Below are 54,965 nucleotides of genomic sequence, written 5' to 3' on the forward strand. Positions count from 1 at the left end.
GCTGTTGAGTTCTCAAGGAACGGACGCTTCCTTCAGGCGGCTTTCACACCGGCCCTCCGGGCGCTTCGTTCTTTCGTGTTCCCAGCTTATCAGATCCTCGCGGCCGGTTTGACCGGCTTTCGTTTCTCCGAATTCCCGCTGGGGGGATTTCCTTCACTTCGCTCCGAAGCTTATCAAAGCTTTCGATGTGCTCAGTTCCGGGATTTACCTCGTCGGAGAGGGTGTGCATTTCGAGAAGCACACTCACCTCGACTCGGCGATGTCGTAGACATTAACGCCCGAGCCCGACTGTTGTCCAGTCCGTCCCAACCGTTCAAACCTACTAGCCCGGTCCTACCACGTCAATGGTTTTTTCGGGATGCGAGAAGAGTACCAGGTCAGGAGGCTGGTGATCACCACGACTCAGGCCGCGACAGGCTGGAGATCCGCCCGGTCGGCCGCGTCGAGGTCGCCGGTCTCGCCGGTCGCGGCGGCCCTCCGTCCCAACACCAGGGCGTAGAGCAGGAATGCGATCTCGGCGAGCGCGCCGATCGTGATCCGGGCCCAGGTCGGCAGGCCGGACGGTGTCACGAATGCCTCCAGCACGCCGGACACCGCCAGCACCGTCGCCAGGCCGATTCCCATGCCGACGATCGACCGGCCCTGTTCGGCGAGCGCGGTCGCCCGGCTGCGCGGTCCGGGGTCCACGATCGTCCACCCCAGCCGCAGTCCCAGGCCGCCGGCGACGAAGACCGCGGTCAGCTCCAGCAGGCCGTGCGGGATGAGCAGACCGAGAAAGACGTCGAGGCGGCCGGCCGAGGCCATCAGCCCGATGCCGAGCCCCAGGTTGAGGACGTTGCTCCACAGCACCCACAGCACCGGGAGCCCGAGCACCACTCCGTAGAGCAGGCACTGCACGGCGATCCACGCGTTGTTCGTCCAGACCTGGGCGGCGAAGGAGCTCGCCGGGCGGTCGGAGTAGTACGCCTCGTAGGCGCCACCGGGCCTGGTCATCTCCCGCAGCGCGTCCGGCGCGCCGAGGCTGTTGCGGACCTCGGGGTGGCCGGCCACCCACCAGGCGACCAGCGCGGTGCCGACCAGCGACAGCACCGCGACCGGGATCCACCAGCGGCGCGACCGGTAGAGCGCGGCGGGGAAGCTGACCGTGTAGTAACGGGCGACGTCCCGCCAGCCGCTCGTCCGGCTGCCGGTGACCGAGTCCCGGGCCCGCGAGACCAGACTGGTCAGCCGGCCTTCGAGCGTCGGGTCGGGCGCGGCGGCCTGGACCTTGGCCAGGTGGCCGGTGACCCGCTGGTAGAGGGCGACGAGCTCGTCCGCCTCCTCGCCGGTCGGACGCCGCTTCCTGGTGAGGGCGTCCAGCCGGGCCCACTCCCCCTGGTGGGTGGCGACGAAGACGTCCAGGTCCATGCGGCGGCTCCAGGGTCGGCGCGGGACGCGCGATCGGGCGGGTGCGGACAGGTGGGCCCAGCATGCCAGGGGGGACCGGCATCACGGCCGCCGGGACCTCCCTTCCCGGTCGGCTCCGCGGCCCCGTATGTTGACGGGCAGCAGACCACGGGATCGTGGGGGCGGTCCGCCGGATTCCCCTTCCACGGGCCCGTGCCACCGACGGGAACGGACTGGTGTCTTGAGCGACCTGGTGACGGGTGAGGCGGTCGTCCTCGGCCTGCGCGCGGCGAAGCTTCCGAGCCGGGGCCTGGCCGTCGCGCTGGACCTCGCCGTGCAGGTCGTCGGCCTCGCGGTGACGACGCTGGTACTGAGCCTGATCGTGCCGGACCTGGACGGCGCCGCGGTCGCCGCCGTGACGATCGGGCTGACCGTCCTCTTCCTGGTGGCACTGCCGATCATGATCGAGACCCTCAGCCGGGGGCGTTCGCTGGGCAAGGCCGCGCTGGGGCTCCGGGTGGTGCGCAGCGACGGCGGCCCGGTGCGGTTCCGGCACTCGCTGGTGCGCGGTCTGGTCGGCTTCCTGGAGATCATCGTGCTGTTCGGCGTGCCGGCCGTGATCTGCTCGGTGGTGTCCTCCGAGGGGAAGCGGCTGGGTGACGTCTTCGCGGGGACGCTGGTGGTGCGCGAGCGGGTGCCCGGTGGTGGCGGTGCTGCCGCCGCGCTGCCGCCGGTGAACCCTCAGTTGTTGCAGGCGATCGGCGGCGAGCTGGTCGCGCTGGACCTCTCCGCCGTGCCGGAACCGCTGTGGCTGGCCGTCCGGCAGTTCCTCGGGCGGATCGGCGAGCTGGACCATGCGGCCGCCCATCGGATGTCCGCCAGGCTCGCGGACGACCTGGCCGCCCGTACCGGTCATCCGGTGCCGTACGGGGTGCACCCGGCGGCGTACCTGGGTGCGGTCCTGACCGAGCGGCAGCGACGCGAGTGGACCAGGGCGCAGGGGTACGCGTTCCAGCAGCGGGCCCAGGGTCAGCAGTACGCCCCTCCTCAGTACGGCGCCCAGCAGTACGGCCCCCAGCAGTACCGGCCCGTGCCTCCGGTCACCCCGGTGGCACCGCCCGCGCCGCCGAGCCCGCCGGCCTCCGGCACCGGCTTCGCGCCGCCCGCCTGAGACCCGCCCGTCCGAGACCCGATCGCCTGAGACCCGCCCGCCGGGGACCCGATCCCCCGGGGCCCGACCGCTGAGGGCCGTCCCGGCGTGGTTCAGTCCCCGAGGCTCTCCCCGAGGCTCTCCCCGACGCTTTCCCCGTACCCGAACGCGGCCGGCCAGGCGTTCGGCGGCGACTCCAGCTCCTCCAGCTCGACGCCCCCGGCGGCCAGCACCACATCGCCGGCCAGGTGCACCACCTGCTGCTCGCCGGTCTCCAGGTCCGCCACCTGGTAGCGCTCGACGAGCAGCGGCCCCGAGTCCGTGTCGTGCGTCTCCACCCCCTCCAGCAGCCACCCCTGGTCGAAGGTGCGCGGCGCCAGCACCGGCTCGGTGAACGCGACCAGCCGGACCCGGGCGCTCGCCCCCTCCCGCAGCCGGAGCATCCGCGCGGCGGCGACGAGGAACGCGGGCGAGCGTCCGGCGAAGCCGTGCGCCCGGTCGTGCCCCTCCACCGCCTGCTCCCCGGCCGGGTCCGCGGCGTCGGCCCGCACCCAGGCCACCCCGTCGACCGCGCCGCCCCGGACCTGCCAGCCGCCGGCCCGGAGTTCCGTCCGCAGCGGGCGGGCGCGCGAGTCCAGGGTGAGGTCCACCGTGCCGAGCACCTGGCCGTCCGGCGCGTAGGTCTTGGAGACGTACCGCCAGCCCACCGGGCCGGGCGCGCAGCTGAAGCGCTCCTCACCGAGCAGGACATGGTCGTGGACGTCGTGGAGCGAGTACCGGCCGTTGGGCATGCCCGAAGCCTACGTCCGGCCCGGACCGGCCGATCGAACCGGCTCGAACGGCCGTGCAACCTCTCCCGGACGCCCCGCATTAGGGAGGTGTGCGCCGCGACCGCGGCGCCGCGGAAGGGAGCGTTCATCGATGGCGAAGCAGACCCGCGACGCCGAGTTCACGGAATTCGTCGCGGCGCGGGCACCGTGGCTCCGCAAGGTGGCCTACCTGCTCTGCGGTGACTGGCACCGGGCGGACGACCTGGTCCAGGAGTCGGTCACCAAGCTGTACGTGCGCTGGTCACGGCTTTCCCGGTTGGAGAACCTGGACGGGTACGCCCGGACCGTCCTGGTGAACACGTTCCTCGCCGAACAGCGCTCCCCATGGGGCCGCTGGACCGCCCGGCGCCGTACCGGGGCGGTGCCGGATCCGGCCGCCGCCCCCGCCGACCTGGACCTGGCGGTCGACCTCCGGCGCGCGCTGGCCGACCTGCCGCCCCGACAGCGGGCCGCCGTAGTGCTGCGGCACTACTGCGACCTGACGGTGGAGCAGACCGCGGCGGCGCTCGGGTGCTCCACCGGCAATGTGAAGAGCCAGACCTCCCGGGGGCTCGACGCGCTGCGCCGGTCCCTCGATCGCCAGGAACGGCGGGACCAGCAGGACCGCACGGACCCTCCGCACTTCCGAGACCTCCGGCCGGCCGTGCCGGTGGAAGGGGCAGTGAAATGAACGACCGCACCGACCTCACCGAGGACCGCCTCGCCACCGCGCTGGCCGTCGGCCTCACCGCGCTGGCCGACTCCCCCGCCCCGCTCGGCCGGACGGACACCGCCTGGTCGATCCGCCAGGGCCGGTCCCGGCTGCGCCGACGCCGGCTCGGCGTGACGACTACGGTGATGGCGGTGGCGGTGGGGGCCTCGGTCCTCGCCACCACCCTGCCCGACCGGACCGCCGCCCCTCTGAAGGCAGCCGCGACCCCGTCGAACCCCGTGCTTCCGATCCTCGGGCCGGACACCGGCCACGACCCGCTCACCGTCGGGGCGACCTTCGGCTGGCTGCCCGAGGGCTTCGGCGGGGTGAGCTACTCGATCGGTTTCAGCGGTGCGCCCACCCTGTTCAGCGGAAAGGCTTACGGCCCCCTGCAGACCGGCCCGAACGCGCTGGCGATGAATCGTCAGGCGGTGTTCCTCTCGGTGCTCCCGTCCGGTGAGGAACCGACCGTGGGGAGTGACATCCTCGGCCAGCAGCAGTACCGGGTGGACGCCCGGCCGGTGAACGGCCGACCGGCCTACTGGCTGGGCCGCGGGCCGCACGAACCGGCGGGCACCGGCCACGACTACCGGTTCCGCTGGCAGGCGGCCGACGGTGGCTGGCTCGAACTTCAGGCGACCTACATGCGTGCCGAGGACGGCGTCACCGACATCGTTCCGAGCATCGCCGCGAAGGTCGCGACCGGCCGGCAGGCAGTGCGGCTGCCCTTCAAGGTGCGGGACGTCCCCACCGGTTTCACCAACGTCGGGACCAGTCTCCAGATCGGCACGGCCGCCGACGGCTACCCCTGGTACGCGGGCCTCAACTACCAGTCCGGGGACAACTACATCGGGTTGGACATCCGGCCCGATGTCGAACCCACCGCCTCGGAGCTCCAGCCCCTGCCCCAGGCCGAAGCCTCGGTCGACCCGCCCGCCGACCCGACGAGTGCCCGGTCGTGCATCACCGCCCAGGGCCTGCGAGTGTGTGCCGGCAGCGCCCAGGGCGAAGCCCCGTTCGCCTCGACCGGTGGCCTGGCCGGCTGGCTGAACCGCCTTGTCCCGCTCGGCACCGACCGCTCCGACTGGACCACCGCGGTCACGCCCTGACACAGCCGGGACGCCGACGGCCCGGAAACCGGCGGTGGCCGACGCCCTCCACAGGGGAGGGGGCGTCGGCCACCGCGCTTGCTCGTTGCGTCACCGCATCAGTAGCGGTACTGCTCCGGCTTGTACGGGCCCTCGACCGGGACGCCGATGTAGTCGGCCTGCTCCTGGGAGAGGACGGTCAGCTTCACGCCCAGCGCGTCGAGGTGCAGACGGGCGACCTTCTCGTCCAGGTGCTTCGGCAGCACGTAGACGCCGATCGGGTACTGCTCGGTCTTCGTGAACAGCTCGATCTGGGCGATCGTCTGGTTGGCGAAGGAGTTGGACATCACGAACGACGGGTGGCCGGTCGCGTTGCCCAGGTTCATCAGGCGGCCCTCGGACAGCACGATGATGGTGCGGCCGTCGGCCTTGCGCCACTCGTGGACCTGCGGCTTGACCTCGGTCTTCACGACGCCCGGGAGCTTCGCGAGGCCGGCCATGTCGAGCTCGTTGTCGAAGTGGCCGATGTTGCCGACGATGGCCTGGTGCTTCATCCGGGCCATGTCGGAGGCCATGATGATGTCCTTGTTGCCGGTCGTGGTGATGAAGATGTCGGCGGTCTCCACGACCTGGTCCAGGGTGGTGACCTGGTAGCCGTCCATCGCGGCCTGCAGCGCGCAGATCGGGTCGATCTCGGTGACGATGACCCGGGCGCCCTGGCCGCGCAGCGACTCGGCGCAGCCCTTGCCGACGTCGCCGTAGCCGCAGACGACCGCGACCTTGCCGCCGATCAGGACATCGGTGGCGCGGTTGATGCCGTCGATCAGCGAGTGGCGGCAGCCGTACTTGTTGTCGAACTTCGACTTGGTGACCGAGTCGTTGACGTTGATCGCCGGGAACAGCAGCTGGCCGTCACGGTGCATCTCGTACAGGCGGTGGACACCGGTGGTGGTCTCCTCGGTGACGCCCTTGATGGTGGCGGCGACCTCGGTCCACTTGGTCGGGGTGTCCTTGAGGGTGCGGTTGAGCAGCTCCAGGATGATCCGGAACTCGTCGTTGTCCGCGGTGGACGGGTCCGGCGCGGCACCGGCCTTCTCGAACTCGACGCCCTTGTGGATCAGCAGGGTGGCGTCGCCGCCGTCGTCCAGGATCATGTTCGGGGTCTGGCCGTTCGGCCAGGTCAGCGCCTTCTCGGTGCACCACCAGTACTCGTCCAGGGTCTCGCCCTTCCAGGCGAAGACCGGCACGCCCTGCGGGTCCTCCGGGGTGCCGTTCGGGCCGACGGCGATGGCCGCGGCGGCGTGGTCCTGGGTGGAGAAGATGTTGCAGGAGCACCAGCGGACCTCGGCACCGAGGGCGGTGAGGGTCTCGATGAGCACGGCGGTCTGCACGGTCATGTGCAGCGAGCCGGTGATGCGGGCGCCGGCCAGCGGCTGGCTCGCGGCGAACTCGGCGCGGATGGACATCAGGCCGGGCATCTCGTGCTCGGCGAGCTGGATCTCCTTGCGGCCGAACGGGGCCAGGGAAAGGTCGGCGACCTTGAAGTCACCGGTGATGTCGGTCGACATGCGTCTGCTCCTCGCTGAGGGGTGGGCGGGGCCAAGGTCCTTGGGGTGCGTCACAACGCGGCGGGCCGCAACGGTCTGCGGCGACGCCAGGGCGTCCGGCCCGCGGCCGGGTTCGGCGCGGTACGGCTTCCCTGTTGCTCGGCACAAACCGTCGGAGGACCTCTCTCCCTCGACCGGCACGCCCCCTCGGGGGCGGGTCACCGATCGACCGCCATCAGCAGCGACGTTCTGGCTCTGGGGACGAATCTACACCGACGGCCCCGCCGAACGGCCCGGTACGGCCGTTTTTCGGCCTCCGGGCCGGGGTCCGCGCGGGCTCAGTGCGCCCCTCCGGGAACGGGGCCGCCGGGCGTGGCGTACGGGTCGTCACCCGCCGCCTCCTTCTCGGCGCTGTAGATGTCCGGCTCCAGGTAGATGACCCGGGCGATCGGCACCGCCCGCCGGATCCGGGCCTCGGCGGCGTCGATCGCCGCGGCGACCTCGGGGGCCGTCGCGTCGGCCGGGACGGCGATCTTCGCGGCGACCAGCAGTTCCTCCGGACCGAGGTGCAGGGTCCGCATGTGGATCACCCGGTCCACCGAGTCGTGGTCGACCAGCGCGTCCCGGATCCGGGCCACCACCTCGGGGTGGGCCGACTCGCCGAGCAGCAGCGACCTGGTCTCGACCGCCAGGACGAAGGCGATGACGATCAGCAGCACCCCGATGCACAGCGTGCCGACGCCGTCCCAGACCCCGTCCCCGGTGATCGCGGTCAGCCCCACGCCGAACAGCGCCAGCACCAGGCCGATCAGCGCGCCGGTGTCCTCCAGCAGCACGACCGGCAGCTCGGGCGCCTTGGCCCGGCGGATGTACGCCGGCCAGCCGTGCGTCCCCTTGTCCTTGACGGCCTCCCGGAACGCGGTGAGGAAGGACCAGCCCTCCAGCGCGATGGCGAGGACCAGCACGGCCACCGGCCAGTACCAGTTGTCCAGCTCGTGCGGGTGGGCGATCTTCTCGTAGCCCTCGTAGACGGCGAACATGCCACCGACGCTGAACAGCACGATCGACACCAGGAACGCGTAGATGTACCGCTCCCGCCCGTAGCCGAACGGGTGCTCGGGAGTGGCCTCGCGCTGCGCCCGCTTGCCGCCGACCAGCAGCAGCACCTGGTTGCCGGAGTCCGCCAGCGAGTGGACGCCCTCGGCGAGCATCGAGGAGGAGCCGGAGAAGGCGAACGCGACGAACTTGCTGACCGCGATGCCCAGGTTCGCGGTCAGCGCCGCGACCAGCGCCTTGGTACCGCCTTCGGTGCTCATTGCTCGGGAGGTCCCTCCGTCGGGGGCCGTCCGCGCGGCCCGTGACCGGTCGTCCGGTGGCCCGGTCGTCGTCGAGCGCATACGGTACCGGGCCGACCCGCCGTCGGCTCAGGACTGCGCGGCGAGGCCCAGGTAGACGGCCGCGAAGTCGGTGAGCGCGACCAGCTCGACCAGGGCGTGCAGCGGCTCCGGGCGGCGGCTGGCGTACTCGGTCAGCCGGACGTCGTGGGCGGCCGCGAGCCGGTGCGCCCGGGAGGCGCCGAAGCTGCGCGGTCCGGCGTCGTCGGCCGGGACCTCGGCCGGGCCGCCGTCCCCCTCCCCCGGTGCTCCCCCGGAAGCCGGTCCGCCGGAGCCCGGCCCGGCGGAGCCCGGCCCGGCGGACGCCGCCTCGGCCGTCTGCCGCAGCAGCAGGACCTGGAGGTGCAGCGGGTCCGGCTCCTCGACCCGGTCGCGGAAGAAGTCGTCCGGGTCGGCGCCCGCGCCGAGCTGGCCGGTGAACATGCCGCGGTGCGCGATCAGCGCCTGCGGCAGCAGACCCGCCAGCGCCGGGCGGCCGGCCCGCTCGGCGAGCTGGGCCGCGAACCTCCCGGCCGCGGCGCCGGCCACCGGGCCCTCCGCCCAGAGCAGCGGGACGGTCCCGGCCAGCCGGGCGGCCAGGCTCTTCGCCGGATTGGTGTAGGCGGCGGCGTCCGGACGGCAGCGGACGGCGGTGTCGTCCAACAGGTCGGCGGCCACCGCGAGCGCGTCGTACGGCAGCGGGGTGACGCCCAGCTTCTGGGTCAGCGCGAGCATCGGGGCGAGATGGGACCAGAGCGCGGCCGGGTCCTCGGCGGGCAGGTCGGGCTCGGCGCCGCGGCCGCTCCCGGAGCCGTCGTCGTCGGGTGTGTCGGAGGTGTCGGCGGCGGGCACGAACGGCAGCGGCAGCGCGCGCACCTGCAACGCCGCCTCGGCCAGCGGACTGCCCTCGGGGGCGGTGACCACGATCGCGCAGCCGCGCGCGTACGCCTGCTCGGCGAGGGCGACCAGGCCGCGTTCGCCGCCGGCGGCGGAGCTGATCACCAGCAGGTCCAGCGGGCCCGCCCAGCCGGGGAGCTGCCAGGCCAGGCCGGCCGTGAAGACGGCCGGGGCGGTGGCGCGGTCGGTGCGCGGGACGGGCGCGGCGTCGGTGGGCGGCAGCGGGGCGACCAGGCTCGCGGTGCCGGCCAGGGCGGCGAGCATCTCGCCGGCGGTCAGCGCGCTGCCGTGCCCGGCGACCAGGACGGCGCGCGGCCGCCCGTCGGGCCGCAGCCGGTCCAGACCGGCCGCCTCGGCGAGCCGCAGCGCGGTGCGGACCCGGGCGCCGGAGCCGGCCAGGGCGAGCAGGGCGCGGTCGTGGTCGGCGCGCCGGAGGGCGGCCGGGTCGTCGAGCAGGGTGTCGTCGAGCATGCGGCGGGCCTCCGGCTGCTGGCTGGGCGCTGAGGACGGCGGACGAACGGGGCGGCCGGCCCCGGTCGGGGACCGGGGGTGCCCCGCCCCAGGATCAGGCCGGGCGGCGGGCCTCGTCCACCAGCAGGACCGGAATGCCGTCGCGGACCGGGTAGGCCAGGCCGCAGGTCTCGCCGGCGCAGAGCAGCTCGGGCTGCTCCTCGGTGCCGCCCTCGGTGAGCGCGGACCGGCACTGCGGGCAGACCAGGATCTCCAGCAGGAAGGATTCGAGCTTCATGGGTTCGGTCTCCGGTCTCGGTACGGGGTCGCGGCCGTCGGCGCGGTGGTGCCCCGGCCGAGAGGAAACCCTACCGGCCGGGGCACCGGGGCCGTACGTCAGGCGCGGACGATCGCGAGCACGCCGTCGCGCAGCTCGGCCATCCTGGCCGGGTCCTTGGCCTCGACGTTGAGACGCAGCAGCGGCTCGGTGTTGGAGGCGCGCAGGTTGAACCACCAGTCCGGGCCGGCCACGGTGAGGCCGTCCAGCTCGTCGACCTCGGTGCCCTCGACGGCGTAGGCGGCGCGGACGTCGGCGGTCCGGGCGGCCTGGTCGGCGACGGTGCTGTTGATCTCGCCCGAGGCGGCGTAGCGGTCGTACTCGGCGGTGAGCGCGGAGAGGGTGCCCGGCTGCCCGCCGAGGGCGGCGAGCACGTGCAGCGCGGCGAGCATGCCGGTGTCGGCGCGCCAGAAGTCGCGGAAGTAGTAGTGGGCGGAGTGTTCGCCGCCGAAGACGGCGTCGGTGACGGCCATCTCCTGCTTGATGAAGGAGTGGCCGACCCGGGTGCGGACGGGCTTGCCGCCGAGCTCGCGGACCACCTCGGGCACGGTCCAGGAGGTGATCAGGTTGTGGATGATCGTCGGCTCGGCCTCGCCGGCGGCCCGGGCGCGGGCGATCTCGCGGGCGGCGACCAGCGCGGTGATGGCCGAGGGCGAGACCGGCTCGCCGCGCTCGTCGACGACGAAGCAGCGGTCGGCGTCACCGTCGAAGGCGAGGCCGAGGTCGGCGCCGACCTCGCGGACCTTGGCCTGGAGGTCGACCAGGTTCTTCGGGTCGAGCGGGTTGGCCTCGTGGTTGGGGAAGGTTCCGTCCAGCTCGAAGTACATCGGGACGAGGTCGATCGGCAGGCCGTCGAACACGGTCGGCACGGTGTGGCCGCCCATGCCGTTGCCGGCGTCGACGGCGACCTTGAGCGGGCGGATCGCGGTGAGGTCGACCAGGCCGAGCAGGTGGTCGGCGTAGCCGCGCAGGGTGTCCTGCTCGCTGAGGGCGCCGGGCGCCACGTCGCGGGCGGGGACGGTGACGGTGTCGTCGTCGGCGGTCCAGGACTCGACCAGCTCGCGGATGTCGGAGAGCCCGGTGTCCTGGCCGACGGGGGCGGCGCCGGCCCGGCAGAGCTTGATGCCGTTGTACTCGGCCGGGTTGTGGCTGGCGGTGAACATCGCGCCGGGCAGGTCGAGCGAACCGCTGGCGTAGTACAGCTGGTCGGTGGAGCAGAGGCCGATCAGCACCACGTCGGCGCCGTAGCCGGCCGCGCCGTCGGCGAAGGCCCGGCTGAGCGACGGGGAGGAGGGGCGCATGTCGTGGCCGACCACGATCGCGGACGCGCCGGTGACCTGCACGAACGCGGCGCCGAAGGCCCGGGCGAGGTTCTCGTCCCACTGGTCCGGGACGACGCCCCGTACGTCGTACGCCTTCACGAGCTGCTTGAGGTCGCGCACTGCGGCTCCACCCTGGTTCTGTGTCTGATCGGCGAACGCGCCGGCGCCCTGGCCGGCGGACCGGTCGCCCCTGGTCGCGGTAGGTCCGGGGCGCGGCGGAGGCCGGTACCCGGTAGGGGGGAGCGTACCCGGGCGGGCGGGACGGTTCGTGCCGGGGCGGGAACGGTCCGCGGCTCAGTTGTCGGGCGAGCGGAGCACCCGGAGGTGGCCGCGGCGGCCGGCCTCGGTGGACTCGCCCTCGGGGGCGCGGCCCTGACGCGGGGTCTGCGGGCGGGCGGCCTCGCGGACGGCGTTGGCGAGCGCCTCCAGATCGTCGCTGCTGCGGCGCAGCGGGCCGGTCTCGGCGGCGAGCCGGACCACGTCCCAGCCGCGCGGGGCGGTGAGGCGCTCGGCATGCCCGGAGCACAGGTCGTAGCAGTGCGGCTCGGCGTAGGTCGCGAGCGGGCCGAGGACGGCGGTGGAGTCCGCGTAGACGTACGTCAGCGTCGCGACGGCCGGACGGCCGCACGCGGTCCGCGAACAACGACGTACAGAGCTCACGAGGGTGGACGGTACCGCACTCCTTGCCGGGGAGCGAAGACCGCCTGTCCGGAAGGTGTGCCGTGTCGCGGTCCGCGCGCCGCCCGGGCGCTCCGCTCGCCCCGGGCGAACAGGTGCGGGGGTGGTCCACTTCCGGGCATCCAAGGACTACTCTCGGCAGTGATATGGACAGCTCCGCACCGCAGTCATCGACGGGTCCCTCACGCCGCCCCCGGCACCGTGACCGGCACGGCAGGGGTCTCCGCGGCCCGCTGGCGCCGCCGCAGGTACCGATCTCGCTCACCCGCTCCGAGTTGTTCGACGACTACGTGCGCGAATCGGTGGAGCGTCTTGAGCGGCGCTGGCCGCAATTGATCGAGGTGGAGTTCGCCGTCCAGGAGGTGCCGCTGCACGAGCCGGACGGCGCCGATCCGGACGGCGGGGTGCCGCTGGGCCGGGTGTCGCCGGGTCAGCAGGGGCGCAAGAGCCAGATCGTGGTGTACCGGAGACCGGTGGAGATCCGGGCGAAGTCGCGCGAGGACCGCGCGGCGCTGGTGCACGAGATCCTGATCGAGCAGGTGGCGGAACTGCTGGGGCTCTCCCCCGACGCGATCGACCCCCGCTACGACGAGGACTGAGGCGAGGACCGGGCTGGCGCCGGACCGCCTCGGCGCGGGGGCCGCCCCCCGGTTCGGGTGGCGGCCCCCGCGCCGTGCGGTCGGCGCGCCGCTCAGCGCAGGACCACGCCCGGGTTCTGGGCGGCCTGCGGGACCTTGACGGTGGAGCGGTCGTCGCGCAGGGCCTGGACGGTGAACATCGGCACGTCCTTGCTGGGGAGCGCGAGCATCCGCGCGGCGACGACCGGGCCGCCGGAGACGGTCTCCGCGGTGAGCGCGAAGCTGCCGTTCAGCCCGGTGGGCTCGGGCGCCGGGAGGGAGACGGTGCCGCCGGCCGGGAGCTGGACCTCCTTGGTGGCGGGGGTGCCGCCGCCGGTGCCGGCCGAGGCGGTGATCCGCACGGTGGCGGCCTCGCCGGTGGAGGTCAGGAAGAGCGTGGACGGCCCGCCGCCCCGGTTGTCGGCCACGGTGGCGCGGGTGCCGACCGGCGCGGTGCCGGCCAGCCAGGCGGCGTCGGACTTGCCGTTCGCCCCGGCGCGGTCGACCCGCAGGCCGGCCACCACGGGGGTGGGGTGCTTGTCGTCGCTGGGCGACACCCGCAGCCCGGCGACCTCGTCCCGGGTCACCTTGCCGAGGTCCACCGAGGCCACCGTGCCGGCCTTGACGTGGATGGACTCGTTCCCGGCCGGGACGAACCAGCCGTTCTTGCCGGAGAGCTCGATCCTGAGGTCCGCGTCGTCCTCCGGCGGGGCCCAGACCACCAGGTGGGCGGCCGAGGTGTCGGCGGGCAGGCCGGGCATCACCTGGACCGGCGCGGGGTCGGCGGAGGCGGGCACCCAGTCGGCGCCCTTGCTGCCGTCGGCGGCGTGCAGGGCGGCGCCGACCCGGCCGGAGCGGGCGACCACGTGCACGGCGAGGTCGGCGACCTGGCCCTTGCTGATGGTGGGCAGCAGGACCGACTGGGAGCTGCCGGGGGCGACGGTGATGCTGTTGGCGGCGTCGTTCTCGATCAGACCCTTGTCGCCGTAGAGCTTGAGGTCGACCACGGCGGCCGTGGACTCGGCGTTGACCAGGCTGACGTAGTCGGTGCGGCCCTCGGCGGTGGAGGCGCCCGCGAACCAGAACCCGGTGCCGGACGGCGTGCAGGTGATCCCGGACAGGCCGAGGCCGCGCTGCTCGGTGACGGTGGTGGTCTGGGTGACGGTGAAGCCGGGGGCGAGCGCGCCGGTGGCGACGGCCCCGGTGCCGGGGGCCAGGTCGCTGTTGGCGGCGGGGGCGGACACCGGGGTGCCGGGCTTGGCCAGGGTGAGCCGGGCGTCGGCGGGCGCGGCGTTCCGGTCGGCGGCGGCCGCGGCGGGCGCGGCCGGGGTGGGCGCGCCGGTGGCGGCCGGGGTCGCGGGGGCCGGGGTCGCCGCGCCCGGGGCGGCGGGCTGCGGGGCCGCCGGCGCGGCCGCGTCGGAGATCCAGCCGGTGCCGCCGGTGCCGTCACCGGTGCCCGGCGGGGTGTAGGCGGTGAGCGTGGTGGTGCCGGTGAGGCCCTGGAGCGGCTGCGGGCAGACCACGGCGGTCCGCTCGACCTGCGCCGAGGTGGCGGTGGCCCGGTCGGTGGCCGCGGTGGCGGCGGGCTTGCGGAGTTCGGCGATGCCGAACACCGCCGCCAGCACCACGGCGGCGGCCAGCAGCGACCGGGTGGTGCGGACGGCACCGGAGCCCCGGGGAGCCGCCGGGGCGGCGGGGGCGGCGGGGGCGCCGTCGAAGGTGCCGGTCCCCCCGGCACCGCGGGCGGTGTCCGGGGCGCCGGACTTCTTCCTGAAGGCGGGCTTCTTCATCGCGGGTCAGCTCCCCGATCCGTGGTGGTGCGGGTACCGGCCCGGGCCGTGCGGGCTGTTCGGGTCCTGCGGGTTGCCCGGGTCGTTCGGGTCCGGCTGTTCGTAGTAGGGCTCGGACTGCTGCCCCGGCACCCAGGGCTGCTGCTCGGGCTGCTGGTAGGGGTCGTAGCCGTACTGCTGCTCGCCCTGGTAGGGCTGCTGGTAGCCCTGCTGCTGGTAGCCGTCCTGGCCGCCGTACCCCTGTCCGCCGTAGGGCGCGCCGGTCGGCTGCTGCGCGTACGGGTCGTAGCTGTAGGGGTCGGCCTGCTGGTACGTCTGGTACGGGTCGGCGTACGGCTCGGACTCCTGCGCGGCGGCGGCCGCCAGGACCGCTCCGGCCGACGGCTCGGCGGACGGCTGGGCCGGGACCGGGCCGGGTCGGCCCTGGTACACCCCGGCGTCCGGGTCGGCGGGCTCCGGGCCCTCGCCCTCGGCGCCCTCCCCCCGCTCGGCCATCCGGCGGGCCCGGCGGCTGCCGGGGGCCGGGGCCTGCGCCTGGGCGGCGGCGGCCAGCTCGGCGGCCGCGACGACGTCCTCGGGCAGGTCGTCGTCCTTGTGGTTGCGCCGGCCGGGCAGGGCCAGCACCAGGACGGTCAGGCCGATCAGCAGCTGGCCCCAGATCCAGCCGGTGTGCAGCAGGCTTCCCTCGCGGGTGAGGACCAGCTTGCCGCCGGCGGCGGGGAGCTTGAAGCCCTGCGCCCAGCCGTCGACGGTGACCCGCTCCAGGGCGGTTCCGTCCAGGGTGGCCGTCCACTCGGGGGCGGCGGACTCGGCGAGCCGCAGCACCCGGCCCTCGGGCCCGGCGGGCAGGGTGGTGTCGATGTCGCGCGGCCCGGACGGGACCACCACCGGGACGGTGCCCGGCGCGGTGATCAGGGCCCGGGTCGCGGGGGTGCCGTCGACCTGCCAGAGCGCGGCGCCGCCGTCCTGGTTGGCCTTGACCAGGCCGGGCGTGGTGTCCAGGACGTCCTTGAAGGCGCCGATCAGCGGCTGGTCGACCAGCACGTAGGCGATGCCGTAGCGGGAGAGCGCGCCCGCCTGGTCGGCGCCGGAGCCGGCCAGCAGGCTGCCGACGGTCCGGTCCAGGCCGGCCGTGGTGCCGGTGTCCGGGTCGACGGTGGACTCGGCCTGGCCGAGCGTCAGTCCGGCGCCGCGGACCATGGTGTACGTGACCGATCCGCCCTTCGGATCGCCGGTGAGGACCAGGGTGCGGGAGCGGTCGGTGGTGCCGGCCTGCTCGGCGATGAACGCGGGCACCTGGGCGCCGCGGCCCCGGTGCAGCGGGCCGTCGGCGCCGGTGACGGCCCACCAGAGGCCGGTGCCCAGCGGGGCGAGCACGGCGGCCGCCACCACCAGCGCGGCGACCGGCTGACGCCAGCCGAAGGCGATGCCGGCGACCCGGGCGTTGGCGCCGTCGGCGCCGATCGCGGCGGCGGCCAGCAGGGCGACACCGGCGAGCAGGGTGGCCGGGCCGGACCACGCGGGAACGGCCGGACCGCCGGAGGCGGGGGTGACCGCGGTGCCGGCCACCAGGACCGCGAAGACGAGTCCGGCCCCGGCGGCGCCCCAGGCGGCCAGCACCGCGCGACGGCGGTCGGCGCGCAGCAGGGCGGCCAGCGCGGCGAGCACCACACCGGCGGAGAGCCAGACCGGCGGCACCCCGGCACCGCCGGGGTTGACCATCAGCAGCCCGGCCGAGGTCGGCCCGGAGCCGTGCAGGCCGGGCAGACCGGCCTCCAGCAGCAGCCGCTGCGGGTTCGACAGCACCTGGAGCGACCAGGGGGCGAGCACCGCGACCGGCGCCGCGAGGACCACCAGGACGCGCAGGCCGAGCAGCCGCAGCGCGGTGATGCCCGAGCCGAAGGCCCCGCCGCGGACCACGGCGGTGACCAGCATGGCCAGGCAGAGCGGCACGGCCAGCGCCCAGACCAGCGGGACGAAGGCGGTGGCCAGGGTGAGCAGCAGGACCGTCATCCAGGCGGAGCGCCAGCCGGGGCGGGCGCCCTTGGCGGCGCTCTCGGCGCGGATGCCGAGGCCGGCGGTGACGGCGGCGGCCCGGGCCAGCGGCGGCAGCAGCACGGCCAGCACCGCGGTGCCGATCCGGCCCTGGGCGAGCGCGCCGGTGGCGGCGGGCAGCAGCGCGTAGGTGGCGCTGGCCCAGGCACGGACCAGCTTGGAGTCGATCAGCGGCCGGGAGACCAGGTAGGCGCTGACGGCGGAGAGCGGGACGGCGAGCACGACCAGCAGCGTGACCGCGAGGTCGGCGTGGTCGAACAGCAGCCAGGAGAGGATGGACAGCACCCCGAGGTAGGGCGGCGCGGCGGCGGTGGAGCCGGTGCCGACGGGGTGCCAGGCGTCGGCGTACATCGACCAGAGGCCGGCCGCGCCGTCGGTGGCGGGCAGCAGGGCGCCGCCGAAGAGGGCCCCGCCGCCGAGCAGGTCGCGGCAGGCGGCCAGGGCGAACACCAGCAGGGCGGCGAACAGCACCGGGGCCGGGCGCCGGACGAGCTTCTTGATCAGCGCGAACTGCTCGACGACCAGGTCCTCGGAGTCCTCGTCGCCCGGTCCGGCCTCGACCGAGCCGTGCCGGCCGCCGGCGTCGTCGCCGCCCCCGATGCCGAGCGAGCCGACGACGCCCTCGACGGCGAGCCGGGCGGTGGCGCCGGGCGCGGGGAAGAGCGTGCGGTCGTCCAGCGCGTCGGCGGAGCGGGTGCGGCCGCGGCGTTTGCGGGCGGCCAGCAGCCGGGGCAGCCGGACGAGTTCGTGGCCGAGGCCGGCCAGTTCGTCGAACGCCTGCTTGGGGTCCTTGCCGAGCAGGTTGGCGACCACCCGCAGCAGGGTGCCGAGCACCAGCCGGAGCAGCACGTACGGGAGGAGCGCGCCCTTGGAGTTGGCGAGCAGGGTGTAGACGGCGCCGGCCTTGTCGACCCGGTGCGGGTGGGCCGGGCCGCAGTCGATGGCGCGGCGCTCGCGGCTGGCGGCCTCGGCGTGCCGGAGCACGGCGTCCGGGGCGACCACGACACGGTGGCCGGCGGCGTTGACCCGCCAGCAGAAGTCGGTGTCGTCGCGCATCAGCGGCAGCGCCCGGTCGAAGCCGCCGAGCTCCTCGAAGACGTCGCGGCGCACCAGCATGCCGGCGGTGGAGACGGCGAGCACCGGGCGGACCTGGTCGTGCTGGCCCTGGTCCTGCTCGCGGCGGTCGAGCCCGGTCCAGCGGCGGCCGGAGCGGGCGATGCTGACGCCGACCTCCAGCAGCTGGCGGCGGTCGTACCAGCTGCGCAGCTTGGGGCCGACGACGGCGGCGCTGGGGGTCGAGTCGGCGACCTGGAGCAGCCGGCGCAGCGCGTCGGTCTGCGGCTCGCAGTCGTCGTGCAGCAGCCAGAGCCATTCGACCGGCGTGGTCTCCCGGGGCCCGCCCCGGCCGAGGTCGTTCTCCTCGCCGAGCGGATCGCCGAAGTCGTCCCAGCCACCGGTGACCGGGTCGTAGCCGGAGGGGTCGAGCCGGTAGGGCAGGTCCTCGGCGCGCAGCGGCGGGCTGCTGAACACCGCCTCGGCGACGGCGGTGCCGAAGCCGGCCCGGCGGCCGAGCACGGTCGGGCCGCTGTCGGGGAGCCAGTCGGCGAGGGTCTCGGCGAGCAGGCGCGGGGAGTCGTCGGTGGAGCCGGTGTCGACCGCGAGGACGCGCTGGACCTGGCGGTCCTGGCCGAGCAGGCCGGCCATGGCCTGCGGCAGCCAGCGGGCGCCGTCGTGGGAGACGATCACGGCGGTGACCAGATGGCGCGGGTAGGCGGGCGGCCTGCTGGCGGAGGAGCCGCTCTGGTGGCTGTAGACGGTCATCGAGTGCGCGGGCCCCAGTTCTCGGTGGACACAGCCGGTGAACGGCAACCGGATGGCGCACCACACTAACGGCTCCGGGTGTCGGCTCCGTCCACGGTGTCCGCCCGGGAACGCGAAAGCGCCTCACCACAGGGGGTGAGGCGCTCGGCCGCGGGCTGTTCGCGCGGGCCGGCCGGTCGGGGTTCCGCGGGCGGCGGATCCGGGGAAGCCTGGGGGATCCGGACGTTCCGGGGGCTGCGGCCACCCCGGTCAGACGGCGCTCTTCTTGAGCCGACGGCGCTCGCGCTCGGAGAGGCCGCCCCAGATGCCGAAGCGCTCGTCGTTGGCGAGGGCGTACTCCAGGCACTCGGAGCGGACCTCGCAGGCGAGGCAGACCTTCTTGGCCTCGCGGGTGGAGCCGCCCTTCTCCGGGAAGAAGGACTCGGGGTCGGTCTGCGCGCAGAGTGCGCGCTCCTGCCAGCCGAGTTCTTCCTCCTCCTCGATGCCGTCACCGATCAACAGCTCAAAGAGCTCGCTCATGTGGCGCGCCTCCTCTGCCCCTATTGGCGTCCCCGTGGTTGCCGTTGCCTCGTGCGGCCGACGACACGAGTGAAATTACAGTTGCGTCACTCTGGCCCAGTCAAGCCGAGCTCTGGTATTGGGGCCGGGATTCACTCCCTGGCACCAAGCCGTTACGAATAGTGTACATAACCGGACACATCGGACCTCTAGCCCGATTGCCCGCGAAGGACGACGAACCATTCGCCACCGGGGGCCGGGTGACACGAGGTCACCGCCACAGGCCGGTCATCGCCCTGCCTTCCCGGCGATCTTCCCATCGAAACATAGAGGGTGATTTATCACTCCATCGGGTAGTTCATGGTTGATCTCACCCGAATGTCCGCTCTCCCCGAGTTGACATCGACCCCGCGGATGCGTTGTCCTTTTCCCTATGTCAGAGTTCCTCGGCCCCCGGAGCGGTTCCACGCTCCGCCCTGCCGTGAACTCCTGTTGTCGCCTCTGTTCCTGCCGCTGTATCTAGGCGCCCGCCGTCCCGCCGCGCGCCGCCCAGGAAGCACAGAGGCCGCCCGCGATTCCCGCCCCAGGACATCCCGGACCCGGCTGACTCCCCTGACGAACCAGCCCTCCGAGGACGACTCCCGTGCGAATGATCCGCATCCGCAAGCGGAACCGCGACCGCAACAAGCACACCCGGCCGCTCCCGCCCGTTCCCTCCGCCCGCCCCGGCGGACACCCCGGCGGACACCCCTGGGCCGACGGCCTCAGCGACGTCTCCATCGCCGGTGACCCGCTCGCCTTCCCGCACCTCGCCCGCACCGACCTGCCCGCCCACCCCACCACCGTCGCCGGGTACGCCCGGCTGGTCCGGGAGATCGCCGCCGACCGGGACCGCTGGGAGCCGCTCGTCCGCTACGACGCGCTCACCCGCTGGTACGCCCGGCTGGAGACCGGACCCGGCTACGAGGTCTGGCTGCTCAGCTGGCTGCCCGGCCAGAGCAGCGGCTTCCACGACCACGGCGCCTCCTCCGGCGTGATGGCCGTGGTCCGGGGCGAGCTGGTCGAGCGCTCGCTCACCCTCCCCCGGCACCCGGCCGGGGCCACCCCCGGCGGCCTCGGCTCCCGCACCCTGCGCCCCGGCGGGACGGAGGGTTCCCCCGCCGGAGGCTGGGGACGGGTCTTCTCCCCCGGCTACCTGCACGAGGTGGTCAACGCCTCGCTGGAGCCCGCCGTCTCGATCCACCTCTACAGCCCCGGCCTGACCGAGATGAACCAGTACGGCACCGGCGCCGTTCCCGAGCAGCACCCGCAGACGTCCGCCGAGGCCCACTGAGGCACCGGACGCGGTTGTCGAGGGTCGGGCTGACGACCTGTCGGCGCGTGGCAGGATGGGCGCATGCGCATCGTGGCACTGGCAGGCGGGATCGGCGGAGCGCGTTTTCTGCGCGGACTCCGGGAGGCCATCGGACCCGAGGACGAGATCACCGTCATCGGCAACACCGGTGACGACATCCACCTCTTCGGGCTCAAGGTCTGCCCCGACCTCGACACCGTCATGTACACCCTCGGCGGCGGCATCCACGAGGAGCAGGGCTGGGGCCGGACCGAGGAGACCTGGTCCATCAAGGCCGAGATGAAGGAGTACGGCGTCGGCCCCGAGTGGTTCGGGCTCGGCGACCGGGACTTCGCCACCCACCTCGTGCGCAGCCAGATGCTCGCCGCCGGCTACACCCTCAGCCAGGTCACCGAGGCGCTCTGCGTGCGCTGGCAACCCGGGGTGCGGCTGCTGCCGATGAGCGACGACCGGGTCGAGACCCATGTCCGGATCACCGACGAGCAGGGCACCCGGGCCATCCACTTCCAGGAGTACTGGGTCAAGCTGCACGCCGCCGTCGACGCCGAGGCGATCGTGCCGGTCGGCGCGGAGACCGCCAAGCCGGCGCCCGGCGTCCTGGAGGCCCTCGCCGAGGCCGACGTCATCCTGTTCCCGCCGTCCAACCCGGTCGTCTCGATCGGCACCGTCCTCGCCGTACCGGGCATCCGGGACGCCGTCGCCGCCGCTTCCGCCCCGGTCGTCGGGCTCTCCCCGATCATCGGCGGCGCGCCCGTGCGGGGCATGGCCGACAAGGTGCTCGCCGCCGTCGGGGTCGAGGCCACCGCCGAGGCGGTCGCGCTGAACTACGGCAGCCGGAAGGCGTCGCGGAGCGGCACCGGCGGGATCGGTGCCGGGCTGCTGGACGGCTGGCTGGTGGACACCGTCGACGAGGCCGCCGTCGCCGCCGTCGAGGCGGGCGGGATCGCCTGCCGGGCGGTGCCGCTGCTGATGACCGACGTCGCCGCCACCGCCGACATGGCCCGGGCCGCGCTCGCGCTCGCCGAGCAGGTGCGCGGGTGAGCCTGCGGATCCTCCCGGTCCCCGGGCTGCCCGAGATCGACGCCGACAGCGACCTCGCCGAACTGATCGCCAAGGCCGCCGACTACGAGGACGGCGACATCCTGCTGGTCACCTCCAAGGTGGTCAGCAAGGCCGAGGGCCGGCTGCTGCACGCCGCCGACCGGGAGGCCGCGATCGACGCCGAGACCGTCCGGCTGGTCGCCCGGCGCGGCCCGATCCGGATCGTCGAGAACCGCAACGGCCTGGTCATGGCCGCCGCCGGGGTGGACGCCTCGAACACCGCGCCCGGCACCGTCCTGCTGCTGCCCGAGGACCCGGACGCCTCGGCCCGCGCGCTGCGCGCCCGGCTCCGGCAGCTCACCGGCCGCCGGCTCGCCGTCGTCGTCACCGACACCTTCGGCCGGCCCTGGCGCAACGGCCTCACCGACGTCGCCATCGGCGCCGCCGGCCTGGCCGTCCTGGAGGACCACCGCGGGCGTGCCGACTCGCACGGCAACGAGCTGTTCCAGACCGTCACCGCCACCGCCGACGAGCTCGCCGGCGCCGCCGACCTGGTCAAGGGCAAGGCCACCGGCACCCCGGTCGCCGTGGTCCGCGGCCTCGGCCACCTGGTCACCGCCGAGGACGGCGAGGGCGTCCGGCCGATGCTGCGGCCCGCCGCCGACGACATGTTCCGGCTCGGCACCTCCGAAGCGATCCGGCAGGCCGTCACCCAGCGGCGCACCGTCCGCGCGTTCACCGCCGAACCGGTCGACCCGGACGCCGTCCGGCGCGCCGTCGCCGCCGCGGCCACCGCGCCCGCGCCGCACCACACCACGCCGTGGCGGTTCGTCCTGCTGGAGACCCCCGAGGTGCGGACCCGGCTGCTGGACGCGATGCTCGCCGCCTGGCGCCGCGACCTCACCGAGCTGGACGGCTGGGACGAGGAGAGGACCGCCCGGCGCACCGCCCGCGGCGACGTCCTGCGCGCGGCCCCCTACCTGGTCGTCCCCTGCCTGGTCATGGACGGCTCGCACGACTACCCGGACCCGCGCCGGGCCGCGGCAGAGCGTGAGATGTTCACCGTCGCCGTCGGCGCCGCCGTGCAGAACCTGCTGGTCACCCTGGCCGGCGAGGGCTACGGCTCGGCCTGGGTCTCCTCGACGATGTTCTGCCGCGACACCGTGCGCGAGGTGCTCGACCTCCCGGGCCACTGGGACCCGATGGGCGCCGTCGCCGTCGGCCGCCCCGCCGAGCCGCCGCGCTCGCGCCCCGAGCGCACGGCGGACGCCTTCATCGAGGTGCGGTAGGGATCAGAGGCGGCGGTACACGTCCCGCCGGTTGCCCACATTGACCACCAGGACGACCATCTCGCCGCTCCTCACCTCGTAGACAACGCGGTAGACGCCCACCCGGAGGCGGTAGAGGCCGTCGTGCCCGGTCAGCTTCTTCACGCCGAGGCCCTCGGCGAATGGATCGTCGCCGAGGGCCGTCAGGGCGGTGAGGATCCGCATGGCCTCGACCTGACCGACTGCCCTCAGCTGGCGCTGGGCGTGGGTGGTGAACCGGAAGGCGTACTTCACGCGGCGCTCCCGGCCGCGTCCGGGGGCGCGTCGAACAGATCGGCCAGCAGCTCCGCCATGCTCACCGTCGGGTCGTTGCGGTGGAGCTCCGCCTCCCGAGCGGCCAGTTCGTCCGCTGCTTCCTCGATCGCGTCCAGGATCTCGATCGGCACCACCGCGCCGACACGCTCTCCCTTGCGGGTGATCACAGTGATTTCGCCCGACTCCGCCTTGGTCACGACTTCGGCGAGATGGGCTCGGGCTTCACGGATGCTCAGCGATTCGGCCATATGTCGAGCGTACACCTCACTGCGTACACAAGTGGGCCCTTTGCTCGGACGGCAACGGTGCTCACTCCCCGACCCCTCCATGGCGCTGTCCAGGTCGTCGAGGATCCGACGGCCGCCGCCGAAGCTCGGCATGTCGGCGAGGTCGTCGCCCATCGGGTCGGTCCGGAACGGGTAGTGGGGCCCGGCGAGGTGCGGTGGCAGGATGGTCGCCACGTGGCGGCCGTCCTTGGTGACGGTGGCGGTCTCGCCGCGCTCGACGGCTCCTGTCACCTTGGCCGTCTGCTGGTTCAGCTCGCGCATGGTTGCTTCCATGCGGCCAGCCTGCCGCCCTTGTCGCGAGGTGGACGCAGGCGCACGCGAAGTTCACCTGAACGCGTGGTTTCAGCGGCGGCGGTGGTCGTTGGGCGTGAGGCGGGGGCCGAAGCGGGGGGCATGGGTGCCGGTCGACAGCAGGATCCGGCAGAGGCGGTGACGGTGCGGGCGGTAGGGCTCCAGCAGGGCCAGCATCTCGGCGTCGTCGCTGCGGACCCGGCCGGCCAGCGCCCAGCCGACCGTGTTGGGCAGGTGGAAGTCACCGACCGAGACGGCGTCCGCGTCCCCGTTGCTGCGCTGCAGCGTCTCGGCCGCCGTCCAGACGCCGATGCCCGGGACGGCGGTCAGCCGGGCGAAGGACTCCTCGTGGTCCATCCCGGACGCCTCCTCCAGCCGGGGGGCCAGCCGGACGGCGCGCAGCACGGTCGCGGAGCGCTTCGGGTCGACGCCCGCGCGGTGCCACTCCCAGCTCGGCACCTGGGACCACTCGCGGGCCGACGGCGTCACCCACAGGTCCACGGCCGGGCCGGGAGCCGGGGTGCCGAAGGCGCGCAGCAGGGTGCGCCAGGCCCGGTACGCCTCGCCGGTGGTGACCTTCTGCTCCAGGATCGCCGGCACCAGGGAGTCCAGCACCAGGCCGGTCCGGGTCAGCCGCACGCCCGCCGCGCCCCGCTGCGCCTCGCGCAGCGGGCCGGGGGGCAGGACCAGGCCCGCCGGGTCGTCCTGGGCGCCGAGCAGACCGGGCAGGCCGTCCAGCAGCCACGCCGCGCCCGGGCCCCAGGCGGTCGCCTCGACCACGCCCTCGGCGGGCCGGGCCAGGATCCGCAGGGTGCCGATGCCGCCCGGGGTACGGGCGGCCCGCCAGAGGGCACCGTCGGCGGTCCTCCGGTAGGCCGGGTCGGCCGGGCCCCGGCGCAGCGGCAACAGGGTGCGGGCCGCGTCCAGCGGGAAGCCGGGCCGCCAGTGGCGGACGGTTCCGGCATCGGGTCCGGCGGCTCCGGGCGCGTGCCCGCCCGTCGACGTCCCGCTCACCGCCGTGCACCTCCTGCGCCGTCCGCCGACCATGGGGACATGAACGATACGCGGGTGCCGGAGCTGTCCGCCGGTGACGAGAACGCCGTGCGCTCCCTCTACCACCGGGTGCTGGAGGGCTGGAACCTGCGGGACGGCGCGGCCTTCGCCGGGCCGTTCGCGGTGGACGGCGAGCTGATCGGCTTCGACGGGACCCGGTACGGCGGCCGCTCGGTGATGGCCGCCGAACTCGGGCTGCTCTTCGCCGGGGACCCGACGCCCGAGTTCGTCGCCAAGGTCCGCCGGGTGCGGGCGCTGGGCTCCCGGGTGGCGCGGCTGGACGCCGTCGCCGGCCTGGTGCCGGACGACGCGGAGGACCTCGACCCCGCGCTGAACGCGCTGCACACGGTGATCGCGGTCGACGCGGGCGCCGGCTGGCGGATCGCGCTGCTGCAGACCACCCCGGCCCGGTACGAGCGGCGGCCGGACCTCGCGCGGGCGCTGACGGCCGAGCTGCGGGCGCTGATCGGGCGCGGGCCGGGCCCCGTGTAGGCGGCCCGGCGCAGCGCCCGACGTACGGCGCCGACGGCCGGCCCCGGCGCCGCGGGTCCGGGTGTCAGCGGCCCTGGAGCCCGGCCGCGGCGGTCCGCAGCTCGGGAAGCCTCGGGTAGAGGGCGTCGCCCGGGCACTCGGTGTTGAAGCCGTCGCGGTGTCCGGAGACGGCCTGGAAGACCGCGCCGGTGCCCGCCGGGTAGAGGCTGCCGTCGGAGCCGGAGACCAGCCGGGTGGTTCCGGCCGCGTCCTGCTCGGTGAGGCCGAGCTTCCAGGCCGCGATCCGGGCGAGGCCGGTCAGCAGGTCCGCCGGGGGGAGGTCGGTGACATAGGTGCCGATCGCCGCGACGCCCGCCGAGTCGGTGTTGAAGCCCAGCGTGTGCGCGCCGTGCACCGGCAGATCGGTGCCGCCGGCCCGGCCCTCGTAGACGGTGCCGCAGCGGTCGACGAGGAAGTTGTAGCCGATGTCCCGCCAGCCGTTGCTCCGCACGTGGTACTCGTAGATCGCCCGGATCAGCCGGGGCGCGTCGGAGCACGGGTACGCGGTGGTGGTCGCGGTGTGGTGGACGAAGACCGCCCGGACCGGGCCGGTGTACTCGAACCCGGGCTCGCGGATCGACTCGTCCGCGCCCCAGCCGGCCCTGGTGACGATCCCGGGGCGCGGGGCCTGGTGGCCGGTCCGGCGGCCGCCGGACGTCGGGTCGGCCGGGGAGCCGGACGTCGGGTCGGCGGGCGTGCTCCGCGCGCCGGCGGGGCGGACGCCCTCCCCCGGGTCGACCAGGGCCACCCGCAGCCCGGGCGGCGGTCCGGCCGGACCGGGTGTCACCTCGACGGCGACACCGTCGCTCGGGCCGGTCCACAGCGGGGCGGTGGCACCCCGCGGCGCGTGACCGACCGCGGTCGCGGCCGCCGTGTCCGGGCCGTCCTCGCCGTCGGCGTCCAGCTCGTGCCAGCCGCTCCAGGCCCCGCTGGCCGCGTCCCTGACCCGGACCCGGACGGTGCCCCCGGCGAGCGCCCGCGCCGGACCGTCCCAGCCGACGCCGAGCAGTTCGAACCGCCGGGCGGTCCGCCCGACCAGGAGTCGCCCCCCGGCCAGCGGGAGCGAGGTGACGGAGCCTCCGCCGGCCGGCCCCGCCGCCCCCGGCCGGTCCCCCGGCGCCCCGCCCCCGGCCCGGGCCTCGGCGGGGATCGACGGGAGCGTCAGGACGGCCGCGCAGACGGCGAGCAGGACGACGGGCGGGCGGCCGCGGCAAGCACGGGGAGAGATGCGCATAAACCGGATGTTCACGGGATTCCGACCGGTCCGCCACGCCACCCGGCGACCCTTCCGCCACCCCTCCCGAACGTCCACCCGAAGGCCGTAGGCTGGGGCGCACCATGACTTCGCCTTTCGCTGCCGATGCCCGTACCCCCGTCGAGCTGCTGCACGCTTACCTGCGAGGTGGCACTCCCTCGGTCGACCCCGCGGCCCCACTGGTCACCTTCTACGACGACGCCACCGGCGAACGCGTGGAGCTGTCCGCGAGGACCTTCGACAACTGGGTGGCCAAGACCGCCAACCTGCTCCAGGACGAACTCAACGCCGGTCCGGGCGACCGCGCCGCGCTGCTCCTCCCGGCCCACTGGCAGAGCGCCGTCTGGCTGCTCGCCTGCTGGTCGGTCGGGGTGACGGCGGTCCCGGCCGGCGACCCGGCCGCCGCCGACCTGGTGGTCAGCGGCCCGGACGGTCTGGAGGCCGCCCACGCCTGCGAGGGCGAGCGGGTGGCGCTCGCCCTGCGGCCGCTCGGCGGGCGGTTCCCCCAGCGCCCGGACGGCTTCCTGGACTACGCCGCCGAGGTGCCCGGGCAGGGCGACCGGTTCGCCCCCTACTCCCCCGTCACCCCGGACGCCCCGGCGCTGGAGACCGTGGTGGACGGCCTGCCGCTGAAGCTGACCGGGGACCAGACCGTCCAGCTGGCGCGCGAGGGCGCCGCCCGGCTCGGCCTCGGGCCGGGCGACCGGGTGCTCTCCACGCTCTCCTTCGACGACTGGTCCGGGCTGGAGGCCGGACTGCTGGCGCCGCTGGCGGCCGGCGCGTCGGTGGTGCTCTGCCGCAACGCGGACGGCCTGGACGCCGAGCAGTGGGAGAAGCGGGTCGAATCCGAACGGGTGACACTGCGCCTCGGGTAACCCCCGGCCCCGGCCGGGCGGGTAGGGATCCCCGCCATGGCCGAGGACGACACCGAGCACCTCCCGACCGACCCCCTCCCGAACGGACACCCGAGGACCGGGCGGACGCCGACCGGACAGCCGCCGGACGGGCCGCACGGGCCGCACGGGCCGGACGGCGCCACCGGGGCGGGCGGACCGACGGACCCGGAACCCCCCGCCGCGCCGGCCGCGCCCGGCGGGGGCGGACGCCGACGCCGGCGGTGGCTGATCGTCACCGCCGGTGTCCTCGCCTTCCTGCTCATCGGCTGCGGCACGCTGCTCTGGGTCGCGTACCGCAAGCTCGACGGCAACATCCGCACCGACTCCACCACCGACCAGTTGCTGGCCCGGCTGGAGGCCGAGCGGCCCAGTCGGACCGCCGGGGCCCAGGGCGCCGAGAACCTGCTGCTGATCGGCAGCGACGACCGGACCGGCGCCAACGCCGGTTACGGCGCGGCCGGCGGCCAGCGCTCGGACACCACGATCCTGCTCCACCTGGCGGCCGACCGGCGGCACGCGACCGCGGTCTCCATCCCGCGCGACGTCATGGTGAGCGTCCCGGCCTGCGAGAAGCCGGACGGCAGCCGCAGCCGACCGACGCTGACGCAGTTCAACGCCGCCTTCGAGACGGGCGGACCGGCCTGCTCGATCCGGACCGTGGAGCAGTTGAGCGGCATCCGGATCGACCACTACGTGATCGTCGACTTCGCGGGCTTCAAGCAGATGGTGGACGCCGTCGACGGGGTCGAGGTGTGCGTCCCGCAGCCGATCCACGACAAGGACGCCAAGCTGGACCTCCCGGCCGGGCGGCAGACCCTGCACGGCGAGCAGGCGCTCGGCTACGTCCGGGCCAGGGAGACCCTCGGGGACGGCAGCGACACCCAGCGGATGGGGCGTCAGCAGCAGTTCCTGGCGGCGCTGATCCGCAAGGTGCAGTCGCAGGACGTCCTGCTCAACCCGACCAAGCTGTGGCCGGTGCTGGACGCCGCCACCTCCGCCGTGCGGGCGGACGGCGGGCTCTCCTCGCTGGGCGCGCTGTACGACCTGACCCAGGACCTGCGCGGGATCCCGTCCTCGGACGTGACCTTCCTGACGGCGCCGCGGCGGCCGTACCGGTTCGATTCGGACCGGGACGAGTTCGTGCAGCCGCAGACCACCCAGCTGTTCACGGCGCTGCGGGACGACCGGCCGGTGGAGGTGCGGCCCCCGGGATCGAGTCCGTCCGCCGCCCCGGTGGGGACGGGGCCGACGGCGGCGCCCTCACCCGCGGCGGCCCGTACCTCGACCTCGGCGGCGGCTTCGGGAGCGGCTTCGGCGGCGGCTTCGGGAGTGGCTTCGGGAGCGGCCGGCCCGTCGCCGTCACCGGGCGCGAGCGGCCCGGCCGCCTTCGAGGGACGGACCGCCGACGTGGACGCCTGCGCGGTGCATTGAGCCTGGACACGATCACTGTTCCGTACACGGATCATGATCTTGGAGGGGTTCTCCCCGAGAATTCCCGACCCCGTATTCGCCTCCGGAATTCGCCCGGAAACCATGGCGGAGATCACATCCGGAACAATTCCCTCATCCGGCTCGTCTAGGGTGTCCGAGTCGCTCGCGCAATTCGCGCACCGGGCCGAGGACCGGCCGGAGGGAGGGGAACACCCGTGCAGCAGGACATCCACGACGGAGGGCCGGGGGCCGACCGGCACTCCGCCGACCCCGCCCGGGGCATCCCCGCCCAGCGCCGGCACGTCCCCGCCGAGGCCGCGCCCGAGGCCCCGCACCCCGGTGGCCGGGCCGCCCGGCGCCGGGCCCGCACCGCCCGGCGCACCCGCCGCCGCCGGGTGCTGAAGTGGACCGGCGGCCTCGCCGCGTTCGCCCTGGTGGCCGGCTGCGGCGGCGCGTACTACGCGTACCAGCACTTCAACAACAACATCACCGCCGTCAAGGTGCAGCTGGGCGACGAGGCGGAGCGGCCCAAGCCGGCCGGCGACGCCCTGAACATCCTGGTCATCGGCACCGACAGCCGGGAGGGCCTGGGCCGCGAGTACGGCGACGAGGGCAGCAGCGGGCACGCGGACACCACCCTGCTGTTCCACATCGCCAAGGACCGCAGCAACGCCACCGCGCTCAGCATCCCGCGCGACCTCATGGTGCCCGTCCCGGACTGCCAGGCACCGGACGGGAAGGCCATCCCCGGGACGGCGCGCACGATGTTCAACAACAGCCTCGGCCAGGAGGGCCGTGATCCGGGCTGCACCTGGAAGACCGTCGAGAAGGTCACCGGGATCCGGGTCGACCACTTCGTGATGGTCAACTTCGACGCCGTCAAGACGCTCTCCACCGCCGTCGGCGGCGTCGAGGTGTGCGCGGCCAAGGACATCAACGACCCGGACTCGCACCTGCGGATGAGCAAGGGGCGGCACGTCGTCCAGGGCGACGAGGCGCTCGCCTTCGTCCGTACCCGGCACGCCGTCGGGCTGGGCGGCGACCTCACCCGAATACCGCTGCAGCAGCAGTTCATCAGCTCGATGATCCGCTCGGTCAAGAGCAGCGACACCCTGACCAACCCGGCCAAGCTGTGGAAGCTCGCGGACTCCGCCACCAAGGCGCTCACCGTGGACTCCGGGATCGGCAGCGTGGACAAGCTGAAGGACCTCGCGCTGGACGTGAGCAAGGTCGACACCGGGAAGATCACCTTCGCCACCGTGCCGGTGCTGGACGACCCGGCGGACGAGAACCGGCTGGTGCTCAAGCAGCCGGACGCCGCCCAGCTGTTCTCGATGGTCGGCGGCGACCGCTCGCTGACCGGGCCGGCGGCGGGGGCGGAGACCCCGGCGGCCTCCGCTCCGGCGGCCGCTCCGGCCGCCTCCGGGAGTGCGGCGCCGACGGCCGCCGCCGCCGCGGTCGACGCCAAGGAACTGCGGGTGACGGTGCGCAACGGAACCGGGACGCCCGGGCAGGCGCAGCGGACCGTCGACCGACTGGTGGCGAAGGGCTACGCCAAGGCCGCCACCGCCGCCAACGCGCCGGTCGCGGCGACCACCTCGGTCTCCCATCCGGCCGGGAAGGCCGCCGAGGCGGCGGCGCTGGCCACCGCGCTGGGCCTGCCCGCCGATGCCGTCAAGGCCGATCCGAAGCTCGGTGCCCGGGACGGGCTGGTGCTGGTGCTCGGCAAGGACGCTCCGGCGGCGGCCGCCGCCGCCGAGGCCGCCGCGGCGCCGGTGGCGAGCGAGGCCCCGAAGGACCTCCAGCGGGTCCAGGCCGACGACATCGACGCCTGCGCGAAGTAGTCCGGTCCGTCCCGGGCCTCTCCTGGTCCTCTCCCGTGCCCCTCCTACCGGGGAGCGTCGGCCGGGGGCCCGGCCTGGGGCTCGTCCTGGGGCTCGGCCAGGGCGAGCAGGCCGTCGCGCTCCCGGTACTCCTCTCCGGTCCGCGGGCAGAGCCAGCGGTCCCCTCCCGCCGACCGCAGCGGCTCGCCGGCCCGGCCGACCCATTTGATCCGACGGGCCGGGACCCCGGCCACCAGCGCGAAGTCCGGGACGTCCCGGTGCACAACCGCGCCGGCCGCGACCAGGGCCCAGCGGCCCACCGTGACCCCGGCGACCAGGACGGCGCGGCCGCCGATCGAACAGCCCCGGCGGAGCGTCACCCCTCGGGCGTGCCAGTCCTCGCCGCGCTTGAGCCGGCCGTCGACGTCCACCGAGCGCGGGTAGAGGTCATTGGTGAGCACCGCCGCCGGTCCGACGAAGACCCCGTCCTCCAGCACCGCCGGCTCGTAGACCAGGGCGTGGTTCTGCAGCTTGACCCGGTCGCCGATCCGCACGCCCGGGCCCACGTAGGCGCCGCGGCCGATGATGCAGTCCGCGCCGATCACCGCGTCCTCGCGGACCTGGGCGAGGTGCCAGACCGTCGTCCCGGCGCCGAGCACGGCGCTCCCGTCCACATCGGCGGTGGGTTCGACCCGGGCCCCCGCACCCTCGAAAACGGCGGCGGACCCGCCCTCTGCTGTCCCCATGGCGCCCGACGATAGCGTCGGGCGCGGGGACGGGAGGGCGGGTCCGCGGGATTGGCCGGATGGTGCCGCGACCGGGTACGGCCGGACTCAGCCGCGCTCGGCCACCACGTCCGCGCTGGACGGGGCGCGGTTGCCGATGACCTTGCGGGCCAGCGAGCGCGGCGAGGTGAGGAAGCCGAAGCCCCAGCTGAGGTGCATGGTCGCGAAGGCCACCGCGAGCAGTGCCTTCGCCTTGGGCGACAGGTCGCGCCCCTCCTTCACCGCGCCGCCGACGATGCCGAGCACGTAGAGGCCCGGCAGGGCCAGGAAGGCCGGGTGGACGGCCAGCCCGAGCAGCAGGCCGAGCGTCACCCCGGCGAAGGCGGTGGGGGGCGCCAGGTAGCGCAGGTTGACCGAGCCCCGGTGGTAGCGGGTGACCACCCGGCGCCAGCGGCCGTAGTCCTTGTACTGCTTGGCCAGGGCCTTGATGGTGGGCCGGGGCCGGTAGGTGACGCGCAGCTGGGGCGTGAACCACACCAGACCGCCGTCCTGGCGGATCCGGTAGTTGAGCTCCCAGTCCTGGGCGCGGACGAACTCCTCGTTGTAGCCGCCGAGGCGCTCCAGCACCTCGCGCCGGAACACGCCGAGGTAGACGGTGTCCGCCGGGCCGGCCAGGCCGCCGGTGTGGAAGGCGGCGTTGCCGACACCGATCTTGGAGGTCATCGCCGCGGCGACCGCGTGCTCCCACTCGGTCTCGCCCTCGGCGTGCATGATGCCGCCGACGTTGGCGGCCTCCATCTCGCGGAGCAGCCGGACCGCCGTGGTGATGTAGCCGGGGGTCAGCAGGCCGTGGCCGTCGACGCGCACCACTATCGGATGGCTGGAACCGCGGATGGCGGCGTTCAACCCGGCGGGGGTGCGCCCCGTGGGATTCTCCACCGTCCGGACTCTCGGGTCCTCGGCGACGAGTTCGGCGGCGATCTGCGCGGTGCGGTCGGTGGACGGACCGAGGGCGATCACCACCTCCATCGACCCGGCGTAGTCCTGTTCCAGGATGTGCCGAACGGCCGTGCGCAGGTGTCGTTCCTCGTTGAGAACCGGCATGATCACGGAGACCGCCGGCAGCTCCTCAGCAGCCTTGGTGTTCATCGGGGCCAACCGTACCGGTGCGGGCGGGGTGTCGTCTTGTCCCGGTCTGGGCGTCTCCGCCCGGACGGGAAGGGAGTGTGCGAAGGACCGTCGTAGGAACCGTCCGGGGGCGCCCGGGGGGCGCACGACGGAACGTTTCGCCGGTCGGGGCCCACCGTACTCCCCGGCCACGGCGCGCCCTCACCCGGCCCGGTGGAGGGCGCCCCTACCATCCGAGAGATGCCCGTCTCCCCCCGCTCCGCCCAGTCCGAAGACCCGGCCGGCGACCCGCTCGAACACTCCGCCGACCCGCTCGACCGGTGCGGTGAGCCGCTCGACCGGTCCGGTGGTTCCCCGGAGCGGCGCCGCTACTGGCCCCGGCGGCTGGCCGCGGGCATCGCGTTCAGCGTCCTCGTCACCTCCTGCGGGGGCTGGGCGGTCCTGCACGGGATCGGGTCGATCGACCGGGTGGACGCCTTCAGCAACGACCGGGCCCGACCGGCCGACGACGGCTCCACCACCTTTCTGGTGGTCGGCACCGACGAACGCGACGGAATCCCGGAGAAGACGCTCAAGACCGTGCTGCACGCCGGGGGGGAATCCTGCCACTGCACCGACACGATGATGATCGTCCAGCTCTCCGGGGACGGCTCCCGGGCCGGCGTGATCAGCATTCCCCGGGATTCCTACGTCGACATCCCCGCCCACCGGGATCCGGCCACCCGGCGGACGGTCCCGGCGGGCAAGGGCAAGATCAACGCCGCGTTCGGGATGGGTGGCCCCCAGCTGACCGTCGCGACCGTCGAGCAGAACACCGGGCTGCGGATCGACCACTACCTCCAGGTCGACTTCGCCGGGTTCGTCTCCGCCGTGGACGCCGTCGGCGGGGTCCGGGTCTGCACCGCCAAACCGCTCAAGGACGAGTACTCGGGCCTCGACCTGCCGGCCGGCACCAGCACCCTGGACGGCGCCGGCGCGCTCAAGTACGTCCGGGCCCGGCATGTGGACGGCAGCTCCGACCTGGGGCGGATGCACCGGCAGCAGAAGCTGGTCGCGCAACTGCTGCACCAGATCACCAGTGGTGGCACCCTGCTCAACCCGGTCCGGCTGGCCCGGGTGACCGACAGCCTGCTCGCCTCGGTCAAGGCCGACAAGGGGCTCTCGGCGGACGACCTGATCACGCTGGCGACCCGGATGAAGGAGCTGACGGCGGGGCGGGCCGACTTCGTGACCGTGCCGCTGGCCTCGGTGGACCACCCGGTCGCCGGCTGGGGCTCGACGGTGCTGTGGGACAAGGAGCGGGCGCGGGCACTGTTCGACGCGGTGCGGGAGGGCCGGCCGCTGGCGGCGGACGGCGGGGCGGACGGGACGCAGCCGGCGGGAGGGGCGGACCCTTCGGCGGCTCCGGGTGGGGCCACAGGTCCGGGGGCGGCGGTGGGTCCGGCGAAGGGGCCTGGGGCCGGGGCCGCGGGGCCGGCTCCGGGGGCGGCCACCGTGGCGCCGGAGCAGGTGCACGTCCAGGTGTTCAACGCGGCAGGTGTGGTCGGCCTCGGCGCCCGGGTCGACGCCGAGCTGCGACGGGCCGGGTTCGCCACCACCGGGGCGCCGTCCAACGCCCCGGTCGGCACACCGGCAGGCCGCACGGTGATCCGGTACGACCCGCACTGGGCCGAGTCGGCGCGGACCCTGGCCGGCGCGGTGCCGATCGCCGAGCTGACGCCCGTCCCGGGTCTGGGGGCGACGCTCCAGGTGTACGCGGGAACGGACCACCCCGCGGCGGGACCGACGGCCGCCGCCGCGACGGGTCCGTCCGCGCCGCCGGCGGTGCCCGCTCCGCCGCCGCCCGCTCCGCAGTCCTCCCCGGTCACCGGCGGGGGCGCCGGTGCGGCAGCGTCCGGCCCGGCGGCGGAGGCGCACCCCGAGGGCGCGGCGGGCACGACCGGGGCGGGTGCGGCGGCGGCCGCCGGGGCCGAGCGGGCCAGCGACCTCGTCTGCCCCTGAGCCCACTCCGGGGTCGGCCCGCGGATCCGTTGGTGGGTCCGTGTGCGTGGGCCGGTGGGTGGATCCCGTTCGTGGACCCCGTTCGTGGACCCGCTTCCCGGGTCAGGAGCGGAGCCGCACGAAAGGGGCAGGGCGCGCGCTCGGCACCCTGCCCCTTCTCCCTCCCCCGTGGTCCCCCTGCCCCGGGGACCGGGCCCCTCCTTCCCGGTCCCCGGACGCGCCCCCCGGTCCCCCGATCCGGGGGGCGCGTCCGGTCAGTCCGTCGCGATGGCCGCGAGGACGTTCATGCGCCCGGCCCGGAAGGCCGGCACCAGGGCGGCCAGCAGGCCGATCACCATCGAGGCGCCCAGGGTGAGGAGGATGGTCGTGGTCGGGACCGACAGGGTCTCCAGGCCCTGGGTCCGCAGCACCTGCTGCCCCGTGATGCCCCAGGCCAGACCGAGCGCGGTGCCGAGGACGGCGCCGAACAGGGCGATCACCACGGACTCCAGCCGGATCATCCGGCGCAGCTGGCGGCGGGAGAGCCCGATCGCCCGCAGCAGGCCGATCTCGCGGGTCCGCTCCACCACCGAGAGCGCCAGGGTGTTGACGACACCGAGCACCGCGACCACGATCGCCAGCCCGAGCAGGCCGTAGATCATGTAGAGCAGGGTGTTGACCTGCTCCTGGACGAGGTCCTTGTAACCGGCCTGGTCGCGGACCGATGCCTGCGGGTACTGCTTGAGCGCGTCCTCCAGGCCGGTGAGCGTCTTCGCGACGTCCGCCCCGGCGGCGGCCTTGCCGAACACGGTGCCGTCCGCCGGCTGCTCCGCGGCCGGCAGCACCTCGGTGACGGTGTCGAGCGAAACGAAGGTGTTGCCGTCGAAGAGCTGGTTGCCCTTGGTCATGACGACGCCGACCGGCAGCGACTGGACCCGCCCGTTGCCGTAGTCGACCTTGATCCGGTCACCCAGCTTGAGGCCGTGGTCCTTGGCGTAGTCCTCGCCGATCGCCACCGCGCCCTGCTTGAGGGAGTCCGGGGAGCCCTCCTTGACCGGCAGCCGGAAGTCCTCGGTGAACCGCTCGGTGACGGCGGCCATGTGGTTCTCCCCGGTCTTCCCGTCCGGAGTGGTGAGGTACGCCGGGATGTCCTTCTGTTCGGTGACGTGGTCCAGGCCCGGGGCCTGCCGCACCGCGGCGACGATCGCCGGGGAGACGCCGTTCGGACCGGCCGAGACGATGTAGTCGGCGCCCACCGAGCGGTCGATCTGGGTGTTGGTGGACTCGATCACCGAGGAGGTGAAGACCGAGGCCCCGATCACCAGCGCCAGTCCGATCATCAGCGCGGCGGCCGTGGCACCGGTACGGCGCGGGTTACGCATCGCGTTGCGCTGGGCGAGCCTGCCGGACGGGCCGAACAGGGCGGGCAGCAGCGCGCCGAGCACCCGGACCACGGTGGTGGCCAGCAGCGGGCCGAGGACGACGAAGCCGACCAGGGTGAGCAGCACGCCGAGCCCGATGTACTGGCCGCCGGTGGCCGCCTTCTCCGCCTTGGCGGCCAGTACCAGCAGGCCGCCGCCGCCCGCCGTGAGAACCAGACCGATGACCGCCCGGACGGTGTTGGAGCGGGCCTCGGCCGGTGTCCCGTGGTCGCGCAGCGCGGCGATCGGTGCGATCCGGCTCGCCCGGCGGGCCGGGATCCAGGCCGCGAGCACGGTGATCACGACACCCACCGCGTACCCGGCGACGAAGACGTCCGCGCCGATCTTCAGGTCCGAGGCGTCGAGGTGCATCCCGAGCGCGTTCATCAGCTGGATGAGCCCGACCGCCAGGCCGAGGCCGGCCGCGATACCGAGCGTGGACCCGGCCAGGCCCAGCAGCAGCGCCTCCACCAGCACCGAGCGGTTGACCTGCTTGCGACTGCCGCCGACGGCCCGCAGCAGGCCGATCTCCCGGGTGCGCTGGGCGACCAGCATCGAGAAGGTGTTGATGATCAGGAAGCCGCCGACCAGCAGCGAGATGCCGGCGAAGCCGAGCATCGCGTACTTCATGAAGTCGAGGAAGGAGCCGACGCTCTTCTGGCCGTCCGCCTTCTGCTCGGCCGCCGTCTTCGCCTCGAAGCCGACGCCCAGCCCGGCCAGCGTGTCGGACTTGAGCTGCTCGTCGGACCGGCTGCCGTCCCCGTACACCTCGACCGAGGTGTACGCGGGGCCCCCGAGCAGGACGCTCTGCGAGGTGGCGGTGTCCAGGAACGCCAGCGCCGCGCCCGGGTTGGTGGTCCTGAACGCGGCGATGCCGACGATGGTGAAGTCGTGGTTGTCGTTGACGATCACCCGCAGCTTGCCGCCCAGGCCGAGCTTGGCCTTCTTCGCGGTGTCCGCGTCGAGCACGACCTGGTCGGGGCCCTGCGGTGCGTGACCGGAGGTGATCTCGACCGGGCTGCGCGGGCTGTCCACCCAGTTGCCGACGATGGTCGGGGCGCCGGTGGTCGGGCCGACCCGCTTGAGGGTCACCGGGTCGGCCAGGGTGGCGTTCGCCACCGCGACCTGGCCGATCGCCGTCCTCACGCCGGGAACGGCGGCGACCGTCCGCACGCTGTCGACGGCGACCGTCAGCGTCTTCGCCCGGGCGTCCTTGCCGCCGAGCTCCGGCTCGGCGGGCCCGACCGAGACATCGGAGGCGGTCGAGGCGAAGAGCGTGTCGAAGGTGCTGGTCGCGGTGTTGGAGAACACCAGCGTCCCGGACACGAACGCGACCGAGAGCACGACCGCGACCAGGGAGAGCGCCATTCGCCCCTTGTGGGCGAAGAAGCTCCGAAGTGACGTCTTGAGCAACATGATCCTGTCCGCTCCCGCCCGCTCAGCTGGTGCGCTTGCCGTCGAAACGGCGCATGCGCTCAAGGACGGAGTCCGCCGTCGGGGCGTACATCTCGTCGACGATCACGCCGTCCGCGAGGAACAGCACGCGGTCCGCGTAGCCGGCCGCGACCGGGTCGTGGGTGACCATCACGATGGTCTGGCCCAGCTCGTCCACGCTGCGGCGCAGGAAGGAGAGCACCTCGGCGCCGGAGCGCGAGTCGAGGTTCCCGGTCGGCTCGTCACCGAAGATGATCTCGGGCCGGGCCGCCAGCGCCCGGGCCACCGCGACGCGCTGCTGCTGCCCGCCGGAGAGCTGGGTCGGCCGGTGCTTGAGCCGGTCGGCCAGCCCGACCGTCTCCACCACCCGGTCCAGCCAGGCCCGGTCGGGCTTGCGCCCGGCGATGTCCATCGGGAGGGTGATGTTCTCCAGCGCGTTCAGCGTCGGAAGGAGGTTGAACGCCTGGAAGATGAAGCCGATCTTGTCCCGGCGCAGCTTGGTGAGCTGCTTGTCCTTCAGCCCGGTGATCTCGGTCTCGCCGATCCAGATCCGCCCCTCGGTCACCGTGTCCAGACCGGCCAGGCAGTGCATCAGGGTCGACTTGCCGGAGCCCGAGGGGCCCATGATCGCGGTGAACCGCCCCCGCTGGATGTCGACGTCCACCGCGTCCAGGGCCGTCACCCGCGTCTCGCCGGAACCGTAGGACTTGGTCACCTGGCGGGCCGAAGCGGCGACGGCGGGGGCACCGCCGGGAAGCTGGGGGTCGTACACGGCTGCTGCTGCCGTCGTCACTGTCGTCTCCTAAGAAGTGATCCCACCCGTTGCCCCCAGCCTGCTCCGTGCCACCCGCCCGGCGACATCGCGCAGGGGATAGTTCTCGACCGGGAGTCAGCCCCACCCTCCCGGTGAACCGGGGACCCGGACCCGACCGGATCGGGTCCACCTCGGACGGGCGGGGATGTGAACCACGTTAGGAGTCGGGACCGCTTCCCCTCGTCATCCGACGGGAGGAAGCGGCCCAACCGGAGTTGTACGGGGTGGACCGCCCCTCCCCCTAGGGGTAGGCCGTTCACCCCTCAGGGACCCCCCTTACGGAGGCCCGGCGCGACGGCCCGGGCACCCTCCCGCGAGTGCTCCGCCGAGCGGGCCCGGAACCCCCGCCGGCCCCCGCGCCGCACCCCGGCGGAACCGCCCGCGGGAGCTCGCGGGAGGACGTTCGGGAGGCGACGGGAGGGCCGACGGAGGGGCCGAAACGCTTGGCCACGAAAGAAGTTGATCCGGGGTCAGGCGGTCAGGGCGGGGGTGGCGAGACGCTCCAGGGTTCCCGCGAACGCGTCCACCACCGGCCCCAGCAGCACGTCCGTCTCGCGTTCCAGCACGGTCGTGCCGTCCTCCCGGGCGGTGATGTGGCGGTCCAGTACGAACCAGCCCCGGGTGATGTGGTCGGCGCCCATCGAGCTGAGCACCGGCCGGAGCGCGTAGTCCACCGCCAGCACGTGCGCGGTGGACCCGCCGGTGGCGAGCGGCAGAACGGCCTTGTCGCGCAGCGCGTACTGCGGCAGCACGTCCAGCAGCGCCTTCAGCAGACCCGAGTAGGCGGCCTTGTAGACCGGGGTGCCGATCACCACGCCGTCGGCCTCGGCGAACAGTTCCAGCGCGGCCGCCAGCTGCGGATGCGAGAGGTCGGCGGACAGCAGCGCGTGCGCGGGCAGGCTGCGCACCTCGAACGGGACGACGCGGTGTCCGCGCTCCTCCAGCCGCGCGTCGATCAGGCGCAGCAGACGGGTGGTGCGGGAAGTCGGGGACGGCGAGCCGGAGACGGACAGGACGGTGGCCATGGATTCACCTCGGGGAGGAAGCGGGGACGCCGCTTCGGCGGCGCGCGGCACCGGCCGCGCACGCGACGGCCGGCCCGGCGGAGGCCGGGCGGCGACGCGTTCAGCGGTGGGCACGCCGCGCGGGCAGCGGCGGAACGGGGGGAGAGGAGGAGTGGTGGGGGTTCGACGGGCGAGCGTCAGCCACAACAGAGCGAACAGGACACACGCTGAAGGTCGACGTGCCGCCGACGCGTGAGGGTCCATCGCTGATCCATGGCAGTCATGCAAACACGCAGCGTTCGGGACGGTCAAGGATCGTCCCGACAACCGAACACCAGGTGAGACGGACCGTGAGACGGCGGACCGCGAGCATGGCCGGGCGAACGGCGGTCCGGGCGGCGGTGCGGGCAGCGGTGCGGCGGGCGGGCAGGGCCGGGCGCGGTCGGGTGGCCGGGCGGACACGGGGCGTGCGCCCGCCCGGCGCCATGCGGCGGAACGATCCGGCGCGTGCATCAAAACTGCTACAAGGGCCCTGGCAGGGGCCCCGGGGGGAGTCACCGGCGCCCGCGTCGGGCATCCTCTCCCACATGAACACGTGGCAGGAGGGCCGCCCGGGCGGCGGCGGGAACCCGTACGGCGGCAACGGTGGCGGTGGCGCGGCGTACGGGCCCGGCAGCGGCGGCCCGGCCGCCGAGCCGCCGCTGCCCGCCGGGCTGAACCCGCGCGGGCCGGGCGCCCCGGCGCCCCGGCAGCCCCAGCCGCAGGGACAGCCCCAGCCGGGCCGGCCGGGCCCGCCGCAGCAGGCGCCCGGGTACGGCCCCGCCCAGGGGTACGGGCAGCCGGGACCGGGCCACGGTCAGCCCGGGCAGCCCGGCGCGCGCCCGTCGGTGCCCGCGCAGGGCGGTCCGGGCGGTCCCGGTGGCCCCGGTTCCGCGCCCGGTGGCCCGATAACCCCCGGCGGGCCGCAGACGCCCGCCGCCGCCCGCCCCGGACGCTGGCCGAGGCGCCGGATCGTCAAGTGGTCGGTGTTCGGTGTGCTGATCGCCCTGATGGTCACCAGCGTCTCCACCTGGTTCTGGGCAGACTCCAAGCTCAACCACGAGAACGTGCTCGGCGACTACCCGGGCCGCCCGGCCGCGGGCAAGGGCACCAACTGGCTGATCGTCGGCTCCGACAGCCGCAACGGTCTCTCCGACAGCCAGGAGGAGGACCTGCACACCGGCCACGCGGGCGGCAAGCGCAGCGACTCGATGATGATCCTGCACGTCGGGGACAGCGGGAACACCCTGATGAGCATCCCGCGCGACTCCTGGGTGCCGATCCCCGAGCACACCGGCGAGAACGGCAAGCCCGTCAAGGCGGCCACCTCGAAGATCAACTCCGCTTTCGCCTCCGGCGGCGGCAAGCTGCTCGCGCAGACCGTGGAGACGAACACCGGCATCCGGATCGACCACTACGCCGAGATCGGCTTCGCCGGCTTCGTCGGCATCGTCGACTCGGTCGGCGGCGTGGACATGTGCATCGAGCAGGACGTCAAGGACAAGGACTCCGGTCTCGACCTCAAGGCCGGCTGCCAGAGCCTCGACGGCACCCAGGCGCTCGCCTTCGTCCGCCAGCGCCACCAGATGGCCGACCAGGACCTCGGCCGGATGCGCAACCAGCAGAAGTTCCTCGGTGCGCTGGCCAAGCAGGCGGCCTCGCCGGCCACCGTGCTCAACCCGTTCACCTTCTATCCGCTGGTGTCCTCGGGCCTCGGCACCCTGATCGTCGACGACGACGCCGGGCTGACCGACCTCGGCTCGCTCTTCCTCGCCATGAAGGACGTCAACGGCGGCAGCGGGAAGAGCATCACCGTGCCGATCGCCAACCCGGACTTCAGGACCAACACCGGCGAGTCGGCGGTCAAGTGGGACACGGCGAAGGCCAAGCAGGTGTTCGACGCCTTCAAGAACGACACCGCCGTGCCCGACGTGAAGTGACCGCCGGGAACGCGGCGGCCCGGACGCGGGACGGCACACCTGCGTGACTCGCCGTAATGCCGTCGACACAATGGGTGGATGTCACTCGTCACCGCGCTGATCTACCGCCGCCGCCACCGCCTCCTGGGCCGCCTGGTCCAGGAGGCGCTCGCCGTCTACGGGATGGAGGTGCCGGCCGCCGCCGAGATCGGGCCGGGGCTCGTCGTGTTCCACCGGGGCTTCGGCACCGTCCTGCACCCGTACACCACCCTCGGCGCCGGGGTGACGCTGTACAACGGCGTCACCGTCGGCCGGGCCGACCCCTGGGTGCCGCAGGAGGCCAGCGCGATGCGCCGGGTGGTGGTCGAGGACGGCGCGGTGCTGTGCGCGGGCGCCAAGGTGGTCTGCAAGGCCGGGGTGCTGACGGTCGGCGCCGGCACCGTGGTCGGCGCCAACGCCGTACTGACCCGCTCCACCGGACCGGGCGAGATCTGGGCCGGCGTCCCCGCCCGGAAGGTCGGGACGCGGGCGGACTGGCCCGGCGGCGCGGCGGCGGCCGGCGCGGTGACGGGCGCGACGACGACCGGGGCGCGCGCCTGAGGCACGCGGCCGGGCATCCCGGCCGGGGCGCCCCCGGTCAGCGGACGGCCACCCCCGGCAGGTGCCCCGTCGCACACTCCGCGTAGCGGTGGACGGCCGCGCCCCGCCGCCCCTCCCCCGGCCGCCCGGCCGGGCCCTCCAGCTCGCCCGCCAGGCCGTGGTGGATCGTCCGGCCTCCGCGCCCGCCCGCCCACCAGGCGTCCGACAGATGGACCACCAGGGTGGCCGGGTGCTGCGACTCGGGGCGCTCCAGGACGAGTTCGCAGCGGGCCTCCCCGGCCGGGAAGGTCACCACGGCCTCGCTGGTCCGCAGCCGCGCCCGGCGCGGCTCCCGCTCCACCGCCCAGTACGCCGACACCTTCACGTCCAACCGCCCGCCGAGACCGCCCTCGCCGGGCCGGACGTACTCCTCGTCCGGCACCCAGCGGGCGTGATTGCGGATGTCGTCCGGACCGAACCACTCCGCCCAGCTGATCCAGTAGCCGGCGATCCGCTTGATCGTCATGGCCTCGCGGAGGATCCGGACCGGGATGCGGGTCAGACTCGCGGGCTCGCTCATCAGCAGGACGCGGCCGTCCTCGTCGACCCGGGCCCCGGCCTCGGGCTCGAAGGAGAGGACGGTCACCTGCTCGCAGGTCACCTCGCCGTCGTCCTTGCGCCGACTCGTCTGCCTCATGGGTGAACCACCTTGCCGGGGTGCGGAGTTCGTCGAATCGCGGCCGCTTCCCGGACGCCGGGCCGACCACGCCCGCGCAGCTTACGGCGCCCGGCCGGCCCCGATGCCCGATTCCGCCGTATCCTCCCGGCGCGGGCGATGCGCGGCTATTCTGCGCGTGCACACGACGCCGTCCGCACCCGCGGACGCCCGGACGCGCCGCCCCCGCGCCACCTCGCCCGGGGCCCCGGGCACCGCCCCGGGCCCGCACGGAAGGAGCCCGCCCCGATGGGCGAGACGCACTGGCGGGAACTCCGCCGCGAGCCGATCCACAGCGCCTACGGGCGCGGCACCGACCGGGTGACCTTCGCCCTCCCGGACGGCCGCGAGGAGGTCTACCACCTCGGCCACGAGTACTCCTGCGCGGCCGTCGTCGCGTTGACCCCGGACCGGCGCGTCGTGCTCACCCGGCAGTTCCGGCCCGGACCGCGGGCCCTGCTGTACGAGTTGCCCGGCGGCGTGATCGACCCGGGCGAGTCCCCCGAGGACGCCGCCGCACGCGAACTCGCCGAGGAGACCGGCTACCGGGGCAAGGTCGAACACGTCACCGCCCTCTGGCACGACGCCTACTCCGACGGCGTGCGCCACGCCTGCGTGGCCACCGACTGCACCCCCACCGCCCGGATCGCGCACGACCGCAACGAGTTCATCGAGGTGGTGCTGATGGATCTGGCGGAGTTCCGCGACACCGTGCTGCGCCGGGGGCTGCTCACCGACGTCGGCCCGGCCTACCTGGGCCTCGACCACCTCGGCCTGCTGTAGCGCGCCCCGCTCAGGGCGCGGTCGGCAGGCGGTCCAGGGTGATGCCGAAGTGGGTGCGGTAGGCGCCCAGGGCCGCGTCCGCGTCGAGGAGTTCCTCGGTGCGGCTGCCGTCGGGAGCGGTGCGCAGCAGCCGGGTGCCGCCGGTGGCGCGGCTGCTGGTGAGGGTGATCCGGCCGCCGTCGGGGGTGGGGCGGGAGCACGTGGTCGCGCGGGTGAAGTGCGAGTCGGGGGAGGTGGTCTGCCACCAGCAGGTCGGGGCGAAGTCGGCCAGCCGGTACGGGCGCGGGTCGAGCCGGTACTGCGGCGCGCCGTCGAGGACGACGTCCAGGTCGCCGGTGGTGGCGGCCCCGGCGACCGGGGTGACGGTGACGACTCCCGCCGGGTCCCGCTGGGGGCCGCGCTCGTCGAGGCGCAGCGGCCGGCGCGCGAACCTGCCGAAACCGACGTCCACCAGCCGGGCGGCGCCGTCCGCCTCCACCCGCAGCGCGAGGTGGTCGAACGGCGGCCCGGGCTCGGCCCCGTCGAAGACCCGGGCCGCGAGCAGCTCGACGCGGTAGCCGAGGGCGCGGAGCAGCGCGGCGAAGGCTCCGTTGAGTTCGTAGCAGAACCCGCCGCGCCGGCGCCCGACGAGCTTCTCCAGCAGCGCCTCCGGTTCGAGGACGACGGGCTCGTCGAGGTGGACGCTCAGGTTCTCGAACGGGACGGCGTCCAGGTGCGCCTCCTGGAGCCGTGCCAGCTCGGCGGCACCGGCGCGGGCGGGCCGCTCGGCCCCGATCCGGGCGAGGTACGCCGCCACCCGCTCGTCGGTCAGGGTCTCTGCGTTCCGGAGGGTCTCGTCCATGGCCCCATCCAACCGGACCCGACGCCTCCGGTCATCGGACGCGCGACCCGGGTCGTCCGGGTGGGCGGAGTACGCCCCCGTGGGAAGCCGGAGGGGCCGACCTCCCGCGCGGGGCGGTCACCTCAGGGGACGAGCAGGCTGCGGCCGCCCAGCGCCGCGTAGGACCCGCCGGGCACGACGTACTTCTCCACCGGGCCCGCGCAGCCCGCCCCGGCCCGGACCTGGACCACCGAGTCCGTGTAGTTGGTGATCACCGGCTGGACGAAGTCGCCGAGCGGGAGGCAGCCGCTCGGATCCTGGTACGCGGCGCCGTCGACGATCAGGATCCCGTGGGCCGCGTACGCGGTGTTCGGGACGGCGACGGCGAGGGCGGCGGCGGCCAGCCAGGCCCCGAGCACGGTTGCCGTGCGTCGCTGCTTCATGCGCCACATTCCTTTCGGCCGGAGCGGGGCGGCCCTGCGCGGCCCCGCCGGTGCGGCTCAACGTAACCGGGCGGTGACGCCGCGTCGGGCAAGGAGCGGCGCGGCGGCCGGGCGCGGAGTGGGAAGTCGGACCGGTCGACTTCCGGTGCGGAGATTGCCGGCTCCCGGCTGTCACAACCGGGCCGCCGCGATCCGTCAGGGAGGCGGAGCGGCACCACCGGGCCGCCGGACGGAGAGGACAGCACCATGCTCACCAAGGTCATGTACGTCACGGTCTACGTCACCGACCAGGACCGGGCGCTGCGGTTCTACACCGAACAGCTGGGGCTGGAGAAGCGGGTCGACCACCCCGGCCCGGACGGCCGCTTCCTCACCGTGGGCGCCGAGGGCCACCCGTTCGAGATCATCCTCTGGCCGCACGCGGCGGTCGCGGGCCGGCCCGTGCTCGCGCCGGAGGTGCTCGCGCCGGGACCGCTCGTCCTGGAGTCGGACGACCTGCGGAAGGACTTCGGGATCTGGCGCGGGCGCGGAGTGGTGTTCGACCGCGCGGAGCCCGAGGAGTACCCGTTCGGCCTCCGCGTCGAAGCCGTGGACCCGGACGGCAACCGGGTGTCCCTGCGCCAGCAGGTGCCGGTGCTGACGGGCGCCGAGGACTGAACCCCGGCGAGGGCCCCGCAACGGCTTCGCGGGGCCCTCGCCGCTGTACGGCCGGCTCAGATCCTCCGGCCGGCCGCGCGGAGGCGGGCCTCGGCGGCCGCGGCCCCGGCGGGGGTGGTGGCGAAGAGGACGCGAAGGGCGGAGTCGGTCGCACAGGCGTCCAGAACGGCCACCAGGATGGCGAGTTGGTCGGGCGGCTCGTCCACGAGGAGGGCGTCGGCCCCGGTGACGAGGACGAGCAGGCGGATGTCGGCCGCCCCGCCCCCGGGCGGGCGGAGCGCGTCGTTGAGGCACTCCTCGAACGCGTCCCAGTTGTGGCCGAAGTAGCCGGGAAAGGAGAGGGCCCGCGCCCACTCGCCGAACAGGGCCGAGGTGCTGCGGCAGTCGGCGCCCCGGACGAGGCGGAGCCCGTCCGCGCCGGCGGCGCGGCCCGCCCAGGCCCGGCCCGGCAGCAGGTCCCACCGGGCCGGGCCGAACGGGGACTCGGGCACTGCGGGCACGTCAGCAGCCTTCGGAGATCTCGCGGAAGTCGGCGTAGTGGTCGCCCGTGTACCAGACCCGCAGCGCGGACCCGTCCCGGACCAGACGCTCGGCGTCCCGGTGGGTGGCGGGCGTCGGGCGCGGGTTGACGTCGTACTCGCGGTACCCGCCGCCCGCCGGGAGGTCCCCGCTGCGGTTGCCGTACGGGTTGCCGCCCCGGATGTACTCCGGGCCCGGGATCCGGAAGTCCACCGGGCGGGGACCGCCGGGCCACCCGAGGCCCTCCCAGATCCGGCAGGCCCGTTCGACCTGCGGCGGAAAGGCGTCGACGGGGAGCGGCGGCTGGAGCAGCGCCCGGGCCTCCGGGGCGGCGGCCAGCGCGGGGGCGGCGGGGGCGAGCGGGCAGGCCAGGGCGAGGACCAGGGCGGCCCGCGCCAGACGGCGGAGGGTCATGGGGGTACCCGATTCCGTGCGGGAGCGTGTCCCGAGAAGGGGTACCGCGCGGAGCTTCCTCCGTGCGGGCGGCCACGCCGCACCCTCCGTCACACCCACCCGTCCGGGTGACGGCCCTCGGCCCCGGCCCGGGGGCGGGGCGGCGTGGCAGGATCGGGTGGGTCCGGTCGGTTCGTTGAAAGGTCTCCTCAGCCCATGGGCTCGCAGCACTACGCCGTCCTCAGGACCAACCACGGCGACATCACCGTCAAGCTCTTCCAGTTCCACACCCCGAAGACCGTGCGCAACTTCGTGGAGCTGGCCGAGGGCCGGCGGGAGTGGACCGACCCCGCGACCGGGGAGGTCACGACGGCTCCGATGTACGACGGGACGACCTTCCACCGGGTCGTCCCCGACTTCATGATCCAGGGCGGCGACCCGCTGGGGGACGGCACGGGCGGCCCCGGTTACGCGTTCGCCGACGAGTTCCACCCGGAGCTCTTCTTCACCAGGCCGTACCTGCTGGCGATGGCCAACGCGGGCCCGAACACCAACGGTTCGCAGTTCTTCATCACCACCCGGGCGACCCCGCACCTCAACCGGAAGCACACCATCTTCGGCGAGGTCGCGGATCCGGCCGGGGAGAAGGTGGTGGACGCCATCGCCGCCACCGCGACCGGCCCGGGCGACCGTCCGCTGGAGCCCGTGGTGATCGAATCGGTGACCGTCGAGATCCGCTGAGCCGCCCCGGAGCGGGAAGTCGGGCCCGCCGACTTCCCGCTCCGCGCTCCCGAACCACTCCGCTCCCCCGAACTACTCCGCTCCCCCGAACACCACCCGCAGCACCTCCTGGGCCAGCTCCTCCACCCGGACCCCGCCCCGGCTCTCCGGCAGCGCGCCGTTCAGCCACAGGCTCGCGAAGCCGTGGGCCACCGACCACGCGGCGATCGTCGTCACCCGCTCCGCCCCCTCCCCCGGCGCCAGCTTCCGGCCACTGGCCGCGAGCACCGCCCCGGCGCGGTCCCGGGCCGTCGCCATCTCCGGGTCGTCCGCCCGGTACAGCTCCGGCCGGAACATCACCTCGAAGTACGGCCGGTGGTCCACCGCGAACCGCACGTACGCCACCCCCGACCCGTACGGATCCCCCGCCGCCCGCTCCAGCGCCTCCGCGAACAGCTCGAAGCCCTCCGCCGCGACCGCCGTCAGCACCCCCGCCTTGTCGCCGAAGTGGTGCGCCGGCGCCGCGTGCGAGACCCCCGCCCGGCGCGCCAGCTCCCGCAGGCTCCAGCCGGACGGGCCGGACTCCGCGATCGCCGCCAGTGCGGCGTCCAGCACCGCCCGGCGCAGGTTCCCGTGGTGGTAGCCCTCGACCTTGCCCATGGCCCGTTCCTCTCGTCGGCGACCCCCAGAGCATATCTAGGCATTGACAAGATTGCTCGCCCAGGCCAATCTTTCCAGTGACAAGATTGCCAGTGACAAGCTTGGAGAGTCCGCCATGGCCCCGCTCATCGCCCTTCTCGGCGGCTTCGCCGTCCTCCGCCTGCTCGGCCTCCTCGCCGTCGACACCCTCGACGCCTGGCAGCCCGCCGTCCGCGGAGCCCTCGCCCTGATGTTCGTCACCACCGGCGTGCCGCACTTCCTGCCCGCCTTCCGGCGCGACTTCGTCGCGATGATCCCGCCGGCGCTCCCCCGCCCCGAGCTGCTGATCACGCTCACCGGCGTCCTCGAACTCGCCGGCGCCGTCGGACTCCTCGTCCCGCCGCTCGCCCCCTACGCGGCCGCCGGACTCGCCCTGCTGATGCTCGCGATGTTCCCCGCCAACGTGCACGCCGCCCGCACCGGCGGCACGCTCGCCGGGAAGCCCGTCACCCCGCTGCCCGCGCGCACCGCGCTGCAGGTGCTGTTCGTCGCGGCCGCGGTCGCGGCGGCGGTCTGACCACCCGGGCGGAGCGGGAAGGGCGCCACCGGCCGGGACACCGGGGCGAGAAGTCCCGGAACGCGCGGACGCGGCCCGCTCGACGAGCGGGCCGCGTCCGAATGCGGGGAAGGAGACTTCCCCCTACTCCACGATGCCGGACTTGGCGATGCTGATCTTGCCCTTGGTGCGGCCGCTCTGCGAGCCGAGGCCCTCGATCTTCTGCACCAGGTCGAGACCCTCGACGACCTCGCCGAAGACGACGTGCTTGCCGTCCAGCCAGTCGGTGACGATGGTGGTGATGAAGAACTGCGAGCCGTTGGTGTTCTTGCCCGCGTTGGCCATCGAGAGCTGGCCCGGCTTGGTGTGCTTGAGCTCGAAGTTCTCGTCCGCGAACTTCTCGCCGTAGATGCTCTTGCCGCCGGTGCCGTCGCCCCGGGTGAAGTCACCGCCCTGGAGCATGAAGCCCGGGATGACGCGGTGGAACGACGAGCCCTCGTAGCCGAAGCCGTGCTGGCCGGTGGCGAGCTCGCGGAAGTTCTGCGCGGTCTTCGGGACGACGTCGTCGAAGAGCGTGAAGACGATCCGGCCCGCCGGCTCGTCGTTGATGGTGATGTCGAAGAAAACGTTGGAACCCATGCAGGGATCATGGCATGCCGGGCGCCCTGCCGCGCGGCACCCCCCGACGGAGCGGCGGCCCGGGCGGCCCCGGGCGGGGCCCTAGGAGGGGGCCCCGGCCGTCCGGTGGGCCAGCAGGTACGCCTGCGGGGTCCGCTCGTCGGGTTCCGGTTCGCGGACCAGACGGGTGGTGACCCTCAGGCCCGCCGCCGCGGCCAGCGCCTCGATCCGCTCCGGACGCTGGCAGCGGAAGTCCAGGGTGACGGGACGGCCGAACGGGCGGTCGAGCCGCAGGGCGTCGTCACCCACCTGGAAGGCCAGCAGGAGCGGGGCGCCGGGGGCCAGGACGCGGTGGAACTCGGCGAACACCCCCGGGAGTTGTCCGGCCGGGGTGTGGATGATCGAGTACCAGGCGACGGCGCCGGCCAACTCGCCGTCGCGGTAGGGCAGATCGAGGAGGGACCCGGCCTCGAAGGGGATCCCGGGGTGCGCGGCCCGGGCCAGTTCGACCATGCGCGGGGAGAGGTCGAGACCGCGGACGTCCAGGCCGAGCTCCGCCAGGTGGCCGGTGATCCGGCCCGGACCGCAGCCGAGGTCGGCGACCCTGCCGCCGCCGGCCGTCGTCACCAGTTCGGCGAACACGCCCAGCAGGGCGCGGTCCCAGGGCATCGCGGCCAGCGCGTCACGGTAGCGGTCGGCGTAGTCGGCGGCCACGGCGTCGTAGAACGTCCGCGCGGCGGTGAGGAATTCGGGCTCGGCGGTGGTCACGGCGACCGACCCTACCGGGGCGGCTGCGCCAGGTGCGGCAGGGGTGGTGGCGGTCACCGGCCGAGCCCGACCGGAGGAATCGCGCGGGGGCGCGTAGACGGCGGACGGCGGAATGATCAACTCGAACGGATCACCGAGGTGACGGCCCGCCGTGCGTGCTAGAACCGTCGGCGGCAGTGAACGCTCACCCGCGATCACCGTCACCCCGCACCGTGCACCCACCGGCAACTCCTCCACCGAAGGAGAACCATGTCCGTCGCACGAACCGTCCGTACCGTCCGCAACGCCCTGCTGGCGGTCCTCGCCGCCGTGGCGCTGATGCTCTCCGGTGTGGCCACCGCCGACACCGCCACCGCCACCACCACGGGGCTGGACGGCAGCTGGGCCTGCTCCGTCCCGTCCGGCTACGTCTACGACCAGGTGTCCATGAACCGCAGCTGCAGCGGCGGCGGCAGCTGGAACTCGCCGCAGTTCCACCTGCGCACCCCGGTCGACGGGCTCACCGCCTGCGTCAGCGCGCCGGGCTTCGTCTACGACAACATCACCTGGGGCCTCTCCTGCAGCCAGCAGGCCGGCGTGAACTCCAACATGTACCACCTGCGCACCCCGTACGACGGCCTCACCGCCTGCGTCGGCACCCCCGCCTTCACCTACGACTACGTCACCTACACCTCCGGGTGCAGCCTGAACCAGGGCGTCCAGGCCACCACCTTCCACCTCCGCACGCCGCGCAACGGCCTCTGGGCCTGTGACGTCCCCCGCGGCTGGACGTACAGCACCACCACCTCGAACCTGGACTGCGCCGCCATCCGCGGGGTGCCGACCACCAAGTTCCTGCTGGTCGGCTGAGTCCGCGCCGAGGCTGAGCCGACCCCGGGCTGAGCCGGTCCCACGACGAACGGCGGGCGACCCGGCGGCGGCCGGGTCGCCCGCGCGTCCGTCCGGCCGTTCCGTCAGGAGAGCTCCAGCTCCGCGACCGCCTGGTCCCCGCTGAACTCCCCGGTCGGGCGGAAACCGAGGCGCTCGTAGAACCCCGCCGGGCCGTCCTCCCCGGGCACGTAGGTGACCGTGACCCGGCGGCCGCCGCGGCGGCGGATCTCCGCGGCGACCTGCTCGACGGCGAAGCGGCCGTAGCCCTTGCCCTGGGTGTCGGCGGCGATGTTGAGGCGCCAGAGGCCCGAACGCGGCAGGTCCCCCGGGCGGTCCGGGTAGAAGGTGACGTCGAAGAAGGCCATCACGAAGCCGACCGGGCGGTCGCCGTCGTAGACGAGTCGCGGCCAGGCGGTCTCGCCGTGGGCGTACGCCTCGGCGAGCGACTTGACCACCGGGGAGACGAAACGCTCCTGGTCCGGTCGGACCTTGAGCTCCAGTGCGGCGTCGATGGTGTCGGGGGTGACCGGTTCGAGCCGCAGGGCGGCCGGGGCTGCGGACAGCGGGGATTCCGTGGACATGCCGGTCAGGGTAGTGAGTACTCGCCCGCGGGGCTCCCGGTTTTCCCGCCGTCCCGGGCCCGGGCTCCCGGTCCCGCGTGCCTCCTCACGGCGCCGGCGTGAACACCAGCGAGGCGTTGTGCCCGCCGAAGCCGAAGGCATTGGTGAGGACCGCCCCGACCGGCCCCCGGCGCGCGGCCCCGGCGACCACGTCCAGGCCGACCGCCGGGTCCAGCCGCTCCAGGTTGCGGGTGGGCGGCACGATCCCGTCGCGCAGCGCGAGGACGGAGGCCAGCGCCCCCAGCGCGCCCGCCGCGCCGAAGAGGTGGCCGGTCATCGACTTGGTGGCGGTCACCACCGGGTGGGCGCCGATCGCCCCGGTGACCGACTCCGCCTCGGCCAGGTCACCCAGCGGGGTGGAGGTGGCATGGGCGTGGACGAGCCCGATGTCCAGCGGCGACAACCCCGCCCCGGCCACCGCCCGGCGGATCGCCCGGACCTGCCCCTCCGGGGCGGCCGCGGTGATGTGGTGGGCGTCCGAGGTGACGGCCGCGCCGGCCAGCACGGCGTGGGCGCGGGCCCGGCGCGCGGCGGCGAAGCCGGCCCGCTCCAGCACGACGACGGCCGCGCCCTCGCCGATCACGAAGCCGTCCCGGTCGACGTCGAACGGCCGCGAGGCCCGGCCGGGTTCGTCGTTGCGCAGCGAGTGGGCCCGGGCCTGGGCGAAACCGGCCAGGGTCAGCGGACAGACGCACGCCTCGGCGCCGCCCGCCACCACCACGTCGGCCCGGCCGAGCCGGATCAGGTCCAGGCCGAGGGCGATCGCCTCGGCACCGGACGCGCAGGCGCTCACCGGGGTGTGCGCGCCTGCCCGGGCACCCAGCTCGATCGAGACCCAGGCCGCCGGGCCGTTGGCCATCAGCATCGGCACGGTGTGCGGGGAGACCTTCCGGACGCCGGACGCCTCCAGCACGTCGTCCTGGCCGAGCATGGTGAGCGCGCCGCCGGTGCCGGTGCCGATCACCACGGCCAGCCGCTCGCCGTCCACCTCGGGGCGGCCGGCGTCGGCCCACGCCTCGCGGGCGGCGATCAGCGCGACCTGTTCGCAGCGGTCGAGCCGCCGGGCCAGGACCCGGTCGAGGACCTCGGTCGGCTCGACCGCGAGCTGCCCGGCGATCCGGACCGGGAGCCGGGCGGCCCAGTCGGCCCCGATCGGCCGGATCCCGGACTCCCCGGCCAGCATCGCCGCCCAGGTCGAGGGGACGTCACCGCCGAGCGGAGTGGTCGCCCCGAGACCGGTGACCAGCACCGGCTCGGGGGCGAGGGCTCGGGGCGGGTGATTGTCGGTATCCATCGAAGGGACTCCCTGGCTCGGGCGGGACTGTTGAGCAGCCACAACTCACCGCACCGGCAGGCACGGGAAGATCCAGCCACATCAGCCACACTGCCATGGCCTTGATGGTCATTCAGGTGTGTCAGCCAACCGATTCGAACATCGTGAAGTTGGGGGAACTCAACATGTTCACCCTGGGCGGCGGGGTCCTGCGCGATGCCACCGGGGACTACGACCGCGGCACCCGGTCCCGCCGGGGCGACGTCACCGCCGCCGTGGGCACTCCCGCGCTCACCGAACCGGCCGTCGCCGCCCCCCGACGGACCACCGCGCAGGCGCGAGCCGGAGCCCCCGGTCGGCCCCCGTCAGCCCCGGGGCTCCGGCTGTTCCGGGGCCGAAAACCCGCAATCCGGACCTAAAGGATCATGGTCTTAGGACAATCGGTTTTCCGGTCGCACGCGCAGCGTCCGCCCTGCCATACTCGGGCCGAACTTCACCGGCCCCACACCGATGCGCCCCTCCGGTCGCCGGCGGCGAGGAGCCGGCGAACGCGCCATCACATCGAAACAGGGGGAAGCACCTCGTGCGTCCGCGTCTCGCCCTCGGGCTGACCGTCGCAGCGGCCATCGCCGCACTCGGACTACCCGTTCCCGCCACAGCGGCTCCGGCCTCCACCGCGACCACACTGCACGTCAGCAAGTACACCTACGGCTGCACCGACCAGGGTCCCGGCACCGTGACCCAGCCGTTCTGCACCGTCTCCGCCGCGGCCGCCGTCGTGGAGCCCGGGCAGACCGTCCAGGTCACACCCGGCGACTACCCCGAGCAGGTCCGGATCACCCGCTCGGGCACACCGGACAAGCCGATCACCTTCGTCGGCGGAACCCCCGACCTCGCGCCGTTCGGCGGCATGCCGACCGTCCACGGACCGGCGGACAGCGCGTCCTTCGTCCTCTCCGGAGTGCACGACGTCACGCTCCGGGGCTTCCGCACCTTCGCCCCGCGCGGTGTGCAGGTCCTCGGCTCGTCCCAGGTGGTCCTGGACCGCAACTGGTACGACCGCTCGGGCAACCGCGAGTCCCTCCACGTCGGCGAGGGCAGCGATCACGTCACGGTCAGCCGGAACCTCTTCGACCACTCGTACGGCATGGTCGTCGACGGCGGCGCGCACGACGTCCTGGTGAGCGGCAACGACTTCAACCGCACCGAGAGCACCGGCCTCACCGCCACCGGTGTCGCCGACCTCGCCGTCACCCAGAACACCTTCGCGCTCAACTGCTCCGGCAGCGTCCTGGTGGACGGCGACTCGCCGCGGGCCGTGGTGAAGAACAACATCGCGGTCGACGGGAACGTGAAGAGCATCCAGGCCGACAGCCCGTACTGCTCGCCCTCCGGCAACGGCGCCGCGGCCCGGATCACCGTCTCGGCCGCCGCCGCCCCGACCGCGACCGTCGACTACAACGTCGTGCACGCGAAGTCCGGCTACCAGCTCTACAAGTGGGCCGGGACCGGCTACACGTCCAGGACCGCGTTCACCACCGCCACCGGGCAGGGCACGCACGACCTCGACCTCGACGTCGAGTACTCCGCCTCGACCTACGCCCGGCCGTTCGACCGGCTGACCGACGCGGCGGCCGGGGCGATCGACTCCGCCGACCCGACCGCGCCCGGCGTCGACGGCGACATCTTCGGCCAGCCCGCCATCGACCACCCGCTGATCGCCGGCACCGGCCCGGGCACCCGCGACCGCGGCGCCTACGAGATCAGCGGCATGACCGGGAAGACCTCGCTCAAGGTCACCGGCGCGGACACCCCGACCCCGAAGGGGCCGTCGCCGCTCACGGTCGACGCCCGACTCGGCTTCCAGAACGCCTGGAACACCGGCGCCGGCAGCTACCTCGTCGACTTCGGCGACGGCAGCGAACCGGTCCGCACCACGGAACCCATCGTGCGCCACACCTACACGCTGGTCCCCAGCACAGCGAGCAAGTTCTACACCGTGACCGCCGTCGCCATCGACGCCACGGGCGGCCGCAGCGAGGCCGCGACCGCGTACGACGTCATGGCCAACCCCTCCTTCCCGCTGTCCGGCTTCGTCACGGCCAGGACCGTCAGCTGGCCCTACGCGTTCCGGTTCGACGTCCACTCGATGTCCCCCTACGCCCTGACGACCGGCACCATCGACTTCGGCGACGGCACCACCGCGGACGTCCCGCCGACAGCGGACCACGTCGATCACACCTACGCGGCGCCCGGCTCCTACACCGTGACCTACACGACCCGGGACGAGGCCCAGGAGCGCGCCACCACCGTGGACGTCGAGGTCCTCCTCGACGCGTCGGCCGCCGTCCTCAAGCCCGGCGAGCGGGTGCAGGTGCTCGCCGCCGGCTCCTCCTCGCTGCTGAACGGCGGTGCCCACTACGGCTACGGGGTCTGGGCGCCGTTCACCTCCGTCCCCGCGGCCGACCGTCCGTTCGCCGAGAGCGCCGTCACCGGGACCGCCGCGGGCACCACCTGGGACAACGTGGTCCACAACGTGGTCTCCGCCGACGGCCGGATCCACATCGCCGACCGCCGTCTGTCGGACGGCGGATGGACCTCCTGGGGCGAGATCACCGCGAACGGTGTCGCCGGACCGCTGCCCGGCGTTCCGACCCAGATCGCCGCCGCCGCCATGGGCTCCAAGCTGCACGTCCTCGCCCTGGTCGACGGCCGGGTCTACCAGGCCACCGGCGACTGGTCGGAGGGCACCTGGAGCGGTTGGGGCGACGTCTCCGCCGCCTCCGGGCTGCGACCCGCCTCCCGTGTCGCGGCCACCGTTTACGGCAGTTCGCTGCACGTCGTGGCCCTCGGGACCGACGGCCGGGTCTACGACGCGACCGGCGACTACGCCGTCGGCGCCTGGACCGTCAACGACCCCACCTCCGTGATCGGCCTGCCGTCCGGCGCGCCGATCAGTCAGCTCTCGGCCACGGTGGTCGGCGGCACCCTGCACATCCTGGCGGTGACCGGCAACCGGCTCCGCCAGGCCAGCGGTGACCTCTACCGGGGCCAGTGGACCGGCTGGGGCGACATCACCGGCGCCACCGGCGACATCGGCCCGATCGACCGGATCTCCGCCGTCAGCCTCGGCAACCGGTTGCACGTCTACGCCCTCGCCGGCGGCACCCTGCGCGACGCCATCGGTGACTACAGCCGACTCACCTGGACCGGCTGGGGCAACGTGAGCGCCGCCACCGGTGCGCCCCGACTCGACGAACTCGCGGTGAGCACCGGCTGATCCCCCGTCCGCGGGAACGCCCGGAGCCCCCGGCCGAATCGATCGGTCGGGGGCTCCGGGCTGTCCGGTACCGGTGTCACGGGAGGTTGCGGGCCATCACGATGCGCTGGATCTGGTTGGTGCCCTCGTAGATCTGCGTGATCTTCGCGTCCCGCATCATCCGCTCCAACGGA

Annotated in this window: 52 protein-coding genes; 20 read left to right on the top strand and 32 right to left on the bottom strand. The window is 74.1% G+C overall.

Features of this window, described 5'->3' with window-relative positions; genetic code table 11:
• Positions 1–402: 402 nt before the first annotated feature.
• Positions 403–1,407: a stage II sporulation protein M gene (locus ACIQ9P_RS37520; protein ID WP_402366462.1), complete on the bottom strand. Its 1,005-nt coding sequence runs from the start codon at positions 1,405–1,407 to the stop codon at positions 403–405.
• Between the two features lie 220 nt (positions 1,408–1,627).
• On the opposite strand from ACIQ9P_RS37520, the gene ACIQ9P_RS37525 reads away from it, so the two are divergent.
• Positions 1,628–2,557 (top strand): RDD family protein, encoded by a 930-nt coding sequence (locus ACIQ9P_RS37525; protein ID WP_402366465.1) that lies wholly within the window; start codon positions 1,628–1,630, stop codon positions 2,555–2,557.
• Positions 2,558–2,649: 92 nt separating this feature from the next.
• Here ACIQ9P_RS37525 and ACIQ9P_RS37530 read toward each other — a convergent pair whose 3' ends face one another.
• Positions 2,650–3,327: a hypothetical protein gene (locus ACIQ9P_RS37530; protein ID WP_402366468.1), complete on the bottom strand. Its 678-nt coding sequence runs from the start codon at positions 3,325–3,327 to the stop codon at positions 2,650–2,652.
• Between the two features lie 130 nt (positions 3,328–3,457).
• Between ACIQ9P_RS37530 and ACIQ9P_RS37535 the strand changes: the two genes are divergently transcribed.
• The gene (locus tag ACIQ9P_RS37535; protein ID WP_402366471.1) at positions 3,458–4,036 is read left to right on the top strand and encodes a SigE family RNA polymerase sigma factor; all 579 of its coding nucleotides are present in this window, start codon (positions 3,458–3,460) and stop codon (positions 4,034–4,036) included.
• Complete coding sequence (locus ACIQ9P_RS37540) at positions 4,033–5,166, top strand: hypothetical protein (protein ID WP_402366474.1); 1,134 nt, start codon at positions 4,033–4,035, stop codon at positions 5,164–5,166. The genes ACIQ9P_RS37535 and ACIQ9P_RS37540 overlap by 4 nt, the downstream gene beginning before the upstream one ends.
• A gap of 98 nt (positions 5,167–5,264) precedes the next feature.
• Here ACIQ9P_RS37540 and ahcY read toward each other — a convergent pair whose 3' ends face one another.
• The 6 genes from ahcY to ACIQ9P_RS37570 all read right to left on the bottom strand — a co-directional run bounded on the left by ahcY (position 5,265) and on the right by ACIQ9P_RS37570 (position 11,731).
• Positions 5,265–6,713 carry an adenosylhomocysteinase gene (gene ahcY, locus ACIQ9P_RS37545; RefSeq protein ID WP_402366477.1) on the bottom strand — a complete coding sequence of 483 codons (1,449 nt, stop codon included), beginning with the start codon at positions 6,711–6,713 and terminating at the stop codon, positions 5,265–5,267.
• A gap of 317 nt (positions 6,714–7,030) precedes the next feature.
• Entirely contained in the window at positions 7,031–8,008 is a 978-nt protein-coding gene (locus ACIQ9P_RS37550) for a cation diffusion facilitator family transporter (RefSeq protein ID WP_402366480.1), read from the bottom strand.
• 108 nt (positions 8,009–8,116) lie between these two features.
• Positions 8,117–9,433 (bottom strand): SIS domain-containing protein, encoded by a 1,317-nt coding sequence (locus tag ACIQ9P_RS37555; RefSeq protein ID WP_402366483.1) that lies wholly within the window; start codon positions 9,431–9,433, stop codon positions 8,117–8,119.
• A gap of 94 nt (positions 9,434–9,527) precedes the next feature.
• Positions 9,528–9,710 (bottom strand): Trm112 family protein, encoded by a 183-nt coding sequence (locus ACIQ9P_RS37560; protein WP_030398084.1) that lies wholly within the window; start codon positions 9,708–9,710, stop codon positions 9,528–9,530.
• Positions 9,711–9,808: 98 nt separating this feature from the next.
• Positions 9,809–11,191, bottom strand: a complete 1,383-nt coding sequence (locus ACIQ9P_RS37565; RefSeq protein WP_402366486.1) for a phosphomannomutase/phosphoglucomutase — start codon at positions 11,189–11,191, stop codon at positions 9,809–9,811.
• A 174-nt stretch (positions 11,192–11,365) separates the two neighbouring features.
• The gene (locus ACIQ9P_RS37570) at positions 11,366–11,731 is read right to left on the bottom strand and encodes a DUF3499 domain-containing protein (protein ID WP_402366489.1); all 366 of its coding nucleotides are present in this window, start codon (positions 11,729–11,731) and stop codon (positions 11,366–11,368) included.
• Between the two features lie 164 nt (positions 11,732–11,895).
• Here ACIQ9P_RS37570 and ACIQ9P_RS37575 point away from each other — a divergent pair, with 164 nt between their 5' ends.
• Positions 11,896–12,348: a metallopeptidase family protein gene (locus ACIQ9P_RS37575; RefSeq protein WP_402366492.1), complete on the top strand. Its 453-nt coding sequence runs from the start codon at positions 11,896–11,898 to the stop codon at positions 12,346–12,348.
• A gap of 92 nt (positions 12,349–12,440) precedes the next feature.
• On the opposite strand, the gene ACIQ9P_RS37580 is transcribed toward ACIQ9P_RS37575, so the two are convergent.
• The 3 genes from ACIQ9P_RS37580 to ACIQ9P_RS37590 form a co-directional block, all read right to left on the bottom strand.
• Positions 12,441–14,156: a DUF5719 family protein gene (locus ACIQ9P_RS37580; protein ID WP_402366495.1), complete on the bottom strand. Its 1,716-nt coding sequence runs from the start codon at positions 14,154–14,156 to the stop codon at positions 12,441–12,443.
• Between the two features lie 6 nt (positions 14,157–14,162).
• Entirely contained in the window at positions 14,163–18,032 is a 3,870-nt protein-coding gene (locus ACIQ9P_RS37585; RefSeq protein ID WP_402366498.1) for a glycosyltransferase, read from the bottom strand.
• A 249-nt stretch (positions 18,033–18,281) separates the two neighbouring features.
• Complete coding sequence (locus tag ACIQ9P_RS37590) at positions 18,282–18,551, bottom strand: WhiB family transcriptional regulator (protein WP_030310813.1); 270 nt, start codon at positions 18,549–18,551, stop codon at positions 18,282–18,284.
• A gap of 622 nt (positions 18,552–19,173) precedes the next feature.
• Here ACIQ9P_RS37590 and ACIQ9P_RS37595 point away from each other — a divergent pair.
• From ACIQ9P_RS37595 to ACIQ9P_RS37605, 3 genes are all read left to right on the top strand, one after another.
• On the top strand, positions 19,174–19,863 hold the full coding sequence (locus ACIQ9P_RS37595) for a cysteine dioxygenase (protein WP_402366502.1): 690 nt from the start codon (positions 19,174–19,176) through the stop codon (positions 19,861–19,863).
• Between the two features lie 63 nt (positions 19,864–19,926).
• Positions 19,927–20,925: a 2-phospho-L-lactate transferase gene (cofD, locus tag ACIQ9P_RS37600; RefSeq protein ID WP_402366505.1), complete on the top strand. Its 999-nt coding sequence runs from the start codon at positions 19,927–19,929 to the stop codon at positions 20,923–20,925.
• Positions 20,922–22,214, top strand: a complete 1,293-nt coding sequence (locus ACIQ9P_RS37605) for a coenzyme F420-0:L-glutamate ligase (protein ID WP_402366508.1) — start codon at positions 20,922–20,924, stop codon at positions 22,212–22,214. The genes cofD and ACIQ9P_RS37605 overlap by 4 nt, the downstream gene beginning before the upstream one ends.
• Before the next feature lie 3 nt (positions 22,215–22,217).
• Here the strand turns inward: ACIQ9P_RS37605 and ACIQ9P_RS37610 are convergent, their stop codons facing one another.
• The 3 genes from ACIQ9P_RS37610 to ACIQ9P_RS37620 form a co-directional block, all read right to left on the bottom strand.
• Positions 22,218–22,487, bottom strand: coding sequence for a type II toxin-antitoxin system RelE/ParE family toxin (locus ACIQ9P_RS37610; protein WP_402366511.1), 270 nt, complete (start codon positions 22,485–22,487; stop codon positions 22,218–22,220).
• On the bottom strand, positions 22,484–22,756 hold the full coding sequence (locus ACIQ9P_RS37615; protein ID WP_402366605.1) for a type II toxin-antitoxin system Phd/YefM family antitoxin: 273 nt from the start codon (positions 22,754–22,756) through the stop codon (positions 22,484–22,486). The genes ACIQ9P_RS37610 and ACIQ9P_RS37615 overlap by 4 nt, the downstream gene beginning before the upstream one ends.
• A gap of 381 nt (positions 22,757–23,137) precedes the next feature.
• Complete coding sequence (locus ACIQ9P_RS37620; RefSeq protein ID WP_402366514.1) at positions 23,138–24,133, bottom strand: DNA-3-methyladenine glycosylase family protein; 996 nt, start codon at positions 24,131–24,133, stop codon at positions 23,138–23,140.
• Between the two features lie 6 nt (positions 24,134–24,139).
• Here ACIQ9P_RS37620 and ACIQ9P_RS37625 point away from each other — a divergent pair, with 6 nt between their 5' ends.
• On the top strand, positions 24,140–24,631 hold the full coding sequence (locus tag ACIQ9P_RS37625; protein WP_402366517.1) for an SgcJ/EcaC family oxidoreductase: 492 nt from the start codon (positions 24,140–24,142) through the stop codon (positions 24,629–24,631).
• Between the two features lie 64 nt (positions 24,632–24,695).
• Here the strand turns inward: ACIQ9P_RS37625 and ACIQ9P_RS37630 are convergent, their stop codons facing one another.
• A complete protein-coding gene (locus ACIQ9P_RS37630) occupies positions 24,696–25,904 on the bottom strand; it encodes a peptidoglycan recognition protein (RefSeq protein ID WP_402366520.1) in 1,209 nt (402 codons plus the stop codon).
• Between the two features lie 104 nt (positions 25,905–26,008).
• Here ACIQ9P_RS37630 and ACIQ9P_RS37635 point away from each other — a divergent pair, with 104 nt between their 5' ends.
• The 3 genes from ACIQ9P_RS37635 (at position 26,009) to ACIQ9P_RS37645 (ending at position 30,096) form a co-directional block, all read left to right on the top strand.
• Positions 26,009–26,800: a TIGR03089 family protein gene (locus ACIQ9P_RS37635; protein WP_402366523.1), complete on the top strand. Its 792-nt coding sequence runs from the start codon at positions 26,009–26,011 to the stop codon at positions 26,798–26,800.
• Between the two features lie 36 nt (positions 26,801–26,836).
• Positions 26,837–28,252: an LCP family protein gene (locus ACIQ9P_RS37640; protein WP_402366526.1), complete on the top strand. Its 1,416-nt coding sequence runs from the start codon at positions 26,837–26,839 to the stop codon at positions 28,250–28,252.
• A gap of 215 nt (positions 28,253–28,467) precedes the next feature.
• Positions 28,468–30,096: an LCP family protein gene (locus ACIQ9P_RS37645; protein WP_402366529.1), complete on the top strand. Its 1,629-nt coding sequence runs from the start codon at positions 28,468–28,470 to the stop codon at positions 30,094–30,096.
• Between the two features lie 44 nt (positions 30,097–30,140).
• Here the strand turns inward: ACIQ9P_RS37645 and ACIQ9P_RS37650 are convergent, their stop codons facing one another.
• On the bottom strand, positions 30,141–30,821 hold the full coding sequence (locus tag ACIQ9P_RS37650; RefSeq protein WP_402366532.1) for an acyltransferase: 681 nt from the start codon (positions 30,819–30,821) through the stop codon (positions 30,141–30,143).
• 87 nt (positions 30,822–30,908) lie between these two features.
• Positions 30,909–31,949: a glycosyltransferase family 2 protein gene (locus tag ACIQ9P_RS37655; RefSeq protein ID WP_402366535.1), complete on the bottom strand. Its 1,041-nt coding sequence runs from the start codon at positions 31,947–31,949 to the stop codon at positions 30,909–30,911.
• Between the two features lie 219 nt (positions 31,950–32,168).
• Here ACIQ9P_RS37655 and ACIQ9P_RS37660 point away from each other — a divergent pair, with 219 nt between their 5' ends.
• Positions 32,169–33,929 carry an LCP family protein gene (locus ACIQ9P_RS37660; protein WP_402366538.1) on the top strand — a complete coding sequence of 587 codons (1,761 nt, stop codon included), beginning with the start codon at positions 32,169–32,171 and terminating at the stop codon, positions 33,927–33,929.
• Positions 33,930–34,183: 254 nt separating this feature from the next.
• Here ACIQ9P_RS37660 and ACIQ9P_RS37665 read toward each other — a convergent pair whose 3' ends face one another.
• From ACIQ9P_RS37665 to ACIQ9P_RS37680, 4 genes are all read right to left on the bottom strand, one after another.
• Positions 34,184–36,745, bottom strand: a complete 2,562-nt coding sequence (locus ACIQ9P_RS37665) for an ABC transporter permease (protein WP_402366541.1) — start codon at positions 36,743–36,745, stop codon at positions 34,184–34,186.
• Positions 36,746–36,767: 22 nt separating this feature from the next.
• Positions 36,768–37,556: an ABC transporter ATP-binding protein gene (locus ACIQ9P_RS37670; protein ID WP_402366544.1), complete on the bottom strand. Its 789-nt coding sequence runs from the start codon at positions 37,554–37,556 to the stop codon at positions 36,768–36,770.
• Positions 37,557–38,047: 491 nt separating this feature from the next.
• On the bottom strand, positions 38,048–38,602 hold the full coding sequence (ssuE, locus tag ACIQ9P_RS37675) for an NADPH-dependent FMN reductase (RefSeq protein ID WP_402366547.1): 555 nt from the start codon (positions 38,600–38,602) through the stop codon (positions 38,048–38,050).
• Positions 38,603–38,778: 176 nt separating this feature from the next.
• The gene (locus ACIQ9P_RS37680) at positions 38,779–38,865 is read right to left on the bottom strand and encodes a putative leader peptide (protein ID WP_353612751.1); all 87 of its coding nucleotides are present in this window, start codon (positions 38,863–38,865) and stop codon (positions 38,779–38,781) included.
• A gap of 303 nt (positions 38,866–39,168) precedes the next feature.
• Between ACIQ9P_RS37680 and ACIQ9P_RS37685 the strand changes: the two genes are divergently transcribed.
• Positions 39,169–40,560, top strand: a complete 1,392-nt coding sequence (locus ACIQ9P_RS37685; protein ID WP_402366550.1) for an LCP family protein — start codon at positions 39,169–39,171, stop codon at positions 40,558–40,560.
• Between the two features lie 78 nt (positions 40,561–40,638).
• Complete coding sequence (locus ACIQ9P_RS37690) at positions 40,639–41,139, top strand: hypothetical protein (protein ID WP_402366553.1); 501 nt, start codon at positions 40,639–40,641, stop codon at positions 41,137–41,139.
• 37 nt (positions 41,140–41,176) lie between these two features.
• On the opposite strand, the gene ACIQ9P_RS37695 is transcribed toward ACIQ9P_RS37690, so the two are convergent.
• Positions 41,177–41,815 (bottom strand): hypothetical protein, encoded by a 639-nt coding sequence (locus tag ACIQ9P_RS37695; RefSeq protein WP_402366556.1) that lies wholly within the window; start codon positions 41,813–41,815, stop codon positions 41,177–41,179.
• Positions 41,816–42,082: 267 nt separating this feature from the next.
• Between ACIQ9P_RS37695 and ACIQ9P_RS37700 the strand changes: the two genes are divergently transcribed.
• Positions 42,083–42,616 (top strand): NUDIX hydrolase, encoded by a 534-nt coding sequence (locus ACIQ9P_RS37700; RefSeq protein WP_402366559.1) that lies wholly within the window; start codon positions 42,083–42,085, stop codon positions 42,614–42,616.
• Between the two features lie 10 nt (positions 42,617–42,626).
• Here the strand turns inward: ACIQ9P_RS37700 and ACIQ9P_RS37705 are convergent, their stop codons facing one another.
• Positions 42,627–43,457: an arylamine N-acetyltransferase gene (locus ACIQ9P_RS37705; RefSeq protein ID WP_402366563.1), complete on the bottom strand. Its 831-nt coding sequence runs from the start codon at positions 43,455–43,457 to the stop codon at positions 42,627–42,629.
• Positions 43,458–43,579: 122 nt separating this feature from the next.
• Positions 43,580–43,879 carry a hypothetical protein gene (locus ACIQ9P_RS37710; RefSeq protein ID WP_402366566.1) on the bottom strand — a complete coding sequence of 100 codons (300 nt, stop codon included), beginning with the start codon at positions 43,877–43,879 and terminating at the stop codon, positions 43,580–43,582.
• A gap of 246 nt (positions 43,880–44,125) precedes the next feature.
• On the opposite strand from ACIQ9P_RS37710, the gene ACIQ9P_RS37715 reads away from it, so the two are divergent.
• Entirely contained in the window at positions 44,126–44,536 is a 411-nt protein-coding gene (locus ACIQ9P_RS37715) for a VOC family protein (RefSeq protein ID WP_402366569.1), read from the top strand.
• A 56-nt stretch (positions 44,537–44,592) separates the two neighbouring features.
• Here ACIQ9P_RS37715 and ACIQ9P_RS37720 read toward each other — a convergent pair whose 3' ends face one another.
• Entirely contained in the window at positions 44,593–45,036 is a 444-nt protein-coding gene (locus ACIQ9P_RS37720) for a barstar family protein (RefSeq protein WP_402366572.1), read from the bottom strand.
• 1 nt (position 45,037) lies between these two features.
• Positions 45,038–45,469: a ribonuclease domain-containing protein gene (locus ACIQ9P_RS37725; protein WP_402366575.1), complete on the bottom strand. Its 432-nt coding sequence runs from the start codon at positions 45,467–45,469 to the stop codon at positions 45,038–45,040.
• Between the two features lie 195 nt (positions 45,470–45,664).
• Between ACIQ9P_RS37725 and ACIQ9P_RS37730 the strand changes: the two genes are divergently transcribed.
• Positions 45,665–46,189 carry a peptidylprolyl isomerase gene (locus ACIQ9P_RS37730; protein WP_402366578.1) on the top strand — a complete coding sequence of 175 codons (525 nt, stop codon included), beginning with the start codon at positions 45,665–45,667 and terminating at the stop codon, positions 46,187–46,189.
• 72 nt (positions 46,190–46,261) lie between these two features.
• Here ACIQ9P_RS37730 and ACIQ9P_RS37735 read toward each other — a convergent pair whose 3' ends face one another.
• Entirely contained in the window at positions 46,262–46,828 is a 567-nt protein-coding gene (locus tag ACIQ9P_RS37735) for a TetR/AcrR family transcriptional regulator (RefSeq protein ID WP_402366581.1), read from the bottom strand.
• Between the two features lie 115 nt (positions 46,829–46,943).
• Here ACIQ9P_RS37735 and ACIQ9P_RS37740 point away from each other — a divergent pair, with 115 nt between their 5' ends.
• Positions 46,944–47,384 carry a DoxX family protein gene (locus tag ACIQ9P_RS37740; protein ID WP_402366584.1) on the top strand — a complete coding sequence of 147 codons (441 nt, stop codon included), beginning with the start codon at positions 46,944–46,946 and terminating at the stop codon, positions 47,382–47,384.
• A gap of 123 nt (positions 47,385–47,507) precedes the next feature.
• On the opposite strand, the gene ACIQ9P_RS37745 is transcribed toward ACIQ9P_RS37740, so the two are convergent.
• The gene (locus tag ACIQ9P_RS37745; protein WP_402366587.1) at positions 47,508–48,002 is read right to left on the bottom strand and encodes a peptidylprolyl isomerase; all 495 of its coding nucleotides are present in this window, start codon (positions 48,000–48,002) and stop codon (positions 47,508–47,510) included.
• An 81-nt stretch (positions 48,003–48,083) separates the two neighbouring features.
• Positions 48,084–48,749 carry a class I SAM-dependent DNA methyltransferase gene (locus tag ACIQ9P_RS37750; protein ID WP_402366590.1) on the bottom strand — a complete coding sequence of 222 codons (666 nt, stop codon included), beginning with the start codon at positions 48,747–48,749 and terminating at the stop codon, positions 48,084–48,086.
• Between the two features lie 249 nt (positions 48,750–48,998).
• Between ACIQ9P_RS37750 and ACIQ9P_RS37755 the strand changes: the two genes are divergently transcribed.
• Positions 48,999–49,598: a hypothetical protein gene (locus ACIQ9P_RS37755; protein ID WP_402366593.1), complete on the top strand. Its 600-nt coding sequence runs from the start codon at positions 48,999–49,001 to the stop codon at positions 49,596–49,598.
• Positions 49,599–49,702: 104 nt separating this feature from the next.
• Here ACIQ9P_RS37755 and ACIQ9P_RS37760 read toward each other — a convergent pair whose 3' ends face one another.
• Complete coding sequence (locus tag ACIQ9P_RS37760) at positions 49,703–50,200, bottom strand: GNAT family N-acetyltransferase (protein WP_402366596.1); 498 nt, start codon at positions 50,198–50,200, stop codon at positions 49,703–49,705.
• 85 nt (positions 50,201–50,285) lie between these two features.
• On the bottom strand, positions 50,286–51,533 hold the full coding sequence (locus ACIQ9P_RS37765) for a beta-ketoacyl-[acyl-carrier-protein] synthase family protein (protein ID WP_402366599.1): 1,248 nt from the start codon (positions 51,531–51,533) through the stop codon (positions 50,286–50,288).
• A 562-nt stretch (positions 51,534–52,095) separates the two neighbouring features.
• On the opposite strand from ACIQ9P_RS37765, the gene ACIQ9P_RS37770 reads away from it, so the two are divergent.
• A complete protein-coding gene (locus tag ACIQ9P_RS37770) occupies positions 52,096–54,792 on the top strand; it encodes a PKD domain-containing protein (protein ID WP_402366602.1) in 2,697 nt (898 codons plus the stop codon).
• A gap of 76 nt (positions 54,793–54,868) precedes the next feature.
• Here the strand turns inward: ACIQ9P_RS37770 and ACIQ9P_RS37775 are convergent.
• The coding region (locus ACIQ9P_RS37775; RefSeq protein WP_360021341.1) for an acyl-CoA dehydrogenase family protein at positions 54,869–54,965 on the bottom strand (97 nt) is incomplete at its 5' end.

The organism is Kitasatospora sp. NPDC094019 (assembly GCF_044764505.1).
In the GTDB taxonomy this organism is placed as follows: Bacteria; Actinomycetota; Actinomycetes; order Streptomycetales; family Streptomycetaceae; genus Kitasatospora.

What these genes read in the sequence shown, in the direction of transcription:
- ACIQ9P_RS37685 (WP_402366550.1), top strand. Translation starts at nt 39,169, where the DNA reads ATGAACACGTGGCAGGAGGGCCGCCCGGGCGGCGGCGGGAACCCGTAC.
- ssuE (WP_402366547.1), bottom strand. Translation starts at nt 38,602, where the DNA reads ATGGCCACCGTCCTGTCCGTCTCCGGCTCGCCGTCCCCGACTTCCCGC.
- ACIQ9P_RS37730 (WP_402366578.1), top strand. Translation starts at nt 45,665, where the DNA reads ATGGGCTCGCAGCACTACGCCGTCCTCAGGACCAACCACGGCGACATC.
- ACIQ9P_RS37740 (WP_402366584.1), top strand. Translation starts at nt 46,944, where the DNA reads ATGGCCCCGCTCATCGCCCTTCTCGGCGGCTTCGCCGTCCTCCGCCTG.
- ACIQ9P_RS37710 (WP_402366566.1), bottom strand. Translation starts at nt 43,879, where the DNA reads ATGAAGCAGCGACGCACGGCAACCGTGCTCGGGGCCTGGCTGGCCGCC.
- ACIQ9P_RS37735 (WP_402366581.1), bottom strand. Translation starts at nt 46,828, where the DNA reads ATGGGCAAGGTCGAGGGCTACCACCACGGGAACCTGCGCCGGGCGGTG.
- ACIQ9P_RS37665 (WP_402366541.1), bottom strand. Translation starts at nt 36,745, where the DNA reads ATGTTGCTCAAGACGTCACTTCGGAGCTTCTTCGCCCACAAGGGGCGA.
- ACIQ9P_RS37705 (WP_402366563.1), bottom strand. Translation starts at nt 43,457, where the DNA reads ATGGACGAGACCCTCCGGAACGCAGAGACCCTGACCGACGAGCGGGTG.
- cofD (WP_402366505.1), top strand. Translation starts at nt 19,927, where the DNA reads ATGCGCATCGTGGCACTGGCAGGCGGGATCGGCGGAGCGCGTTTTCTG.
- ACIQ9P_RS37630 (WP_402366520.1), bottom strand. Translation starts at nt 25,904, where the DNA reads ATGCGCATCTCTCCCCGTGCTTGCCGCGGCCGCCCGCCCGTCGTCCTG.
- ACIQ9P_RS37620 (WP_402366514.1), bottom strand. Translation starts at nt 24,133, where the DNA reads ATGGTCGGCGGACGGCGCAGGAGGTGCACGGCGGTGAGCGGGACGTCG.
- ACIQ9P_RS37585 (WP_402366498.1), bottom strand. Translation starts at nt 18,032, where the DNA reads ATGACCGTCTACAGCCACCAGAGCGGCTCCTCCGCCAGCAGGCCGCCC.
- ACIQ9P_RS37555 (WP_402366483.1), bottom strand. Translation starts at nt 9,433, where the DNA reads ATGCTCGACGACACCCTGCTCGACGACCCGGCCGCCCTCCGGCGCGCC.
- ACIQ9P_RS37560 (WP_030398084.1), bottom strand. Translation starts at nt 9,710, where the DNA reads ATGAAGCTCGAATCCTTCCTGCTGGAGATCCTGGTCTGCCCGCAGTGC.
- ACIQ9P_RS37575 (WP_402366492.1), top strand. Translation starts at nt 11,896, where the DNA reads ATGGACAGCTCCGCACCGCAGTCATCGACGGGTCCCTCACGCCGCCCC.
- ACIQ9P_RS37745 (WP_402366587.1), bottom strand. Translation starts at nt 48,002, where the DNA reads ATGGGTTCCAACGTTTTCTTCGACATCACCATCAACGACGAGCCGGCG.
- ACIQ9P_RS37640 (WP_402366526.1), top strand. Translation starts at nt 26,837, where the DNA reads ATGGCCGAGGACGACACCGAGCACCTCCCGACCGACCCCCTCCCGAAC.
- ACIQ9P_RS37755 (WP_402366593.1), top strand. Translation starts at nt 48,999, where the DNA reads ATGTCCGTCGCACGAACCGTCCGTACCGTCCGCAACGCCCTGCTGGCG.
- ACIQ9P_RS37520 (WP_402366462.1), bottom strand. Translation starts at nt 1,407, where the DNA reads ATGGACCTGGACGTCTTCGTCGCCACCCACCAGGGGGAGTGGGCCCGG.
- ahcY (WP_402366477.1), bottom strand. Translation starts at nt 6,713, where the DNA reads ATGTCGACCGACATCACCGGTGACTTCAAGGTCGCCGACCTTTCCCTG.
- ACIQ9P_RS37590 (WP_030310813.1), bottom strand. Translation starts at nt 18,551, where the DNA reads ATGAGCGAGCTCTTTGAGCTGTTGATCGGTGACGGCATCGAGGAGGAG.
- ACIQ9P_RS37765 (WP_402366599.1), bottom strand. Translation starts at nt 51,533, where the DNA reads ATGGATACCGACAATCACCCGCCCCGAGCCCTCGCCCCCGAGCCGGTG.
- ACIQ9P_RS37540 (WP_402366474.1), top strand. Translation starts at nt 4,033, where the DNA reads ATGAACGACCGCACCGACCTCACCGAGGACCGCCTCGCCACCGCGCTG.
- ACIQ9P_RS37700 (WP_402366559.1), top strand. Translation starts at nt 42,083, where the DNA reads ATGGGCGAGACGCACTGGCGGGAACTCCGCCGCGAGCCGATCCACAGC.
- ACIQ9P_RS37535 (WP_402366471.1), top strand. Translation starts at nt 3,458, where the DNA reads ATGGCGAAGCAGACCCGCGACGCCGAGTTCACGGAATTCGTCGCGGCG.
- ACIQ9P_RS37695 (WP_402366556.1), bottom strand. Translation starts at nt 41,815, where the DNA reads ATGAGGCAGACGAGTCGGCGCAAGGACGACGGCGAGGTGACCTGCGAG.
- ACIQ9P_RS37635 (WP_402366523.1), top strand. Translation starts at nt 26,009, where the DNA reads ATGACTTCGCCTTTCGCTGCCGATGCCCGTACCCCCGTCGAGCTGCTG.
- ACIQ9P_RS37680 (WP_353612751.1), bottom strand. Translation starts at nt 38,865, where the DNA reads ATGACTGCCATGGATCAGCGATGGACCCTCACGCGTCGGCGGCACGTC.
- ACIQ9P_RS37625 (WP_402366517.1), top strand. Translation starts at nt 24,140, where the DNA reads ATGAACGATACGCGGGTGCCGGAGCTGTCCGCCGGTGACGAGAACGCC.
- ACIQ9P_RS37690 (WP_402366553.1), top strand. Translation starts at nt 40,639, where the DNA reads ATGTCACTCGTCACCGCGCTGATCTACCGCCGCCGCCACCGCCTCCTG.
- ACIQ9P_RS37715 (WP_402366569.1), top strand. Translation starts at nt 44,126, where the DNA reads ATGCTCACCAAGGTCATGTACGTCACGGTCTACGTCACCGACCAGGAC.
- ACIQ9P_RS37725 (WP_402366575.1), bottom strand. Translation starts at nt 45,469, where the DNA reads ATGACCCTCCGCCGTCTGGCGCGGGCCGCCCTGGTCCTCGCCCTGGCC.
- ACIQ9P_RS37655 (WP_402366535.1), bottom strand. Translation starts at nt 31,949, where the DNA reads ATGAACACCAAGGCTGCTGAGGAGCTGCCGGCGGTCTCCGTGATCATG.
- ACIQ9P_RS37550 (WP_402366480.1), bottom strand. Translation starts at nt 8,008, where the DNA reads ATGAGCACCGAAGGCGGTACCAAGGCGCTGGTCGCGGCGCTGACCGCG.
- ACIQ9P_RS37615 (WP_402366605.1), bottom strand. Translation starts at nt 22,756, where the DNA reads ATGGCCGAATCGCTGAGCATCCGTGAAGCCCGAGCCCATCTCGCCGAA.
- ACIQ9P_RS37660 (WP_402366538.1), top strand. Translation starts at nt 32,169, where the DNA reads ATGCCCGTCTCCCCCCGCTCCGCCCAGTCCGAAGACCCGGCCGGCGAC.
- ACIQ9P_RS37530 (WP_402366468.1), bottom strand. Translation starts at nt 3,327, where the DNA reads ATGCCCAACGGCCGGTACTCGCTCCACGACGTCCACGACCATGTCCTG.
- ACIQ9P_RS37650 (WP_402366532.1), bottom strand. Translation starts at nt 30,821, where the DNA reads ATGGGGACAGCAGAGGGCGGGTCCGCCGCCGTTTTCGAGGGTGCGGGG.
- ACIQ9P_RS37580 (WP_402366495.1), bottom strand. Translation starts at nt 14,156, where the DNA reads ATGAAGAAGCCCGCCTTCAGGAAGAAGTCCGGCGCCCCGGACACCGCC.
- ACIQ9P_RS37760 (WP_402366596.1), bottom strand. Translation starts at nt 50,200, where the DNA reads ATGTCCACGGAATCCCCGCTGTCCGCAGCCCCGGCCGCCCTGCGGCTC.